50 protein-coding genes and 1 pseudogene (2 of these 51 cut by a window edge) are annotated in these 57,453 nt (G+C 60.9%); 24 read left to right on the forward strand and 27 right to left on the reverse strand.

Features of this window, described 5'->3' with window-relative positions:
• The 3 genes from NK667_RS27540 to NK667_RS27550 form a co-directional block, all read left to right on the forward strand.
• Window positions 1-182 carry the 3' end of a LysR family transcriptional regulator gene (locus tag NK667_RS27540; protein ID WP_054617121.1) on the forward strand. It extends 718 nt beyond the left edge of the window, so 182 of the gene's 900 nt are visible here — the last part of the coding sequence; its start codon lies beyond the left edge, outside the window; its stop codon occupies window positions 180-182.
• Between the two features lie 255 nt (window positions 183-437).
• A complete protein-coding gene (locus NK667_RS27545; RefSeq protein ID WP_054617120.1) occupies window positions 438-1,064 on the forward strand; it encodes a glutathione S-transferase family protein in 627 nt (208 codons plus the stop codon).
• 48 nt (window positions 1,065-1,112) lie between these two features.
• Window positions 1,113-3,143, forward strand: a complete 2,031-nt coding sequence (locus NK667_RS27550) for a pyridoxamine 5'-phosphate oxidase family protein (protein WP_054617119.1) — start codon at window positions 1,113-1,115, stop codon at window positions 3,141-3,143.
• Between the two features lie 14 nt (window positions 3,144-3,157).
• Here the strand turns inward: NK667_RS27550 and NK667_RS27555 are convergent.
• From NK667_RS27555 to NK667_RS27595, 9 genes and pseudogenes are all read right to left on the reverse strand, one after another.
• Window positions 3,158-3,250, reverse strand: a pseudogene (locus NK667_RS27555) (metal ABC transporter ATP-binding protein); the annotation flags it as partial.
• Between the two features lie 42 nt (window positions 3,251-3,292).
• Window positions 3,293-4,423 (reverse strand): glycosyltransferase family 4 protein, encoded by a 1,131-nt coding sequence (locus tag NK667_RS27560; RefSeq protein WP_054048192.1) that lies wholly within the window; start codon window positions 4,421-4,423, stop codon window positions 3,293-3,295.
• Window positions 4,424-5,554: a glycosyltransferase family 4 protein gene (locus tag NK667_RS27565; protein WP_054617118.1), complete on the reverse strand. Its 1,131-nt coding sequence runs from the start codon at window positions 5,552-5,554 to the stop codon at window positions 4,424-4,426.
• Complete coding sequence (locus tag NK667_RS27570; protein ID WP_054617117.1) at window positions 5,538-6,929, reverse strand: glycosyltransferase family 4 protein; 1,392 nt, start codon at window positions 6,927-6,929, stop codon at window positions 5,538-5,540. Before NK667_RS27570 ends, NK667_RS27565 begins: the two co-directional genes overlap by 17 nt.
• Window positions 6,926-8,191: an ABC transporter ATP-binding protein gene (locus tag NK667_RS27575; RefSeq protein WP_054617116.1), complete on the reverse strand. Its 1,266-nt coding sequence runs from the start codon at window positions 8,189-8,191 to the stop codon at window positions 6,926-6,928. Before NK667_RS27575 ends, NK667_RS27570 begins: the two co-directional genes overlap by 4 nt.
• On the reverse strand, window positions 8,191-8,988 hold the full coding sequence (locus tag NK667_RS27580; protein ID WP_054617115.1) for an ABC transporter permease: 798 nt from the start codon (window positions 8,986-8,988) through the stop codon (window positions 8,191-8,193). The genes NK667_RS27575 and NK667_RS27580 overlap by 1 nt, the downstream gene beginning before the upstream one ends.
• Window positions 8,989-10,431 (reverse strand): mannose-1-phosphate guanylyltransferase/mannose-6-phosphate isomerase, encoded by a 1,443-nt coding sequence (locus NK667_RS27585; protein WP_054617114.1) that lies wholly within the window; start codon window positions 10,429-10,431, stop codon window positions 8,989-8,991. It lies immediately after the preceding gene.
• A gap of 3 nt (window positions 10,432-10,434) precedes the next feature.
• Window positions 10,435-11,406, reverse strand: a complete 972-nt coding sequence (gmd, locus tag NK667_RS27590) for a GDP-mannose 4,6-dehydratase (RefSeq protein WP_054048203.1) — start codon at window positions 11,404-11,406, stop codon at window positions 10,435-10,437.
• Window positions 11,403-12,317, reverse strand: coding sequence for a GDP-mannose 4,6-dehydratase (locus NK667_RS27595; protein WP_054617113.1), 915 nt, complete (start codon window positions 12,315-12,317; stop codon window positions 11,403-11,405). The genes gmd and NK667_RS27595 overlap by 4 nt, the downstream gene beginning before the upstream one ends.
• Window positions 12,318-12,757: 440 nt before the next feature.
• Between NK667_RS27595 and NK667_RS27600 the strand changes: the two genes are divergently transcribed.
• From NK667_RS27600 to NK667_RS27630, 7 genes are all read left to right on the forward strand, one after another.
• The gene (locus NK667_RS27600) at window positions 12,758-14,446 is read left to right on the forward strand and encodes a glycosyltransferase (RefSeq protein ID WP_054617112.1); all 1,689 of its coding nucleotides are present in this window, start codon (window positions 12,758-12,760) and stop codon (window positions 14,444-14,446) included.
• Entirely contained in the window at window positions 14,440-15,744 is a 1,305-nt protein-coding gene (locus NK667_RS27605) for a glycosyltransferase (RefSeq protein WP_054048210.1), read from the forward strand. Before NK667_RS27600 ends, NK667_RS27605 begins: the two co-directional genes overlap by 7 nt.
• Window positions 15,741-16,628, forward strand: coding sequence for a class I SAM-dependent methyltransferase (locus NK667_RS27610; RefSeq protein ID WP_054048212.1), 888 nt, complete (start codon window positions 15,741-15,743; stop codon window positions 16,626-16,628). The genes NK667_RS27605 and NK667_RS27610 overlap by 4 nt, the downstream gene beginning before the upstream one ends.
• Window positions 16,625-17,779: an acyltransferase family protein gene (locus NK667_RS27615; RefSeq protein WP_054617111.1), complete on the forward strand. Its 1,155-nt coding sequence runs from the start codon at window positions 16,625-16,627 to the stop codon at window positions 17,777-17,779. Before NK667_RS27610 ends, NK667_RS27615 begins: the two co-directional genes overlap by 4 nt.
• Entirely contained in the window at window positions 17,773-18,606 is an 834-nt protein-coding gene (locus NK667_RS27620; RefSeq protein ID WP_054617110.1) for a class I SAM-dependent methyltransferase, read from the forward strand. The genes NK667_RS27615 and NK667_RS27620 overlap by 7 nt, the downstream gene beginning before the upstream one ends.
• Before the next feature lie 147 nt (window positions 18,607-18,753).
• Window positions 18,754-19,950: a DUF3142 domain-containing protein gene (locus tag NK667_RS27625; RefSeq protein ID WP_054617109.1), complete on the forward strand. Its 1,197-nt coding sequence runs from the start codon at window positions 18,754-18,756 to the stop codon at window positions 19,948-19,950.
• On the forward strand, window positions 19,937-22,078 hold the full coding sequence (locus NK667_RS27630; RefSeq protein WP_054617108.1) for a hypothetical protein: 2,142 nt from the start codon (window positions 19,937-19,939) through the stop codon (window positions 22,076-22,078). Before NK667_RS27625 ends, NK667_RS27630 begins: the two co-directional genes overlap by 14 nt.
• A 3-nt stretch (window positions 22,079-22,081) precedes the next feature.
• Here the strand turns inward: NK667_RS27630 and NK667_RS27635 are convergent, their stop codons facing one another.
• A complete protein-coding gene (locus NK667_RS27635) occupies window positions 22,082-22,711 on the reverse strand; it encodes a LysE family translocator (RefSeq protein WP_054617107.1) in 630 nt (209 codons plus the stop codon).
• Window positions 22,712-22,856: 145 nt separating this feature from the next.
• Here NK667_RS27635 and NK667_RS27640 point away from each other — a divergent pair, with 145 nt between their 5' ends.
• Complete coding sequence (locus tag NK667_RS27640; protein WP_038980472.1) at window positions 22,857-23,330, forward strand: Lrp/AsnC family transcriptional regulator; 474 nt, start codon at window positions 22,857-22,859, stop codon at window positions 23,328-23,330.
• Window positions 23,331-23,458: 128 nt separating this feature from the next.
• Here the strand turns inward: NK667_RS27640 and lpdA are convergent, their stop codons facing one another.
• On the reverse strand, window positions 23,459-24,859 hold the full coding sequence (gene lpdA, locus NK667_RS27645) for a dihydrolipoyl dehydrogenase (protein ID WP_054617106.1): 1,401 nt from the start codon (window positions 24,857-24,859) through the stop codon (window positions 23,459-23,461).
• A 225-nt stretch (window positions 24,860-25,084) separates the two neighbouring features.
• On the opposite strand from lpdA, the gene hflK (NK667_RS27650) reads away from it, so the two are divergent.
• From hflK (NK667_RS27650) to cfaB, 5 genes are all read left to right on the forward strand, one after another.
• On the forward strand, window positions 25,085-27,049 hold the full coding sequence (gene hflK, locus NK667_RS27650; protein ID WP_054617235.1) for a protease modulator HflK: 1,965 nt from the start codon (window positions 25,085-25,087) through the stop codon (window positions 27,047-27,049).
• Window positions 27,046-28,086, forward strand: a complete 1,041-nt coding sequence (gene hflC / locus NK667_RS27655) for a protease modulator HflC (RefSeq protein ID WP_054048226.1) — start codon at window positions 27,046-27,048, stop codon at window positions 28,084-28,086. The genes hflK (NK667_RS27650) and hflC overlap by 4 nt, the downstream gene beginning before the upstream one ends.
• The gene (gene hflK, locus NK667_RS27660; RefSeq protein WP_054048228.1) at window positions 28,083-29,129 is read left to right on the forward strand and encodes a protease modulator HflK; all 1,047 of its coding nucleotides are present in this window, start codon (window positions 28,083-28,085) and stop codon (window positions 29,127-29,129) included. Before hflC ends, hflK (NK667_RS27660) begins: the two co-directional genes overlap by 4 nt.
• Complete coding sequence (locus NK667_RS27665) at window positions 29,126-31,036, forward strand: heavy metal translocating P-type ATPase (protein ID WP_054617105.1); 1,911 nt, start codon at window positions 29,126-29,128, stop codon at window positions 31,034-31,036. Before hflK (NK667_RS27660) ends, NK667_RS27665 begins: the two co-directional genes overlap by 4 nt.
• A 215-nt stretch (window positions 31,037-31,251) precedes the next feature.
• Window positions 31,252-32,436: a C17 cyclopropane fatty acid synthase CfaB gene (gene cfaB / locus NK667_RS27670; protein ID WP_054617104.1), complete on the forward strand. Its 1,185-nt coding sequence runs from the start codon at window positions 31,252-31,254 to the stop codon at window positions 32,434-32,436.
• On the opposite strand, the gene cls is transcribed toward cfaB, so the two are convergent.
• Complete coding sequence (cls, locus tag NK667_RS27675; RefSeq protein ID WP_054617103.1) at window positions 32,433-33,872, reverse strand: cardiolipin synthase; 1,440 nt, start codon at window positions 33,870-33,872, stop codon at window positions 32,433-32,435. The two genes, cfaB and cls, sit on opposite strands and share 4 nt — an antisense overlap.
• A gap of 131 nt (window positions 33,873-34,003) precedes the next feature.
• On the opposite strand from cls, the gene NK667_RS27680 reads away from it, so the two are divergent.
• The gene (locus NK667_RS27680; RefSeq protein WP_054617102.1) at window positions 34,004-34,525 is read left to right on the forward strand and encodes a DUF3617 domain-containing protein; all 522 of its coding nucleotides are present in this window, start codon (window positions 34,004-34,006) and stop codon (window positions 34,523-34,525) included.
• Between the two features lie 75 nt (window positions 34,526-34,600).
• On the opposite strand, the gene NK667_RS27685 is transcribed toward NK667_RS27680, so the two are convergent.
• The 7 genes from NK667_RS27685 to folE2 are packed head-to-tail and all read right to left on the reverse strand — an operon-like array spanning window position 34,601 to window position 40,732.
• Window positions 34,601-35,494 carry a His/Gly/Thr/Pro-type tRNA ligase C-terminal domain-containing protein gene (locus tag NK667_RS27685; RefSeq protein ID WP_054617101.1) on the reverse strand — a complete coding sequence of 298 codons (894 nt, stop codon included), beginning with the start codon at window positions 35,492-35,494 and terminating at the stop codon, window positions 34,601-34,603.
• 26 nt (window positions 35,495-35,520) lie between these two features.
• Entirely contained in the window at window positions 35,521-36,858 is a 1,338-nt protein-coding gene (locus tag NK667_RS27690) for a dihydroorotase (RefSeq protein WP_054617100.1), read from the reverse strand.
• Window positions 36,859-36,860: 2 nt separating this feature from the next.
• Complete coding sequence (locus tag NK667_RS27695; RefSeq protein WP_054617099.1) at window positions 36,861-37,421, reverse strand: gamma carbonic anhydrase family protein; 561 nt, start codon at window positions 37,419-37,421, stop codon at window positions 36,861-36,863.
• On the reverse strand, window positions 37,418-38,293 hold the full coding sequence (locus tag NK667_RS27700; protein WP_054617098.1) for a metal ABC transporter substrate-binding protein: 876 nt from the start codon (window positions 38,291-38,293) through the stop codon (window positions 37,418-37,420). The genes NK667_RS27695 and NK667_RS27700 overlap by 4 nt, the downstream gene beginning before the upstream one ends.
• 11 nt (window positions 38,294-38,304) lie before the next feature.
• Window positions 38,305-39,171: a metal ABC transporter permease gene (locus tag NK667_RS27705; protein WP_054617097.1), complete on the reverse strand. Its 867-nt coding sequence runs from the start codon at window positions 39,169-39,171 to the stop codon at window positions 38,305-38,307.
• Complete coding sequence (locus tag NK667_RS27710) at window positions 39,171-39,839, reverse strand: metal ABC transporter ATP-binding protein (RefSeq protein WP_054617096.1); 669 nt, start codon at window positions 39,837-39,839, stop codon at window positions 39,171-39,173. The genes NK667_RS27705 and NK667_RS27710 overlap by 1 nt, the downstream gene beginning before the upstream one ends.
• Window positions 39,836-40,732, reverse strand: coding sequence for a GTP cyclohydrolase FolE2 (gene folE2, locus NK667_RS27715; RefSeq protein WP_054617095.1), 897 nt, complete (start codon window positions 40,730-40,732; stop codon window positions 39,836-39,838). The genes NK667_RS27710 and folE2 overlap by 4 nt, the downstream gene beginning before the upstream one ends.
• An 86-nt stretch (window positions 40,733-40,818) precedes the next feature.
• Here folE2 and NK667_RS27720 point away from each other — a divergent pair, with 86 nt between their 5' ends.
• On the forward strand, window positions 40,819-42,021 hold the full coding sequence (locus tag NK667_RS27720) for an N-acetylmuramoyl-L-alanine amidase (protein ID WP_054617094.1): 1,203 nt from the start codon (window positions 40,819-40,821) through the stop codon (window positions 42,019-42,021).
• Here NK667_RS27720 and NK667_RS27725 read toward each other — a convergent pair.
• Entirely contained in the window at window positions 42,018-42,395 is a 378-nt protein-coding gene (locus NK667_RS27725) for a hypothetical protein (RefSeq protein WP_054617093.1), read from the reverse strand. The genes NK667_RS27720 and NK667_RS27725 overlap by 4 nt on opposite strands.
• A 191-nt stretch (window positions 42,396-42,586) precedes the next feature.
• Between NK667_RS27725 and zigA the strand changes: the two genes are divergently transcribed.
• Window positions 42,587-43,792: a zinc metallochaperone GTPase ZigA gene (gene zigA, locus NK667_RS27730; RefSeq protein ID WP_054617092.1), complete on the forward strand. Its 1,206-nt coding sequence runs from the start codon at window positions 42,587-42,589 to the stop codon at window positions 43,790-43,792.
• Window positions 43,792-44,460: a DUF1826 domain-containing protein gene (locus NK667_RS27735; protein WP_054617091.1), complete on the forward strand. Its 669-nt coding sequence runs from the start codon at window positions 43,792-43,794 to the stop codon at window positions 44,458-44,460. Before zigA ends, NK667_RS27735 begins: the two co-directional genes overlap by 1 nt.
• A gap of 4 nt (window positions 44,461-44,464) precedes the next feature.
• Here the strand turns inward: NK667_RS27735 and NK667_RS27740 are convergent, their stop codons facing one another.
• Window positions 44,465-44,821, reverse strand: coding sequence for a hypothetical protein (locus NK667_RS27740; protein WP_054617090.1), 357 nt, complete (start codon window positions 44,819-44,821; stop codon window positions 44,465-44,467).
• Between the two features lie 27 nt (window positions 44,822-44,848).
• Between NK667_RS27740 and NK667_RS27745 the strand changes: the two genes are divergently transcribed.
• Window positions 44,849-45,823 (forward strand): CobW family GTP-binding protein, encoded by a 975-nt coding sequence (locus NK667_RS27745; RefSeq protein WP_054617089.1) that lies wholly within the window; start codon window positions 44,849-44,851, stop codon window positions 45,821-45,823.
• Window positions 45,824-45,948: 125 nt separating this feature from the next.
• Here the strand turns inward: NK667_RS27745 and NK667_RS27750 are convergent, their stop codons facing one another.
• On the reverse strand, window positions 45,949-46,362 hold the full coding sequence (locus NK667_RS27750; protein WP_054048264.1) for a DUF3301 domain-containing protein: 414 nt from the start codon (window positions 46,360-46,362) through the stop codon (window positions 45,949-45,951).
• 118 nt (window positions 46,363-46,480) lie between these two features.
• Here NK667_RS27750 and pdxY point away from each other — a divergent pair, with 118 nt between their 5' ends.
• On the forward strand, window positions 46,481-47,353 hold the full coding sequence (gene pdxY, locus NK667_RS27755) for a pyridoxal kinase PdxY (RefSeq protein WP_054617088.1): 873 nt from the start codon (window positions 46,481-46,483) through the stop codon (window positions 47,351-47,353).
• A 118-nt stretch (window positions 47,354-47,471) separates the two neighbouring features.
• Here the strand turns inward: pdxY and NK667_RS27760 are convergent, their stop codons facing one another.
• Entirely contained in the window at window positions 47,472-47,954 is a 483-nt protein-coding gene (locus NK667_RS27760) for an acyl-CoA thioesterase (RefSeq protein WP_054048268.1), read from the reverse strand.
• Window positions 47,955-48,156: 202 nt separating this feature from the next.
• On the opposite strand from NK667_RS27760, the gene NK667_RS27765 reads away from it, so the two are divergent.
• Complete coding sequence (locus NK667_RS27765) at window positions 48,157-49,920, forward strand: cation:proton antiporter (protein ID WP_054617087.1); 1,764 nt, start codon at window positions 48,157-48,159, stop codon at window positions 49,918-49,920.
• 158 nt (window positions 49,921-50,078) lie between these two features.
• Here NK667_RS27765 and NK667_RS27770 read toward each other — a convergent pair whose 3' ends face one another.
• The 4 genes from NK667_RS27770 to uvrD form a co-directional block, all read right to left on the reverse strand.
• The gene (locus NK667_RS27770) at window positions 50,079-50,486 is read right to left on the reverse strand and encodes an SMI1/KNR4 family protein (protein WP_007943369.1); all 408 of its coding nucleotides are present in this window, start codon (window positions 50,484-50,486) and stop codon (window positions 50,079-50,081) included.
• 147 nt (window positions 50,487-50,633) lie between these two features.
• The gene (locus NK667_RS27775; RefSeq protein ID WP_054617086.1) at window positions 50,634-51,503 is read right to left on the reverse strand and encodes a Tim44 domain-containing protein; all 870 of its coding nucleotides are present in this window, start codon (window positions 51,501-51,503) and stop codon (window positions 50,634-50,636) included.
• Between the two features lie 178 nt (window positions 51,504-51,681).
• Window positions 51,682-52,122 carry an EamA family transporter gene (locus NK667_RS27780; protein WP_054617085.1) on the reverse strand — a complete coding sequence of 147 codons (441 nt, stop codon included), beginning with the start codon at window positions 52,120-52,122 and terminating at the stop codon, window positions 51,682-51,684.
• 159 nt (window positions 52,123-52,281) lie between these two features.
• Window positions 52,282-54,465 carry a DNA helicase II gene (uvrD, locus tag NK667_RS27785; RefSeq protein ID WP_054048276.1) on the reverse strand — a complete coding sequence of 728 codons (2,184 nt, stop codon included), beginning with the start codon at window positions 54,463-54,465 and terminating at the stop codon, window positions 52,282-52,284.
• 258 nt (window positions 54,466-54,723) lie between these two features.
• On the opposite strand from uvrD, the gene NK667_RS27790 reads away from it, so the two are divergent.
• A protein-coding gene (locus tag NK667_RS27790) for an EAL domain-containing protein (RefSeq protein WP_054617084.1) crosses the window boundary here: on the forward strand, window positions 54,724-57,453 show its 5' portion. Its footprint extends 144 nt past the window's final position; only the first 2,730 of its 2,874 coding nucleotides appear in the window; it begins with the start codon at window positions 54,724-54,726; its stop codon lies beyond the right edge, outside the window.

Raw genomic sequence — 57,453 nt, forward strand, 5'->3', positions numbered from 1 at the left:
TGTCCTATCAAGTGTCGAGCAAAGTCGCGGCCGGTGAGCTGGAAATCGTGCTGGCGGACTTTGAGCTGCCGCCGCTGCCAATCCACGTGGTGTATCAGGGCGGACGCAAGGCCCCGGCGCGGATTCGTAGTTTTGTCGACTTTATGGTCAAGGCGCTGCGCGAACATCCGGCTTTGGGCTGATGGCACAAACCCCTGTGGGAGCGGGCTTGCTCGCGAAAGCGGTGGATCAGCCAACATCCCTGTTGAATGAAAAATAGCATTCGCGAGCAAGCTCGCTCCCACAGGGGTCGTCACATAAGTCTGAAGCTTTATTGCACTGGCTGAAATAATGGATTGCGAATGCTGGTTATTCTGTTGTTTTAGCGACAGGTAGATGATGGCTGCCATCGGTGCTGATCAATCTTTGAACGGCGCCACCACCCAGCGGAGTCGATCATGCACGCCATCAAACTCTACAACTTCCCTCGTTCCGGCCACGCTCACCGTGCGGAGCTGATGCTGTCCCTGCTGCAACTGCCGACCGAGCTGATCCTTGTCGATCTGGCCAAAGGCGCGCACAAGCAGCCGGAATTCCTGGCGCTCAACTCGTTTGGCCAGGTACCGGTGCTGGATGATCAAGGCGTGGTGCTGGCCGATTCCAACGCCATCTTGGTGTACCTGGCGCAGAAATACGGCAACGGCCGCTGGCTGCCGACGGATCCGGTCGGTGCGGCAAAGGTTCAGCGCTGGTTGTCGGTAGCGGCCGGGCCGATTGCTTTTGGTCCCGCCAGAGCGCGGCTGATCACGGTGTTTGGTGCGTCCTTCAACGCTGATGAAGCGATTAAGCGTTCACATGACCTGCTCAAAGTGATGGATCAGGAACTGGCCCACAGCGAGTTTCTGGTGGGCAATGAGCCGACCATCGCTGACGTTTCCGCTTACAGCTACATCGCCCATGCGCCGGAAGGCAATGTGTCGCTGGCGGATTACGCCAACGTGCGGGCCTGGCTGGCGCGGATCGAAGCCTTGCCCGGGTTTGTCGGCATGCCGCGCACCGCCGCTGGCCTACAACAAACAGCCTGATAATCGCGTTCGTTAACGCTGCGCCTTGGGTGCAGGGGAGAGGCCGTTATGGAACATTCACCGTGGCATGCCGGCGAGAAACAACTGCAGGAACACGTGGGTGTCGCCGAGCGAATGGACACCCTGGGTCGTAGGGTGATTCGCAGCGAGATGCCGGACCAGCACCGTCAGTTCTATCAGCAACTGCCGTTCATGCTGTACGGCGCAGTCGATGCTGACGGTCATCCCTGGGCCAGCATTCTCGAAGGCCCACCGGGTTTCGCGCATTCTCCTGCACCCACCGGCTTGCAGTTCGAAAGCCTGCCGGCCGCCGATGACCCTGCGCAATTGCGCGACGGCGCTGCTATCGGCTTGCTGGGCATCGAATTGCACACCCGGCGGCGCAACCGCCTGAATGGCCGGGTCGGTGCCATGACCGCGAGTGGCTTCGGTGTCACGGTGGAACAATCCTTCGGCAACTGCCCGCAGTACATTCAATTGCGCCAGTTTCGTTCGGTGCCGCTGGCGGACCCGGCAACCCGCATCGCCGAGCACCTCGGCGAACTGGATGACGCGGCCAGAGCGGTGATCGCCCAGGCCGACACGCTGTTTGTCGCCAGTTATGTAGACGTCGATGGCCAGCGCTCGGTGGACGTGTCCCATCGCGGCGGCCAGCCTGGTTTCGTGCGTATCGAAGGCAATCGCCTGACGATTCCGGATTTCGCCGGCAATCTGTTTTTCAACACACTGGGCAACCTGCTGATCAATCCAAAGGCAGGTTTGCTGTTTATCGATTTCAATTCGGGTGACTTGCTGCAGCTCAGCGGTCGCACTGAAGTGATTCTCGAAGGCCCGGAGATCGAAGCCTTTCAAGGCGCCGAGCGGTTGTGGACGTTCGAGGTTGAACGTCTTGTGCGGCGCCCGGCGGCGTTGGCCCTGCGCTGGCGTTTCGATGGCATGTCGCCGAACAGCTTGATGACCGGCAACTGGGAACAGGCCGCCGCGCGCTTGCAGGCCCAAGCCCTGGGTGACGCCTGGCGGCCACTGCGGGTGGTGCGCATCGAAGCGGAAAGCCAGAACATCCGCTCGGTCTACCTGGAACCTGCCGATGGCGCCGGGTTGCCGGTGTTCCAGGCCGGGCAGCATTTGCCGTTGCGCTTTCACATTGGCGGCGAGACGCATATCCGCACCTACAGCCTGTCGAGTGCGCCGTCCGATGACTTTTTCCGTATCAGCGTGAAGCGTGATGGCCTGGTGTCGTCCCACGTGCATGAACAGATTCGCGTCGGCGATGTGCTGGAGGCCCGCGCGCCTCAGGGGCATTTCACAGTGGCGCCTCACGAGCGTCGGCCACTGGTGCTGTTGGCCGCCGGGGTGGGCATCACGCCGTTGCTGTCGATGGTGCGCGAGGTGGTTTATCAAGGCTGGCGCACACGGCGCATTCGGCCGACCTGGTTCTTCCAGAGTTCGCGGACCTTGGCGGATCAACCGTTTCGCCAAGAGCTGGACCGCTTGCTTGAAGGTGCCGGCGATACGGTTCGAGTACTGCGCCTGCTCAGCCAACCGGAACCCGAGGCGCGGGAGGGCGAAGACTTCGACCTGACCGGGCGTATCGACACGGCGTTGCTGCAGTCGATCCTTGAGGTGGAGGACTACGACCAGTTGGACTTTGTCCTCTGCGGTCCGGGGAGTTTTACCCAGGCGCTGTACGACAGCCTGCGGGAATTGGATATCCGCGATTCAAGGATTCACGCCGAGACGTTCGGCCCGTCGACATTGCGCCGACGTCTGGACCCGGATGCCGTCGTCATCGAACAGCCGCCGGCCGCCACCACTTCAGTGCCCGTGGTGTTCGAGCGCTCGGCCAAAGAGGCGCGCTGGCAACCCGACGGCGGCAGTTTGCTGGAGTTGGCGGAAAGTCGTGGCCTGCGTCCGGAATTCAGTTGTCGCGGTGGGTCGTGTGGCACCTGCAAAACCCGCTTGATCAGCGGCCAGGTGAATTATCCACAGCCGCCGGCGGAAGTTCCGGAAGAGGGGCAGGTACTGATTTGTTGTGCGATTCCGGCCCAAGGTCCGCAGCCACTGGTGCTCGACCTATAACCACCACAAAACCCCTGTGGGAGCGGGCTTGCTCGCGAATGCGGTGTGTCATTCAACGATGATGTTGGCTGATCCACCGCCTTCGCGAGCAAGCCCGCTCCCACAATTGATTCGGGGTGTCTTCAGAACAGGGTTCAATCCCACGCCAGTCAGGCATAGGACAGGGATTTTTCTTCCAGCAACTCCTGATACAACGCCGTCCACTTGCGGCCCATTTCGTCGGCGGTAAACAGCTGCCGATACCGCGCTTCCGCCTTCACGCCCATCGCCGCCGCGCGCACCGGGTTTTCCCACAGGGTACGCATCGCTTCGCGGAACGCCTGTGGATTACTCGGTGGCACCACCAATCCGGTTTCGTTGTGGATGTTGATGTAGCTGGTGCCGGTGCCGATCTCGCTGGAGATCATCGGCTTGCCATACATCGCGCCTTCCAGCAGCGAAATGCCGAACGCTTCGGAACGCAGGTGCGAGGGGAATACGATGGCGTAGCTCAGTTGCAGCAGCGCCACTTTGTCTTCGTCCCCAAGGCGCCCGAGGAAGTGAATATTGCGCAGGCCCAACGCCTGGGCCTGGGCGTGCAGCTCTTTTTCCAGCGGCCCGGCGCCGACGATTACTACCGGGTAGTCCACGTCTTTCAAGGCGTCGAGCAGGATGTGCAAACCCTTGTAGTAACGCATCACCCCCACGAACAGGAAAAACTTATCCCCAAGCTTCTGCCGCCAATGGGCCATGCGCTCATTGTCAGGTTGTGGATAACCGGCCTTGTTCAAACCGTAGGGAATCACGCGGGTCTTGTCCTGAAACTGCTGCAACACTTCACTGGTGTGCAGGTAGTTGGGCGAGGCTGCAACGATTCGGTCGGCGCTGGCGAGGAAGCGGTTCATCAGTGGCCGGTAGAGTTTGAGCAGTTGTTTCTGGCGAATGATGTCCGAGTGGTAAGTGACCACGCAGGGCTTGTTCATGCCGCTGGCGAAGTGCACCAGGTCCATGAACGGCCAGGGGAAGTGGTAATTGACCACATCCGCTTCGGCCACCAGTTCGCGAAACTGTTTGAACACGCTCCAGGAGAACCCTGTGGAAGCGAACTGAATGTCGAGTTTGGCCCGGTGCACTTCGTGATGGCCGAGTTGCACCACCGGCGGTGTCGGGTCGCTGCTCAGCGTCAGCACCTGGCCCTCGATGCCGTGATTCGCACCGCTTTCGCAGAGCTGGAAGATCACTTGTTCGATGCCCCCCACCGAGTCAGGCAGGTACGTCTTGAAAAAATGAAGTACGCGCATTTAACCTCCCAAAGCCTGACGGTAGGCGCGGGCTGTGATCTTCGCGCAACGCTCCCAGGAAAAAAGCTTCGCCTGTTGTAGTCCCGCTTCTCGGCATGCCTGCCAATGCGTTTTATCGTCGATCAGTCGGCTCATGGCGTCGCGCAAGCCTTGTGGATCGTCCGCTTCAATGTAGTTGCCCGCCGCGCCAGCCACCTCCGGCATCGCCGAATGCCGCACCAGGATCACCGGCGTGCCGCTGGCCATGGCTTCCAGCACCGGCAGGCCAAAGCCTTCATAGATCGATGGAAAAATCAGCGCCCGGGCCCCGGCCAGCAGTTGCGCCACTTGTTCGTCGGGCAGGTAACCGAGCAAACACACGTGCCCGGCGGCCAGTGCCTGGCGCAGTTCTTCGCTGAATTGTTCGTGTTGCCAGCCGGCCATGCCGACGATCAACAGCGGAAACTGTTGGCGCTGCGCCTCCGGCAGCAGGGCATGGGCACGCAGAGCCAGGGTCAGGTTTTTGCGTGGCTCCAGGGTGCCGACACACAGGAAATATTCTCGCGCTTCGACGCCATGGGCCTTGAGGACCGCGTCGATCTCCGCGCTTTCACGGGGATGGAACCGCGCCGCAACCCCCAGCGGCGCGACGATGAAACGCTCGGCCGGCAGTGCGAAATAGTCCCGGGCCTCGTCGGCAATGAACTGCGAGTCGGTCAGAATCAGCCGCGCCTGTTGCACTCCGTTGGCCAGGCGCCGTTCGATCTCGCGCAAGCGTGCCGGCGGTTGCGTCTCGGGGTAATGCAGATGCGTCAGGTCATGCAAGGTGATGATCGTCGGGCCATCGAACGACAGCGGCCACAGGCTCGGCTCGTGATAGAGGTCGATGGCCCGCGAGCGGCCTTGATCGAAGCGTTTCTGCGCCAACCAGCGGCGTGCCTGGTAGGCCCCGGGAATTTGTCGCAGCAACGGCGACAGCCGCGAGTAGCCGGGCATCGCCGCTTCGGGCAGCGAAGTGCTCCAGCCCCAGCCGTGGAACAGCGACAGCTCGACGTCCGGTTCGCAGGCGAGAGCGCCCACCAGTTCGGCGACGTAATGGCCGATGCCGGTGCGCGGGGCCTGGAGGATCCGGGCGTTAAGGGCAATTCGCATGCTGACTCTCAGGCTCAGGATTTTCAGGCACTGAAACCGGACTGCTCAGGTTGCGTTCGATCCGCTCGACCAATTGCGCACTCGCCTCGCGCCAGCTCAGCCAACGCCAGTGCTCCAGGGCCAGCGGTGCCGGAAACACCCCGGTGCGCTCCATGTCGATCACCAGGTCGGTCAGGCTTTGCGGGTCCGCCAGATCGAAATACGCCATGTAGTCACCGCCGATTTCCCGGAACACCGGAATATCGCTGCCCATCGCTGGCAGGCCGCGCTGCATGGCTTCCACCAGCGGCAGCCCGAAGCCTTCGACATAGGACGGGAACACCAGCGCCGTGGCGTGGGAGTAGGCGTGCTCCAGACTCTTGTCCGAGAGCGAGTTGAACATGAACAAGCGGCGGTTCAGCTCGGGATGCTGACGGATGCGCTCGACCAGCGCGTCACACTTCCAGCCAATCTTGCCGGCAATGCACAACCTGGCGTTGGACCCGGCGGCCCAGGCGCGTTCAAAAGCGTCGAGCAGGTAGGCATGGTTTTTCCGTGGTTCGATGGTACTGACCATCAGGAACACGGGTTTGGGTGACTTGAACATTTGCAGCAAACCGCGATCGACTTCGGAGTCGGCGTCACTCAAATCCAGTTCGGAACCGAGGTGGAAATAGTCGAACCAGCGCTGCTGCACTTGTTGCGCGCCGATGCGGCGCAGCATTTCCTCGCGCACCTGATCGCGGATGGTGGTGGAGATCGCCACATACCCATCGGCGGTACGGGCGATCCAGTCGAACCAGTCGTTGAACACCTTGACCAGCCCGGCGTCGCAAAATTGCGGGTGGGTCAGCGGGATCAGGTCGTAAATCACCGACACGATGCCCACGCCGTCACGCTTGAGTTGCTCGGCCAGGGGGAAAAAATTGGCGTGCCACGACGAATCGAGCAACACCAGTTGATCACCGGCACGATGCTGCAACGGCACGCAGCGCTCAGGGACTGGCTTGCCCTTGAGTACCCGGTCCAGCACGCGCATCGGCAGGCTCAGGCAGGCAAACGCGAAGAGGCGACAAACGACATACAGCACCCGCCGGGCGAAATGCGACTGGCTGAACGGGCGACGCCGCTCCACCGCGCGGTGGCGCAGCCAGAACAGGTTGGCCCACTGTTCGAGCTTCACCCGCAGGCTCGTCAGATTAACTTTTGGCGTCTTCAGCGGCGCCAGGCTTTTCACCTCATACAGCGCGCCATCGAGCATCACCACGGGAATGCATTCGCGCTGTGCGTCGGCCTCTGGCAGTTGCTGGATGACGTTGCGCACCACCCGCTGGATGCCCGAGTTGGCGTTTGGATGTTCGAAGACGTAGGTGCACTCCACCAACAATCGGGTCATCGCGACACCTCCGGGTCTGCCGTTTGCACAACGGTTTCGCTGGAACGGCTGATGGTGGTTTGTGCCTCCAGCCACGAGCAACCGACGAAGTCTTCCTGGCGATTATTGATCACGTGGAACACCAGTCCGTAGTCGCGCCATTCGAAGTTGCGATCCAGGTGCGAGTCCAGACGCGACAGGCTCAGGGCGATCGAGTAATTGCCCTTGCCCAGGCGCATGTCGAAGGCGAAACGGAAGGTCACGCGCTCGCCGGCACTCAGGTCGGTGATGGCTTTGTCCAGGCGATGAGTGTTGATCCCGTAAATCGCCTGGCCGAGGCGATCCTTGATCATGAAGCCCAGTATCAGGCGTTCGATGTCCTGGCGAACTTCGGTCTGCACCTCCAGCACCATCGGCTGGCCGACCTCCGCCACTTCCACGGAACGGCCCTGGGCATCGAGCAGGCGCACGCTGACAATCCCTGCCTCGCCGGTGCCGGAAATGGTCTGCACCTGGCCGTTGGCGAGCATTTCCTGACGCACGGTCTGGCCTTCGCGCTGGGCGAGCATGGCGTTGTAGTAGTCCATGACTTCTTCGGGTTTGCCGCGCATGGCCATGCGTCCGCCTTCCAGCAGGATCGCGGTGTCGCAGATCGACTGAATGGCCGAGCGGTCATGCGACACGATCAGCAGGGTGGTGCCGGCCTTGCGGAAGTTACGGATGCGGTCGAAGCTTTTGTGCTGGAAATAGGCGTCACCCACCGACAACGCTTCATCGACGATCAGGATGTCCGGGCGCCGCGCCGTGGCGACGCTGAACGCCAGGCGCATCTGCATGCCGCTGGAGTAGGTGCGCACCGGGTGGTCGATGGCCTCGCCAATTTCGGCAAAGCTTTCGATTTCCGGCATCAAGGCTTCGATCTCTTCAACCTGCATGCCCAACAACTGGCCGGCCATGAAAGCGTTCTGCCGACCGGTAAAGTCCGGATGAAAACCCATGCCCAGTTCCAGCAGCGCGGCGACTCGACCTTTCAGTTGAATCTGCCCGCAGGTCGGCTGGGTGGTGCCGGTGATCATCTTCAGCAGCGTGCTTTTGCCCGCGCCGTTGACGCCGACGATGCCCACGGCCTCACCGGGCTGGATCTCGAAATCGACGTCTTGCAGGATCCAGTGCAAGTGGTGACGGGTGCCGGAAAACGGCACCATCCATTCGAGCAGGCGGCTCCAGCGATTCGGGTACTGTTTGTAGGCCTTGCCCAGGCCTGTAACGCGTATATGCCCCATCAGAGTTCGTCCACCATTTCACCGACACGCTGACGGAACATTCGCAACGCCAGGCCGCAGAACAACAGGCCGATCACCAGCAGCGGGATCAGCGAGTGCCAGTTGGGCCATTGGTTGTAGAGGAAGACGTTCTGGTAGCTGGTCATCAGCGCAGTCATCGGGTTGAGTCCGATCAGGTGCTGGATGCCTGGCGGCAGGATCGAGATCGGGTACACGATCGGTGTCAGCCAGAACCAGAATTGCAGGAGGATGCCGAAAAACTGCCCGACATCGCGAAAGAACACATTGAGAATGCCGAGGATCATCCCCAGCCCGGCGGCAAAGATCACTTGCAGGATCAGCAGCGGAATCAGCGCCAATAAAGCCATGCCCGGCAAGCGTCCGCTGATCAGCAGGAAGCCGAAGAACAGCCCCAGGATGATCCCGAAGTTGATGCCGGCGTTGAGCAGGGCGATCACCGGCAGGCAGATGCGCGGGAAGCTGATTTTCTTCAGCAGGTTGGCGTTTTCCAGAAACATGCTCTGGCTGCGGCTGGTGATTTCCGAGAATAGGCCCCAGGTCAGCAGGCCGGCGCACAGGTAGACGCTGTAGGCCAGGCCATCGTCCACGCCCGGCAAGCGGGCGCGCATGATCTGGGAAAAGATCACCGTGTACACGACGATCATCGACAGCGGATTGAGCACGGTCCACAGGGCACCGAACAGCGAATTGCGATACCGCGACTGGAATTCCCGCTTGACGCTGCCGAGGATGAAACCGCGGTAATTCCACAGTGAGCGGTACAGATTAAGCAGCATTCAAACCGTCCTGCCGTATTGATCTTCGAAGCGGACGATATCGTCCTCTCCCAGGTATTCGCCGCTTTGAACTTCGATGATCACCAGATCGATGACCCCCGGGTTTTCCAGGCGATGCTTGTGTCCGGCGGCAATGAAAGTGGATTCATTCTTCGCCACCAGATGCGTGCCGGTGCCGTTGTTGGTGACCTTGGCCATGCCTTCGACCACAACCCAGTGTTCGTTGCGATGGTGGTGCATTTGCAACGACAACTTGCCGCCCGGCTTGACCACGATGCGCTTGATCTTGAAGCGCGTGCCTTCCTCCAGCACGGTGTACGTACCCCACGGCCGGCTGACCGTGCGGTGCAGGCGATAGGCTTCGTGCTGTTTGTCCTTGAGCTGCTTGGCTACCCGGCGCACATCCTGGGCTCGGTCGGCGTGGGCCACCAGCACGGCGTCGGCGGTGTCGACGATGATCAGGTTATCCACACCCACGGCTGCGACTAGCCGGCCTTCGCTCTGGACGAAGTTGTTGTGGCTGTCGACGAAAATCGCGTCGCCGCTGGCGCGGTTGTTTTGCGCATCCGGCGGTATCAACGCGGCCAGCGCGCCCCAGGAACCGATATCGCTCCAGTCGAAACCGGCGGGCACCACCACCACTTTGTCCGAGCGCTCCATCAAGGCGTAGTCGATGGAGATGTCAGTAATCTCGGCAAACAGCGTCGGCGACAATTCCTGTTGCAGGCAACCGCCGGTTTCCACGGCTGGACTCTCGGCCATGCAGGCGCGGGTCTGTTCCAGTAAGTCCGGGGCGTGGATTTGCAGCTCGGCCAGCAACGTGGCCACCGAGAAGCAGAACATCCCCGAATTCCACAGGAAGTTGCCGCTTTCCAGGTAATGGGTCGCGGTTTGCAGGTCGGGTTTTTCGACGAAACGCTGGACCTTGGCCGCGCCTTTGTCGTCCAGCGGTGCGCCGGTCTCGATATAACCGAAGCCGGTTTCCGGCGCCGTCGGCACCACGCCGAAGGTCACCAGGTGACCGCTCTTGGCCAACGTTACGGCGTGCTCGACCGCATTCTGCAGGGCGTCGACATTGACGATCAGGTGATCGGCCGGCATCACCACCATGATCGCCTCGTCACCGTGCAAGGCTTGCAGCGACAGCGCCGCTGCCGCGATGGCCGGGGCGGTGTTGCGGGCCGTCGGCTCAAGCAGGAAGTGCCCGCGATGACGGGACATCTGCGCGTCGTGGTAGTGATCCTTGCTCTGGAAGTAATACTCGCGATTGGTCACCGTGACGATGTCGCCCCAACCATCGAGCAGGCCCGCCGCGCGGCGATAGGTCTTGCCCAGCAGCGACTGGCCGTCGGGCAGCGTCATGAACGGCTTGGGGTGCCCTTCGCGGGACACTGGCCACAAACGGGTCCCGGCACCGCCGGAGAGGATCACAGGAATCAGCATGGCCTACTCCTTGGCGACGCGTTTCATGTCCGCATCCATCATCATGCGGATCAAGGTATCCAGATCGGTTTTTGGCTTCCAGCCCAGTACGCGCTGGGCCTTGGCCGGGTTGCCGAGCAGTACGTCGACTTCGGCCGGACGGAAGAATGCCGGGTCGATCTTCACGTAATCGCGGTAGTTCAGACCAATGTGATCGAAGGCGATCCGGCACATTTCGCGCACGGTGGTGGTCACGCCCGTGGCAACCACGTAATCGTCGGCCTTGTCCTGTTGCAGCATCAGCCACATGGCTTCGACGTAGTCGCCGGCAAAACCCCAGTCACGCTTGGTGTCGATGTTGCCCAGGCGCAGCTCGTTCTGTTTGCCTTGCTTGATGCGCGCGGCGGCGTCGGTGACCTTGCGGGTCACGAACTCGATGCCGCGCAGCGGGGATTCGTGGTTGAACAGGATCCCGCTGTTGGCGTGCAGGTTGAAGCTCTCGCGGTAGTTCACGGTGATCCAGTGACCGTAGAGCTTGGCTACGCCGTAAGGGCTGCGCGGGTAGAACGGGGTGTTCTCGTCCTGCTGCTCGGCCTGGATCAGGCCGAACATTTCGCTGGTGGACGCTTGATAGAAACGCGTGTGCGGACTGAACTGGCGGATCGCTTCGAGCAAGTGTGTCACCCCCAGGCCGTCGACGATGCCAGTGGTCACCGGCTGATCCCACGAGGCGGCAACGAAACTTTGTGCTGCGAGGTTGTACACCTCGTCCGGCGCCGACTTGATCACCGCGCGCTGCACCGAGCAGGCATCGGCCATGTCGCCGTCCAGGTAAACGATGTCGCCCTCGACCCCCATTTCGCGCAGGCGCCAGCGTGAGTCGCTGCTGCGCCGGGCCACCAGGCCGTGGACTTTGTAACCCTTGTCGAGCAGCAGTTTTGCCAGATAAGCGCCGTCCTGGCCGGTGATCCCTGTGATCAGTGCACTTTTTGTCATTCTTCTTTCACTCGTTTCTCCCAGTCGGACAGGATCGCCCGCAGGGATTGTTGTGTTGTGATTTCAGGTGTCCACCCTGTGGCCTGGGCGAGCCTGGCATGGCTGCCACAGACGCGACGCTGATCCGCGCGGCGAAGACGTGCAGGGTCCTGAATCAATTGCATGTTGACCTGAGCGAGGTCCCCCAACTGTTCAATCAAACTGCGGATGCTTTGCTCGCGCCCCGAGCAAATGTTGTAGACCTGCCCCGGCGTGCCTTTTTCCAGCAGCGCCAGGTAAGCCGAGATCACGTCGCCGACATCGAGGAAATCGCGGGTGACGTCGATGTCGCCGACTTCCAGTTGCGGAGCTTGCAGGCCTTGTTTGATTCGGTTGATCTGCCGTGCGGCGCTGGCGATGACGAAGCTGTCTTTCTGCCCGGTGCCGATGTGGTTGAACGGACGCGCCACCAACACTGGCCAGCCCTCGCTCAAGCCCCATTGCAGGCTGAGGAATTCCGCCGACAGTTTGCTCACGGCATACGGGTTGCGCGGGCAGGGTGGCTGGAGTTCGGTGATCGGCAACTGGGCTTCGCTGACCTGGCCGTAGACGTCGCCGGAGCTGACGTAGAGGAAGGTGCCGCTGAAGCCGCGCGCCTTGAGCGCTTGCAGCAGGTTCAGGGTGCCGAGCAGGTTGATGTTCAACGTGCGTGCCGGATCACGGAAGGCTTCGGGAACGAAGGTCTGGCCGGCCAGGTGAATGACCGCGTCAGGCATCTCGGGCCACAGGCCTTCGAGGCTGTCCGGGTCGCCGAGGTCATACCGGGAAGGGACAGGCAGTAGCTCCCATTCCGAGGTATCCGGCTCCAGCCGTGACTGGATGTGTTGTCCTACGAATCCACTCAGACCCGTAACGAACAGACGCTTTTTCAAACAGCAGCCCCTTGGTCATACATTTCGTCCGATCCCCACAGGCTTTAAGGAGATGTCTTACGGACCGGGTGGATTCATTGGTCGAAAGACTGGCGAAATGATTTGTTGTAGTTGTTTGGTAGCCAATCTGTGCCAATTGCTCGGCAATTTCAACAGGTCCAACCGTGACTGGTCAGTTCTCGTTAGCGTAGCCCGATTTATTCTCGTCGGGCGGTTCACGAATACGCGACGGATGTGTTTAGAATGCCCCTCGTCACGATTATCCAGAGTTCGTCCGGGGTGTTACGAAAGTTGTCCCAGTCCCCGCGAAGCTGACCATTAAAACAAGAACGTAGACGGGCAAGAAGACGATGGACGACGACCGGCAGACGCCGACTCGATCCGTGGCTTTGCCGTCATAGTGTGGGGCTGCCGTTACGGCGGTTTCATCGTGGGATGCCATGAATTTCATTCTTTACTCTGACGTCAACGACGGCTCCATCAGCCAGAGCCTCGGACGTCCCGAATACAGTTATTACTTCGTGCTCAAGGCCTATCGCCCGGTGCTCGAAAGTCTTGGTCGGGTGCATGTGGTGTCGTCGGCTGCCGAAGTCGACCCGCTGTACCGGCAACTGCAACAGGCCGGTCAGGAGTGCCTGTTCCTCTCGTTCTCCCCTCCGCATAAAACCCCGACCGACCTGCAATGCCCGATGGTGTGCGTGATTGCCTGGGAGTACGACTCGATCCCGACCGAGGACTGGGACAGCGATCCGCGACATGACTGGAGCCAGACCTTGGCACGTCATGGCCGGGTGATTACCTTGTCCAGCCACACTGCCCAAGCCATCCGCCGGGCCCTGGGTGAAGATTTCCCGGTGCTGGTGCTGCCGACGCCGTTATGGGAGCGCTTCGCCGAGGTGCGTGAGCAGTATCCGAGTACGCCGGTCAATCCGGGCAGCACCTTGCAGATCAAGGGTTGCATCATCGACAGCCGTGCGATGGGCTTGTCGGCCGATGGTTTGATCGCGCCGATCTTCAATGAGCAGGAACTGGAAACCCGCGGCCTGAGTGTTGAAGAGCCGGAACCTGAGCCCGAGCCGGAACCAGAACCCGTGGCGCCACCGCCACTGACCCTGCAGCGACGGGCGTTCATCACCAAGCATTACCTGCGCGAAGGCTACCGGGCCGTGACAAGCGAATCCGAGCATTCGCCGCTGTTTTTGCTCAAACACAACCTGCTGCTGTGGTATCGCGAAGCGGTGCGCGATCTGGTGCCGGTCGCTGCCCGCAAACAGCTTTTCCGGTTGCGCACGTCAGAGTCATTGTCAGAACCAGCGCCAGCACCAGAGCCACAATCAATCCCCGAACCATTGCCGCTGGCCACCACCGTCAGCGAAGCAATGGAGCAGGCCGAGCACCCGCAAGCCTTGCTGCCTGACACCAGCGAACGGGTCGAGATCGAGGTCAGCGGCGTGGTGTATGTCAGCGTGTTCAACCCCGAAGACGGGCGCAAGAACTGGCATCACCTGATCACCGCGTTCTGCTGGGCCCTGCGCGACGCCGAAGACGCCACGCTGGTGCTGAAAATCACCCAGAACGACTTGTCGACCTACTACGTGCACTTGATCACCTTGCTGTCGCAACTCTCGCCGTTCGCCTGCCGGGTGGTGGTCATGCACGGCTATCTGGAAGATGAGGAATTCGCCAGGCTTTACGGCGCGGCGAGTTTCTACGTCAACGCGTCGCGCTGCGAAGGCCTGTGCCTGCCGTTGATGGAATTCATGTCCTGCGCCCGGCCGGTGATTGCGCCGAACCACACGGCGATGGGCGACTACATTGATGAGCGGGTCGGGTTTATCGTCAAGTCCAGCCATGAGCCGACGATCTGGCCGGAAGATGCGCGCATTCTCTATCGCACCCTGCGTCATCGCCCGGACTGGGGCTCGTTGAAAGCGGCCTATGCAGACAGTTACGCCATGGCCAAAAACCAGCCGCAGGATTATCAGGCGATGGCCACGGCGGCGAATGAACGCATGCGCGATTACTGCGGTTTTGCCCCGGTGCAGCAGCGACTTTCAGAGTTTTTCGGGCTGACACCGGGCAGCGCAACCACGCCGCTGAAAGCCGAGGCGGGGACCGCATCATGCTGATCATCATTCATTCGGAAACCAACAAGAGCAACATCCAGCAGAACCTCGGACGGCCGGAGTACAGCTATTACTTCGTGCTCAAGGAATTCCGCCCGGTGCTGGAGCGACTGGGGCAAGTCATCGAAGTCAGCAACCCTGACGAACTGGTCGATCGCTTGTATTTCGACTGCTTGAGCCGTGGCGAGGACTGCATTTTCCTGTCGTTCTCACCGCCCCATCGCACGCCGATTCATTACGCCTGCCCGACCGTGCCGTTGTTCGCCTGGGAATTCAGCACCATCCCGACCGAGAGCTGGCAGGGCGAACCCCGCCACGACTGGCGGGTGGTGTTGGAGGCGTGCGGCATGGCGATTACCCATTCGACCTTCACCGTCAACGCCGTGCGGGAAGTGATGGGCGCCGACTACCCGATCTGCGCCATTCCCGCTCCGGTGTGGGACCGCTTTGCGGCGCGGGGCGAGCAACTGGCCAAGCGCGCAGTGGTCGAGCCGGTGCAACTGAACCTGCGCGGTTTGTTGATCGACAGCCGCACCGTGGATTTGCGCGCTTACGGCCCGCCCGCGTTGTGCGAAGGAACCCCGCTCTCGTTCGACGGCCCGCCCCGGGACTGTCAGTTGCAACTCGAAGGCGTGGTCTACACCTCGGTGTTCAATCCCTACGACGGGCGCAAGAACTGGCAAGACATGCTCAGCGCGTTCTGCACCACGTTCCGCGACACGCCCGATGCGACGCTGGTGTTGAAACTCACCCACCACGACATCGCCAACGCGCTGAACGACATGCTGCACCACCTCTACAAGAACCAGTCGTACCAGTGCCGGATCGTGCTGATCCACGGTTATCTGGCCGATGTGGATTACGAACGCTTGGTCGAGGCCACCAGCTACGTAGTGAACAGCTCGTTCGGCGAAGGGCAGTGCCTGCCGCTGATGGAGTTCATGTCCTGCGGCAAACCGGCGATTGCGCCGCTGAACACGGCGATGGCCGACTACGTGGACAGCGACAACGCGTTCATTGTCGAATCCACCGATGAGCTGACGGCGTGGCCCCACGATCCTCGCGCGGCGTACCGCACGCTGCGTTACGTGACCGATTGGGATTCGTTGTGCACGGCTTATCGCGTCAGTTATGACGTGGCGAAAACCGATGCCGAGCGCTATGCGCTGATGTCGGCCCACGCGGTGCGCAGCCTGCAGCGATTCTGCAGCCAGGCCAGCACCGAAGAGCGTTTGCGCACGTTCTTCGAACAGCTGCTGGAGCGTGCCAAGCCGTTGCCCGTGGAAGCTTCCGGCGCATGATCCGGCGCTTGCTCGCACGTTTCTGGCCAGCGCCGTTGCCGGCGCCCGTCCCAGCCCCGGTCGCCAGTGTGTCGCCACGGGATATCGGCCTGCACGACGCGATCCTCGACGGCTGGTTTTTGAACGACACTGGCGAACTGCTCAAGGGCTTTGCGATTACTGCAGACGACACCTTGCTGGACGTCGGTTGCGGTGAAGGCGTGGCGACGTTGTTTGCGGTGCGCCAGGGCGCGTCGGTGATTTTCACCGACAGCGAACACGACAAGGTCCGCGACCTGGCCCGGCAAGTGGACGCGCAGTCGGATAAACAAAATCTGGGACTGGTGAGCAACAGCTTGCCACTGCCGCTTGCCGACGGTTGTGCGAGCAAAGTCGTGTGCATGGAAGTGCTCGAACACATCGACGAGCCCGAACCGTTCATGGCTGAACTGGTGCGCATGGGCCGTCCCGGGGCGTTGTATCTGCTGAGCGTGCCGGCTCCGGTGGGCGAGCATTTGCAAAAGGGCATCGCGCCGGCCAGCTATTACCAGTCACCCAATCACGTACAGATTTTCAGCCCCGAGCGGTTTGCCGCGATGGTGGAAGACGCTGGGCTGGTGATTGAACATCGCCAGGCAACCGGGTTTTTCTGGGTCATGGGCATGATTTTTTTCTGGGCTAGCGAGCGTGCAGCCGGGCGCGACCTGAGCGGCGCGGTGCGTGACCGGATCCAGGCGCCATACCCGCCGTTGATGGAGAGCTGGGCGAAAACCTGGCAGGACTTGCTGGCGCAACCCAACGGTCTGGCGATCAAGCAGATGCTCGATCAGTTCATGCCCAAGAGCCAGGTGATCATCGCCCGCAAACCGCTGGATGCCGATGACGCGACGGGGAGAAGGGCATGAGCAGCAAACGCATCATGGACATCGAGTTGTTGCGCGGCATTGCGGTGCTCGGTGTGTTGTTCCATCACCTGCAAGGCAGCCTGTTCACCGACATCGTGCCGTCGCTGGAACGCATCCATGCCTGGGCGCAGCCGTGGTGGGGCGTAGACCTGTTTTTCGCGATCTCGGGCTTCGTGATTGCCCGTAGCCTGATCCCGGCCTTGCAAGGTTGCAGCACCCGCCAGGAATACTGGCAGCAGACCCGCAACTTCTGGCTGCGCCGGGCCTTTCGATTACTGCCGTCGGCGTGGCTGTGGCTGGCGCTAATGTTGCTGGCTTGTCTGTTTATCAACCAATCCGGGGCGTTCGGCACGTTGCACGCCAACTTGCAGGCGACGCTGGCCGGGGTCGCGCAGTTTGCCAATTTCCGCTTCGCCGACAGCTTCTATCGCTATGAATACGGCACCAGTTTCGTCTACTGGAGCCTGTCGCTGGAGGAGCAGTTTTACTTGCTGTTCCCGCTGCTGATCCTGGTCTGTCGCAAGCACCTGGTCTGGGCCTTGCTGGCGCTGGTCGCGGTGCAGTTGTTCACCTTGCGCACGCCGATCCTGATGGTGGTGCGCACCGACGCATTGGCCCTCGGCATCCTGTTGGCGATGTGGAGTGCGCGGCCGGGTTATGCACGCTGGGAACCGACCTTCTTGCGCCGGCCGTGGGCGGGCGTGTCGGTGTTGTTGCTCTTGGCGCTGGCGCTGAGCGTGATGGCCACCGATCGCTTTACCTTCACCAATTACAGGATCGGCGCGATTGCCGTGCTCAGTGCGGTGCTGGTCTGGGTTGCGTCTTACAACCGCGATTACCTGATGCCAGCGGGTGTACCGAAGAATCTGATGGTGTGGATCGGCAGTCGCTCCTACGGGATTTACCTGATCCACATTCCGGCTTATCTGCTGGTGCGTGAAATGATTTTCCGTTTGCAAGCGGCCGGTTTGCCGAGCCCGGCTGGCCATCCGATCCTGACGATCCTCATCGCGGGCGGATTGATCGCCCTGTTGAGCGAGCTAAATTACCGCTTCGTCGAAATGCCCATGCGCAATCGCGGCGCCTCGCTGGTGCAACGTCTGAGCACGTCCCGAACCGCCGCCCCATCCTCTGGAGCTACCTCATGCTGAGGCTTTTGAAGAAACTCACGGCGGGCACGCCCGCTCCTGTTCCTGCCGCCTCGCAGCCCGAGGCGCCGGTCGCGAACAAGGTCGACCCGTACATGCTCGGCCTGCGCGATGCGGTGCTCAGCGGCTGGTTCAACCAGCAAACCGGCGAGTTGTTCACCGGTTTCCCGGTCACCGCCGAGGACACGTTGCTGGATGTTGGCTGTGGTGATGGCGGCAACGTGCATTTCTGCGGCATGCGCGGGGCGAAGATCATCATTGCCGACATCGACGCGGCCAAGGTCGAAGCGACCCGCCAGCGCCTGGGCGACACGCCGGCCCAGGATGTCGAATGCCACGTCACCGACTGCAATCCGCTGCCGATTGCCGATGCGACCGCCACCCGAGTGGTGTCCACCGAAGTCATCGAGCACGTCGACGACCCGGCGCAGTTCCTCGCCGAACTGGTACGGGTCGGCAAGCCGGGGGCGCTGTATCTGCTCAGCGTCCCGCACCCGAGCTCCGAAGACCTGCAAAAAGACATCGCCGCGCCGGAGTACTTCCAGAAACCCAACCACATTCGCATCATCAGCGAAGAGCAATTCAAGGCAATGGTCAGCGATGCCGGGCTGGAAGTGCTGAGCCACAGCCAGTACGGTTTCTACTGGTCGATGTGGATGTTGCTGTTCTGGGAAGCCAAGGTCGATTTCAGCAATGCCGACCATCCCTTGCTCAATCACTGGGCGGACACCTGGCATGCGATCCTTGAATCGCCACGGGGTGCGCAGATCAAACAGTCGCTGGATGCGGTGGTGGCAAAAAGTCAGGTGATCATCGCCCGCAAACCTTGAGCGGACTCACTGTGGGAGCGGGCTTGCTCGCGAAGAGGGAGTATCAGTCACCGTAAATGTTGCCTGACACACCGCATTCGCGAGCAAGCCCGCTCCCACAGGGTTTTGTGTACGCTGTAGGCCTGTGTTTGTAGGGTCAGGGATGTCATGCCGTTCTTTTTTCGCCTGTTGGCACTGTTTGCCGCGTTGACCGTGCTCAACGGCTGCAATCAACCCGACGCACCACCACTCGACCAACAACTCTACGTCTGGCAACGGCAATGGACCCCGGCCCATGAAGCCGCGCTGCGGGACAGCCGCGCCGATTTCTCGACCTTGCGCGTGCTGGCCTTGCAGGCATTTCCCCAGGACGGCTGGCGCCGGGCGCGGATTGATCCGCTGTTGCTCAGGCACGATGGCCGGCCGCTGATTGCAGTGATTCGTCTGGATGGCCAGCTCAAGACGCTGGATCAGGACGAGGTCATTACGCAGATCCAGCAAGTGCTCGGCGATTGGCAAACCCAAGGCTTGACCCTGGCTGGAGTGGAAATCGATCACGATGCCGGCAACGCTCGACTACCGGCTTATCGGACGTTTCTCACGCAGTTGCGCAGCGTGTTGCCGGCGACGTTGCCGCTGAGCATCACTGCATTGCCTGCCTGGCTCGACAGCCCTGAATTGCCCGGGTTGTTGGCGACGGTCGATAGCAGCGTGTTGCAGGTGCACGCAGTCAGTGATCCGCGCCTTGGCTTGTTCGATCCGGACCAGGCCAAGCAGTGGGCCAAGGCCTGGAGCCGGATCACCACCAAACCCTTCTATCTGGCACTGCCGGCCTATGGCGTGGCGTTGTTGCCAGAGACGGGCGGTGCGCCGGTGGTTGAAAGCGAAGTGAGCATCGAGCGCGCAGGCAAGCGCCGAGAATTACTCGCCGATCCACAGCAATTGAGCACGCTCGGCAGCGAGTTGCGTCAGCATCCACCGGCCCATCTGGCCGGATTGATCTGGTTCCGCCTGCCGCTGGCCGGCGACCGTCGCGCCTGGAGCCTGACGACGTTGGGCGCCGTGGCTCGCGGTGATGCGTTAAGAAGTCATCCGAGTCTGCAACTCTCCGAACAAAACGGCCTCTATGACATCGCGGTCACCAACCAGGGCAATCTCGACAGCGCCTGGCCCGAGCGCCTGACGCTGGCGGTGCAAGGGTGTGACGGCGCCGATGCCCTGGCCGGTTATGCGTTGCAACAAAGCCCGGATCTGCTTACCTTCACCCGCCTGCGCGACGGTCGAATGCCAGCCGGCGGACAGCGCGCCATCGGTTGGGCCCGTTGTACACATATTGATCAAGGAGGTTCGAATGTTCACCCGTAACTGGCCACGCCACTTGCTCTGCCTGAGCCTCAGTTTTCCACTGGGTTCGGCGTTGGCCTGTGGGCCGGACTTTCCGATGCGCCTGCTGGATGACCGGGCGCAGTCACTCGCGGAGCTGCCGGAAGGCAATTTCCGCTTCGAGGTCAGTCGCCTCGGGCACGCCATCGCCGGGTTGAAGAATGCCACGGTGGCGACCAATACCCCGGGCGACGGCTACGGCGATGAGCCGTCTTACACCGATCAACGTGACAAGGCTGAACAGGCCGGTTTGACTGCTGAACAGCAAGCGCTGGTCAAGCAACTGCGCACATTGACCGATGCTCATCAGGTGGAGATCGAGGGTGCGAGCCTGCCGGTTGATCTGCGGCTGTACCTGGCGGGCGCCGTAGCGTTTAACGCCGAGGATCATCAGCTCGCCGCTGAATACTTCCAGAAAGTCCTGGCGTTGCCGGCCAGTCAACGACCGTTGCGCAGCACCTGGGCGGCGTATTCATTGGGTCGGGCGCTGTATGAAATGAGCGCGGAGGCGGGCGCCGGGCCGGATCTGTTGGCCCAGTCGCAGAAAGCTTTCGAGCAGACCCGCCAATTGAGCATCGACGGCTTCAGCGACCCGCTGGAGCTGGGCATCGCCAGCCTCGGTGAAGAGGCCCGGGTGGTTCGTACGGCGGGCGACTGGAACCGCGCGATTGAGCTCTACGCCACGCAAACCATTCACGGTTCGCCGGTGGGTTACTCCTCGCTCAAGCAGTTGATGACCGAACTCACGGCGCTGCCCGATGATCAATTGGCCGTGTTGCTTAAGGGCAAAACGGTGCAGCAATTGGTCACGGCCTCTCTGATCAGCCGCGTCGGCTGGTCATTTGGTGAACAACCGCCGGGCGAGAAAAAACTGATCGCGCTGCTGCAAAACAGCACCCGCGGCAGCCTGGATAACGCCGATCGGCTGGCGGCGGTGAATTATCAACAGGGCGACTACGCCAGCGCCAAGGCCTTTGTCGAACACGCGGGCGACGGCGGCCTGGCCTGGTGGATACGCGCCAAACTGGCGCTGCGCGAGGGCGACAAAACCGCTGCCGCCGCAGCCTATGCGAAAGCGGCCCAGGCGTTCCCGCAAAGTGAAGCCTGGGGTGAGGCACGCATCCCGGAATGGGACTACAACGATGTAGTCGTTAAGCCCAATTGCCGGGTCGAGGGTGAAAGCGCGATCCTCGCTCTGCAACGCGGTGAATATTTGCAGGCTTTCGATCAGCTCTATCGCAGCCAGGGCGTGTACTGGCTCGACGCGGCCACGGTCGCCGAGCGGGTGCTGACCGTTGATGAACTCAAGCATTACGTCGACACCCAAGTGCCGGCAGTACCACCGCTGACTCAGCAGGATCGCGACAACTATGTGCCGTTGCCGGTGGCGGCAAAGCTGCGCGATTTGCTCGGGCGGCGGTTGTTGCGCGAAGAGCGCTACGACGAGGCGACCGGTTACTTCGATAATGCCGATCTGCAAGCGAAGGCCAGGTTTTACGGGCAGATGCGTCAGGAAGCCGAATCCAAATGGTGGCCGACCCGCCGGGCGTTCGCTTACTACCAGGCCGCGAACACGGCTCGCCACGACGGGATGGAGCTGTTGGGCTACGAGATGTCCCCGGATTACGCGACTTTCGATGGCAATTACAGCCTGGAGATTCCCGAGCTCAAGGTCGGCCCGTTGATCGCCGAGGGCGAGGTGCAGCGCCAGCAGGCCACGCTGGCGAAACCGGATGAGCGCTTCCATTACCGCTATGTCGCGACGGCCCTGGCCAGCAAAGCCGCTGATCATCTGCCCCACAGCAGTCAGGCGTTTGCGGCGGTGCTGTGCAAGGCGTCCAACTGGGGCACCAGTCTGGAAGAGCAAAGCGCGCTGTATCAACGCTATATCGAGCAGGGTCCGTATGTGATCTGGGCCGGTGATTTCGGTCATCAATGCCAGGAACCGGACTTCCAGAACACCGACAAACGCTACGTGACTCAGTTCATGGACAGCCTGCGTTCGACATTGCGACCGTACAAACGGGCGCTGCAAATTGCTGGGGTGTTGCTGGTGACGGCGGCGGCCCTGTTGCTGATCAATCGCCGGCGTCGTCGCCAAAACCAGTAAGGCTCACGCCTGTTGAACGAAGGTCAGCCGCAGGGCGAAACCGATCAACAGGCTGCCAAACAGCCATTGCTGTACGCGTTGGGCCGATGGACTGCGTTGCAGCCAACGGCCGAGCGCGGCACCGACCAGTGCGTAGGCGCTGTCGAACAGCAAACCGACGCCGACCAGCGTCACGCCAAGGATGGCGAATTGTGCGAGTACCGGGCCGGCCTGAGGATTGATGAACTGCGGCAGCAACACCGAGCAGAACAGCAATGCCTTGGGGTTAAGCAGGTTGGTCAGCAAACCGCGCTGGATCGACTCGCGCCAGCGCGGTTTTTCCAGCGTTGCGCCGGTGCCATTCAGGTTCGGCAGCATCGTGGTGCGCAGGCACTGAATGCCGATCCACAACAAGTACGCGGCCCCGGCCAGACGCACCACGTCGAAGGTCCAGGGCGCTGCCTTGAACAACGCCGCCAGCCCCAACGCCGCCAACGCCACATGACAACCCCTTGCGATCCCGAGGCCAATCGCCGTGGCCAGCGCCGCGCCTTTGCCCTGACGGGCGCCGGTTTGCAGCAGCAGGATCATGTCCGGGCCGGGCAACAGATACACCACCGCCAGCGCCATGAAAAACAGCCAGAGACCTGCCATGTTGCACCCCGTTCGTTGTCGATTTGGTAAGGGCAGTCTAGGCTCGGAGGGCAGGGCAGGTGCTTGCGTAGTTCACTTCTAAAACCTTCTGGATTGGCATAACCTGCCACGTTATGACGTGAACACCATCAGGATCTGCCAAGCCATGAAACTGGACGCCTACGACCGCAAGATTCTCGCCGCCCTGCAACGGGACGGTCGCCTGAGCAATGTGCAACTGGCTGACGAGATCGGATTGTCGGCGTCGCCGTGTTTGCGCCGGGTGCGGATGCTCGAAGAGGCGGGGGTAATTCGCGGCTACCAGGCCAACCTCGACCGGGACGAAGTGGGGTTGGGGTTGACGGTGTTTGTCGGGGTCAAGGTTGAACGCCATAACGATGAACAAGCCGAGGCATTTCGTCTGGCGGTGACGGCGTTGCCCGAGGTGATTTCGGCGTTCCTGGTGTCCGGGGAGTCGGATTTCCTGTTGCAAGTGGTGGTGCCGGATCTGCGCGCTTATGACCGGTTTCTGACCGGGCGACTGCTGAAATTGCCGGGGGTGAGTGATATCCGCAGCAACTTTGCGATTCACACGGTGAAGACGCCGGGGGCGTTGCCTCTGGAGCATTTGCCGCTTTAGACCGCGTCGCCTGCTTCGCGAGCAAGCCCGCTCCCACATTGGATCTGTGGCATGCACAAAACCCATGTGGGAGCGGGCTTGCTCGCGAAAGCGGCCGAACTGGCGCCCTATCTCTATGAGACTACCAGCTACATCTGCGTCGCCATCCCCTCCACATTCATCGCCGCCTGGCGCAACGCCTCCGACCGGGTCGGATGCGGATGGCAGGTCAGCGCGATGTCCTCGGCCGAGGCGCTGAACTCCATGGCCACGCAATATTCGCCAATCATTTCACTGACACTCGGACCGACCAGATGCACGCCGAGGATTTCGTCGGTGCGCTCATCGGCAAGCACTTTGGCGAAGCCTTCGGTCTCGTGGTTGATCTTCGCCCGGCTGTTGGCGGTGAACGGGAATTTGCCGACTTTGTAGGCACGGCCCTCGGCCTTGAGCTGTTCTTCGGTCTTGCCGACGCTGGCCAGCTCCGGTCGGGTGTAGATCACGTTGGGAATCAGGTCGTAATTGACCTCGCCGGCCTTGCCGACGATCTGCTCGACGCAGGCCATGGCTTCGTCTTCAGCCTTGTGCGCGAGCATCGGCCCGGAGGTAACATCGCCAATCACCCAGACGCCCGCCGCTTCGGTGCGGTGCCCTTTGTTGGCGAGCATGCCGCGTTTATCCGTGGCGAGGCCGACGTTCTCCAGTCCCAGCCCTTGGGTGTAAGGCCGGCGCCCGATGGCCACCAGCACATAATCGGCTTCGAGCAATTCGGCGGTGCCACCGGCGGCGGGTTCCACGCTGAGCTGCACGCCGTTGGCCGAGGTGGTGGCGCTGGTAACTTTCGAACTCAACTTGAAGCTGATGCCTTGCTTGGTCAGAGAGCGTTGCAAGGTTTTGCCGGCCTCGCCGTCAACACCGGGGCAGATCCGGTCGAGAAATTCGACCACCGTCACCTGAGCGCCCAGGCGCCGCCAGACCGAACCCAGCTCCAGGCCGATCACTCCGGCGCCGATCACCACCAGGTGCTTCGGCACTTCGGCCAGGGATAGTGCGCCCGTGGAGTCGAGGATGCGCTTGTTATCGATGTCTACGCCGGGCAGGGGAGTGGGCTCGGAGCCGGTGGCGATGATGATGTCCTTGGCGCTCAGCTCGGTCTTGCTGCCCGCGCTGTCGGTCACGGTGACCTTGCCCGGCCCGTCGATATGGCCCCAGCCCTTGATCCAGTCGACTTTGTTTTTGCGAAACAGAAACTCGATGCCTTTGGTCAGCCCGGAAACGCTTTCATCCTTCTGCTTCATCATTTGCGCGAGGTTAAGCGTTGGTTTGACCTCGATCCCCAGGTTGGCGAATTCCGCACCCATGGCCGCGTCGTAGAGTTCGGAGGCGTGCAGCAACGCCTTGGACGGCATGCAGCCGACATTCAGGCAGGTGCCGCCGAGGGTGGAGCGGCCTTCGACGCAAGCGGCTTTGAGGCCCAGTTGGCCGGCGCGGATCGCTGCGTTGTACCCACCCGGGCCTCCGCCCAGAATCACGACGTCATAAGTGCTCATGGATGTACTCCTGGATTGAAAGAGGCTGGATCGGTAAACCTAGCCGCTGGTAAAAATTACGAACGTAATATGTGCGCTCCAAAGCATTTCGGTCAAGGCTTCAGCTAAGCGACAGGTTGCGCACCTTTAGATACAGCTATTTAGAACGGAAATTTCACCACTATCGTTATAAGGTAACGAGATGTGACGGGGTTCGACGTCAGCAACGATAAACACTGGGGTGGTATGCAAGTCGATCTTGATGTCGATGGAACGCAAGTAGCCGGGTTGCCGCGCTTTCAGCAGGCGCTTTTTCACGGGCGGCGATTGCGTCAGTACGCGATTGGCTTGAGTGCCGTGGCAGCGGTGGGGCTGGTGCTGGCGTTTTTTGTCGCGCTGTTTGCGCCGCAGTCGTTGTGGGGCGCGCTGCTGGTCAACCAGAGCGCCGGGTTGCTGGTGCTGGTCGCCGGTCTGCAATCGGCCTGGTGGGTAACCGAATGGCGTGCGCGGGCGATGAGCCCGATTGTGTCGGTGCCGGTTATCGTCGAGGAAGACGCTGTCGCACCGGTGGGTTGGTACGAGCGCTTGCTGGATCGCATTAGTCAGCGCTGGGTGCATCTGCTGGCGCAGATTGGTGCCTCAACATTCTGGCTGATCGGCTGGGCAGTGTTGACGTTGTTCAGCATCGAGCAAATCTGGAATCTGGCTCTGACGCCCGCCATGCTGGGCTTGTCCGCCAGTGTCGGCGCTGCGCTGTCATTGCTGCTGGCCTTCGGTTTGCTGGTGCTGGAACGGCAACTGGCGCAGGAAAATGCTGCCGAATGGCCCGAAGCCGGTTCGTTGGCACAGCTGACCCGTGTCGCGATTATTTGTCTGGTACTGAGTGCGCTGTGTCTGTTGTTCGGCAATGACACCTCGGTCTGGCCCGTGCGTCTGGCGGTGTTGATCGGCTTGCTGCCGGGTCTGGTGGCCGTTGAGCTGCTGTTGCGCGCGGCGCTGTCGCTGTTCAGTCCGCAGCGTGAAAACATTGAACCCTCGCTGCTGGCGCGCAGCTTCGTCGCCGATATGCTGCGCTGGCCGCCACAACCGTTGCTGGCGTTGCAGCACGAATTGCACAACCGCTTCGGCATCGACCTGCGGCAAATCTGGGCCTTCACCTACATGCGCCGGGCATTTTTTCCGGTATTGGCGGTGGTGGCTATTGTCGGTTGGTCGCTGACCGGCATTCACGAAATCCCGTTGCAAGGGCGTGGCATCTACGAACGATTTGGCAAACCGGTGGAGGTCTTCGGCCCTGGTTTGCACGCAGGTTTGCCGTGGCCGTTGGGTCGGGTGTTGAGCGTCGAGAACGGAGTGGTGCACGAGCTGGCCACCAGCGTCGGCGAAGCTTCGGCTCCTGTGGTCGCCGAACCTGCTGAAGGGCCGGCCCCGGCGATTGCCAATCGCTTGTGGGACGCCAGCCATGTGAACGATAAATCCCAAGTTATCGCCAGCAGCCGTGCGGACAAGCAGAGCTTCCAGATCGTCAACATGGACGTGCGTTTTGTCTATCGCATTGGCCTGAGCGACAAAGACGCGCTGGCCGCGACCTACAACAGTGCCGATGTGCCGACGCTGATTCGCAGCACCGCCAGCCGGATTCTGGTGCACGATTTTGCCTCGCGCACCCTCGACGGTTTACTCGGTGAAGACCGGGTAGGGCTGGGCGAAGAAATCGGTCGGGCAGTGCAGGACGACCTGCAAAAACTCGGCAGCGGCGTGGAAATTCTCGCGACCGTGGTTGAGGCGATTCACCCTCCGGCCGGTGCCGCCAATGCTTATCACGCTGTACAAGCCGCGCAGATTGGCGCCCAGGCATTGATCTCCCGCGAGCGCGGCGCGGCAGCAGAGGCGACCAACCAGGCGCAGTTGCAGGCCAGCATCGCCCGCGATCAAGCCACCGCCAATGCCCGTGAAATCAACGCGACGGCGCAAGCTTCGGACTTGCGTTTCAGCGCCGAGCGCAAAGCCTACGCCAGTGCCGGTCAGGCCTTTGTGCTGGAACAGTATTTCAGTCAGCTGACCCAAGGCCTGGCCAACGCCAAGCTATTGGTTCTCGATCATCGCCTGGGCGGCAGCAGCAACGCGCCGACCATCGACCTCCGTACATTTACGCTGCCGGCTGACCCTGCGTCGCCGCGTAACACCGCTCAGCCAGGAGCCACCCATTGAGCCAGTCGCATACTCACGATCACGATGACCACACTGGCCACGATCACGGCCACGGCGGGCATCACCACGGGCATCACCATCATCACCACGGTGCTCCCGAAGAGGCCGGTCCATTCCCGTGGCGTCGCATGGGCTGGGCGGCGTTGCTGGTGGCGTTCGCCATCGCTGCCGCGAGCCTGGTGCAAGTGCGCTCGGGGGAGGCGACGGTGATTACCCGTTTCGGCAATCCGTCGCGGGTGTTGCTCGAACCGGGTCTGGGCTGGCGTTGGCCGGCGCCATTCGAAGCGGCGATTCCGGTGGATCTGCGCTTGCGAACGACCTCCAGCGGTTTGCAGGATGTCGGCACGCGGGACGGTTTGCGCATCATCGTTCAGGCTTACGTGGCGTGGCAGGTGCAGGGTGATCCGGACAACGTGCAGCGCTTTATGCGCGCCGTGCAGAACCAGCCGGATGAAGCGGCGCGGCAGATTCGCACGTTCGTTGGCTCGGCCCTCGAAACCACCGCCAGCAGTTTTGATCTGGCCAACCTGGTGAACACCGACGCTAACCAAGTGCACATCGCCGATTTCGAAGCGCAGTTGCGTCAGCAGATCGATCAGCAGTTGCTCACCACGTATGGCGTGCGCGTGCTGCAAGTCGGCATTGAACGACTGACGCTGCCGTCGGTGACGCTCACCGCCACCGTTGATCGCATGCGCGCCGAGCGTGAAACAATTGCCACCGAACGCACGGCGATCGGCAAACGCGAAGCCGCGCAAATCCGCTCTGCCGCCGAGCGTGACGCGCGCATCGTTCAGGCCGATGCCACGGTGAAAGCTGCCGACATTGAGGCGCAATCCCGAGTCGAGGCCGCGCAGATTTACGGCCGCGCCTACGCCGGATCGCCGCAGTTGTATAACTTGCTGCGCTCGCTCGACACCTTGGGCACGATTGTTTCACCGGGCACCAAACTGATTTTGCGCACCGACGCGGCGCCATTCCGCGTGTTGGTTGACGGTCCGCCGAGCCTCGAAAACAAGTCCGGGTCTCAGCCATGAAATTAGTTCCACGTGGAACAAATGAGTTAAGCAGTCCCTGGATTCAGGCTGGGCGCTTGGCTTTTCTGGCGCTTTACGCCGTCACGGTGCTGGCTGCTTTGGCTTGGGCGTTCTCCAACGTGCGGCAGATTGATCCGCAAAACCGTGCTGTGGTTTTGCACTTTGGCGCGCTGGATCGCATCCAGAATGCTGGCCTGTTGTTGGCTTGGCCGCGCCCGTTCGAGCAGGTGATTTTGTTGCCGGCGGCGGATCGGGTGATCGAACGCCGAGTGGAAAATTTGCTGCGCAGCGATGTGGCATTGCAAGCGGATCGAGTGGCGACCTTTGCCACGCCGCTCAGTGATGCGCTCGCCGGCTCCGGTTATTTGCTGACCGGTGATGCCGGTGTGGTGCAACTGGATGTGCGGGTGTTTTACAAAGTCACCGAGCCGTATGCCTTCGTCCTTCAAGGTGAACATGTACTGCCGGCACTGGATCGGTTGGTCACCCGCAGCGCATTGGCGCTCACCGCCGCGCGGGATCTGGACACGATTCTGGTGGCCCGACCTGAGCTGATCGGCGCTGACAACAAAGCCGCCGAACGTCGTGAACGCTTGCGCGGTGATCTGGTGCAAGGCATCAATCAACGCCTGGCCGAACTGACCGCAACGGGGCAGGGGATTGGCATTGAAGTCGCCCGGGTGGATGTGCAATCGAGCCTGCCCGGCCCGGCGGTGAACGCGTTCAACGCGGTTCTGACCGCCAGCCAGCAAGCCGACAAAGCCGTGGCCAATGCGCGCACCGAAGCCGAGAAACTCACCCAGACCGCCAACGAACAAGCCGACCGAACCGTGCAGGTCGCCCACGCTCAAGCCAGCGAACGACTGGCCAAAGCTTCGGCAGATACGGCAACGGTTTTGAGCCTGGCCAAGGCGACCGATCCGCAAATGCTGCTGCGGATTTACCGTGAGCGCATGCCGAAGATTCTCGGGCAGGCTGGTTCGGTGACCACGGTCGATCCGAAAGACGATTCCCGCCTGATCATTCAGGGAGCTGCACAATGACTGCCCAAACCGCCGCCGCACCGAGCATGTTGTCCTCGGCCGAGCAACGTAGCGCCGCGCGCCAACTGACTTTGGCGATGCTCGCTCTGGGCTTGCTGGGTCTCGGCCTGATCTGGCGTTGGGTATCGCCGGAGCAGACCGGAGTCAGTCAGTTGCTGCTGGGTTTCGCCTCGCTGCTGGTCGCCGTGCCGGTGATGCGATCGGCCTGGTACAGCTTGCGCTATCCGAGCTTGCACGGGATCACCGATCAACTGATTGCCCTGGCGATGCTCGGTGCCTGGGCCACGGGTGATCTGCTCACTGCAGCGTTGCTGCCGATCATCATGATCTTCGGCCACGTACTGGAAGAGCGCAGCGTGATCGGCTCGCAAGAGGCGATTCATGCCCTCGGCAAACTGACCCGCAGCCATGCGCGCAAGGTCCAGGCTGACGGCACTGTGATTGAAGTCGACAACGGCACGCTCAAGTCAGGCGACATTGTGGAAGTGCGTGCCGGTGACCGAGTGCCGGCGGATGGTCGGGTATTGTCCGGCCAGGCGAGCCTCGACACTGCATCGATTACCGGCGAGTCGGTGCCGCTGGAAGCAGTGGTTGGCATGAGCGTGTTCGGTGGCGCGATCAACCTCGATGGCCTGCTGCGCATTGAAGTGACCCGCACCGGCAACGAATCGACCCTCGGCAAAGTCATCGCGCTGATGCAAAGCGCTGAGCGTTCCAAACCGCCGATCACCCGATTGCTGGAGCGTTACGCCGGCAGCTACATGGTGCTGGTGTTGCTGCTCGCCGCCGTAACCTGGTTCATCACAAACGACGCCCAGGCAATGTTGGCGGTGTTGGTGGCGGCGTGTCCGTGTGCATTGGTGCTGTCGGCACCGGCCACGGCGATTGCTGGAGTCGCGGTAGCGGCACGTCACGGGATTCTGATTCGCAGCTCGGCGTTTCTCGAAGAACTGGCGGACCTGACGTCGCTGGTGGTAGATAAAACCGGGACGCTGACCTTCGGCACCTTGCGCCTGCAATCCATCGACAGTCCGTTGGAGGACCGTAGCCATGTGCTGAAACTGGCCGCCAGTCTTGGTTCTGCAAGCAGTCATCCGGTCAGTCGCGCGTTGGCGAGCCTGGTGACTCAGGAACATTTTCTGCGGCTCTCCGACATCCACGAACGCCAGGGTCTGGGCGTGGTGGCGATGACGGAGCAGGGCGAGGCAGCGCTCGGTCGCCCGGAATTGTTCGCGCAGTTGGGCATCGCTACTTCGGCCGTTCCAGAACACGACGGACCGATTGCCGGGCTGGCGCTGAACGGTGAGTTTCTCGCCTGGCTGTTGCTGGCGGACACCGTCAAACCAGAAGCCCGATTTGCCTTGAATGAATTGCGTGAGCTGGGCTTGGGTCGGCAGTTATTGCTCACGGGTGATCGGCAAAGTGTCGCGCACACATTGGCTCGCGACGTCGGTATCAGCGACGTCGAAGCCCAGGCCTTGCCCGAAGACAAACTCAATCGCGTGCTGACGGAAATCGGTAGCGGCTTCCGGCCGATGGTGGTGGGTGACGGCATCAACGATTCCCTCGCGCTGAAGGCCGGTGTTGTCGGCGTGGCGATGGGCGCTGGCGGGGCGGATATCGCGCTCGCATCAGCGGACATCGTGCTGATCGGCAGCGACCTGCGCCGCCTCGGGACGTGTGTACGGTTGAGCCGCCAGTGCCGCCAGACATTGCAGGTCAACGTGATCATCGGCCTGGGCTGGACCCTGGCGATCGTCGCCTTCGCGGCATTCGGTTGGCTCGGCGCGGCGGGGGCGATGATTGCCGCGTTGCTGCATAACCTGAGCACGTTGCTGGTGTTGGGGAACGCCGGCCGGTTGTTGCGGTTTCAGGAGCCTTTGCTCAAGTTGAAAGACGAGGCCTGAAGCGGCTCTAAACCGGGGAGATCACGGCGAAACCAACTTTTTAGAACTGTATGCATTTTTCGTAGTCATCTAGGGTGAAGGCCATCAGTTTGCAGATTCACGACGGCTGGTTGAAGCGCCGCGAGTTATAGAAAAACGCTATTAAATCGATAGCCAGCTATTTTTCTAAGATGGTCTACCCTCACATCAGACGTCTGAAACAAGGGGGATAAACCATGCTCGCGCAACTTCCACCGGCCTTACAGAATCTGCAGCTACCGCTACGCCTGCGACTCTGGGACGGCCATGAATTCAATCTGGGGCCGACGCCCAGCGTCACTATTGTGGTCAAGGACCCACAAATGGTCAGTCAGTTGACCCACCCAAGCCTGGACGCACTGGGGGCAGCGTTTGTCGAAGGCAAGCTTGAGCTGGAAGGCTCAATCAGCGATGTGATCCGCGTCGTTGATGAGTGGAGCCAGGCATTGCTGGGTGACGCCGACAGTCAGCCGGTTCGTCTTGTCCACGACAAGGAAACCGACGCCAAAGCGATTTCCTACCACTACGACCTCTCCAACGCGTTTTATCAGCTGTGGCTCGACAGCGACATGGCGTATTCCTGCGCCTATTTCGAGACCGGCAGCGAAACGCTGGAGCAAGCCCAACAAGCCAAATTCCGTCATCTATGCCGCAAGTTGCGTCTGCAACCGGGCGACTATCTGCTGGATGTCGGTTGCGGCTGGGGTGGACTGGCGCGCTACGCGGCACGGGAGTTCGGCGCGAAGGTGTTCGGCATTACCCTGAGCAAAGAGCAACTGGCCCTGGCCCGTGAGCGGGTTAAAGAGGAAGGCTTGGAAGACCTGATTGAACTGCAACTGCTCGACTACCGCGATCTGCCTCAGGATGGGCGTTTCGACAAAGTAGTCAGTGTCGGCATGTTCGAACACGTCGGCCACGCGAACCTGGCCGAGTACTGCAAAATCCTGTTCGGCGCGGTGAAGGAGGGCGGCCTGGTGATGAACCACGGGATCACCGCCAAGTACACCGATGGCCGTCCCGTAGGACGCGGTGCCGGTGATTTCATCGAGAAGTACGTGTTCCCCAACGGCGAGCTGCCACACCTGTCGATGATCTCTGCGCAGATCAGCGAAGCAGGGCTGGAGATTGTCGATGTCGAGAGCCTGCGTCTGCACTATGCGCGCACCCTCGACCACTGGAGCGAACGCCTCGAAGACAATCTGGAAGCCGCCGCCAAAGAGGTACCGCAGCAAGCTTTGCGGATCTGGCGGCTGTACCTGGCCGGTTGCGCTTATGCCTTCGCCAAAGGCTGGATAAATCTGCACCAGATCCTCGCGGTGAAAGCCCATCCCGATGGCAGCCATGAACTGCCCTGGACTCGCGACGACATCTACACGCCTTAAAGGATCGGTGAAATAAGCCGGGCGACCCGCATGCCAATCTGTTGCAGGCGGTGGGTCTCCCGGCTTTCTTCTTTGGCGATCTCGTGGGCCTGGGCGAAGTCATCGTTAAGCATGTGTTCCACTTCGGCGGCGAACGCGCTGTCGACGGTCAGCAACATCACTTCGAAATTCAGCCGGAACGAACGGTTGTCCAGATTGGCGCTGCCAATGGCGCTGATTTCGCTGTCGATCAACACCACTTTCTGATGCAGGAATCCCGGTTCGTAGCGGAAGACGCGCACGCCCGCGCGAACGGCTTCGAAAGCGTAAAGGCTGGAGGCGGCGTAGACGATTCGGTGATCCGGTCGCGACGGCAGCAGAAGCCGCACATCCACACCGCGCAGTACCGCCAGGCGCAACGCGGCGAATACCGCTTCGTCCGGTATGAAGTAAGGGCTGGTGATCCACACCCGTTCCGTCGCCGCGTGAATGGCTTCGACGAAGAACAGTGAACAGGTCTCGTAGGAATCTGCCGGGCCGCTGGCGAGCAATTGGCAGAGCACGCCGTCGTCTGGGTAAACGTCCGGCAGGATCAGCGGCGGGAGCGTACGGGCGGCCCAGAACCAGTCCTCGGCGAAAGATTCCTGCATGCAGGCCACCACCGGCCCGCGCACCTGAACATGGGTATCGCGCCACGGCGCCAGGGGCGGTTTCTCGCCCATGTATTCGTCGCCAACGTTGTGTCCGCCGACGAAGCCCAGCACGCCGTCGACCACCACGATCTTTCGGTGGTTACGGAAGTTGACCTGGAACCGGTTGAGCCAGCCGCTACGGGTAGCGAAGGCTTTGACCTCGACACCGGCGTCGCGCAACGGCTGCACGTAGCTATGGGGCAACGAGTGGCTGCCGATGCGGTCGTAAAGTAAATAGACCGCCACGCCTTCGGCGGCTTTCTTCAGCAGCAGCGCTTGCAGGCGTTGGCCGAGCCGGTCGTCGTGGATGATAAAGAACTGGACCAGCACTGCTTCCCTGGCGTGGCTGATAGCGTCGAAAATCGCTTCGAAGGTCGCCGTGCCGTTGATCAGCAAGTGCACTTCGTTGTTCGCCAGGCACGGCATGCGCCCCAGTTTTGGCATCGCCCTTAATGAAGCGTAGGCGCTGGATGCGCGGGCGGTCAGGGCTTCTTCGACCCAGGGCCGCCAGTTCAGCTCGGAGATGGCCTTGCGCATTTCTTCGTTGGCCTGGCGCCGCGCCTTGATGTAACCATCGAAGGTGCTGCGGCCGAAGACCAGATAAGGGATAAGCGTCAGGTAGGGAATGAACAACAGCGACAGGGCCCAGGCAATCGAGCCTTGGGCGGTTCGAACGGTCAACACGGCGTGGATGGCGGCAATCAGGCCCAGCGTGTGCAATAGCGCGATCAGATAACCGAAAATGTGCGGTCCAAAATAATCCATGGGGCAACCTTGCTCCTGAAGATTCAATACGTAAAAGACCATGTTCCGTGCAGAATGTCGCTATTTAATTGGCCCATGAACCGAAGCACATGGCTGACGTCTAACGGCCACTAATGATCAGGAGTTACTCGATGAACGTTCGTCTGCTGGGTTTGGCCATGGCCCTTGGTTTGTCCCTTCCTGTGGCTGCTCAGGCGCAGATGCTGCAACCGGGTCTGTGGGAATTGACCACAAGCAACATGAAAGTCGATGACCAGAACCTGCCGGATCTGCAATTGATCCTCGGCCAGTTGCAAGGCCAGATGACCCCGGCACAGCGCGCGCAGCTGGAGAAGCAGGGCATCACCATGGGCGGCAAAGGGATCCGTGCGTGCCTGACTCAGGCTCAGGTTGCATCGGACAACATTCCGCTGACGGACCCGCAATCGGGCTGCAAGCAGGAAATCACCGACCGTACCGGGAACCAGTGGAAATTCCGCTTCAGCTGCCCGAAAGCGCAAGGTGCGGGTGTTGCTACGTTCCTGAGTGATCGTGAGTTCACCACCAAGGTTAACGGCACCTTCAATGCTACCGGCATTCAGCAGAAGGGTAGCCTGGATACCCGTGCGGTGTGGCTGGGTCAGGATTGCGGGACCGTTAAGCCGAGGGCTTAAAAGCTTCGCGGGCAAGCCTCGCTCCTACAGATATCACCCTCTGTAGGAGCGAGGCTTGCCCGCGAAAGCGTCCATTCAAACGCCGAGATCCTTCGGGTGTAAAAACCCACACACCTCATCAATCCGCATGCGCCCGAAATCTTCCCCGCTGCAACTGCGCACGCTGACGAACCCGCCATGCTTTTCCTTCTCTCCGACCACCAACAGATATGGCACGCTGCGCTCGCTGTGCAGGCGAATCTTGTAGCCGATCTTCTCGTTGCGCAGATCAACATGAGCGCGCACACCGCTGCGTCGCAGCTCCTCGGTCACTGATTGCGTGTAGGCAATCTGGCGCTCGTCGATGTTCACCACCATCACTTGCGGTGGTGCGCGCCAATGTTCCAGCTCGTGTTGGCTCGGCCAGCATGTCCCGTAGATTCGTTGCAGCGAGGTACCGCCTACGTGATCCAGGGCGAAGGCTTGCAGCACTCTGGTGGCCGGCACATGCGGGCCCTTGGTCAAGTATTCGCCGTCGCCCATGCGGTACACCGAATGCTGTTCGGTTGAAGACAGTGGCCGCTGTCGGATCGAGTGATTGCCCGCCGCGAGCATGTGCATGCGCACTTCAATCGGGGTCAGGTCCGCCAGGGTTAACGCCCGTTGCAATGCAAACTCATAGAAGAAGCCATCACCGAGTGCCGAGCCCTTCAACAGCAGGACACTCGGATGCAGCTGCTTCACTGCCATGGCCAGCATCAGCGCACAGGAGCGGCGCAGGATCTCCAGGCCATCGGGTTCCTGAGGCGTGACGATACTGACCCGGGCATCGCCGTGGATCATGAATCCACAGTCCACCAACACGCCGTCCACCCGACCGGCTACCGCCGCTTTGGCCAACGCGGGCCCGATACTCGCCGCCAGCTCATACACGGAAAGTGGCTGATCGTATTCGCGCAGTGAGCCGTCGGGCAGGGTGATATGGATCATGGTCACTGGTCTCGGGAATGGAAGCGTTAGCGCATGAAGCGCAGGGGCAAACCCTGGCAGCTGTCATGTAGACGATTGGCGTGCCAGGCAATTTGCCCCGACACCAGTGTGGTGCTGACGCTGTGGCGAAAACGATGGTGGACGAAGGGCGTCCAGCCGCACTGCGAGAGAATCGGTTGCTGGGAAACGGCGACGCCTTCGGGCTCGGGTTGGATCAGCACCAGATCGGCCCAATAGCCTTCGCGCAGATAACCACGATCAGGAATCGCGAACAAATCGGCGACCCGGTGACTGGTCTTGGCCACGAGGGTGGTGATCGGCAGCACTTCATCCGCGACCAATTCCAACAGCGCGGGGAGGGCGTGTTGCACCAGCGGCAAACCTGATGGCGCCTGACTGTAGGGCCGCTGTTTTTCCGCCCAGGTGTGGGGCGCATGATCGCTGCCGATCACATCCAGCCGATTGCTCAGCAAGGCTTGGCGCAAGGCATCACGGTCGCTCTGGAACTTGATCGCCGGGTTGCATTTGATCAGGTTGCCCAGGCGTGGATAGTCGCGATCATCGAACAGCAAATGATGCAGGCAGACTTCGGCGGTGATGTTTTTCTGGGCCAGTGGCTCGTTGTCGAACAGCTCAAGTTCCGCCGCCGTCGTCAGGTGCAAAACATGCAGTCGAGTGCCGTGACGTTTGGCCAGTTCCACGGCCATTGATGACGAGCGAAAGCAGGCCTCGGCATTGCGGATCAGCGGATGGGCCGCCGCAGGAATCTGTTCGCCGTACAGCGCGCGAAGGGTCGCGGCATTCGCGTCGATGCTCGGCGTGTGTTCGCAGTGGGCCAACAGGATCGTCGGCACTTCGGCAAACAACCGCTCGAGAATCCGCGGATCGTCCACCAGCATGTTGCCGGTGGAGGCGCCCATGAACACTTTCACCCCGGCGACTTCGCAAGGATTGAGCGCGGCAACCGTGTCGAGATTGTCGTTGCTCACGCCGAAGTGAAAGCCGTAGTTGGCCACCGAGTTGATCGCCGCCCGGCGCTTTTTGTCGGCCAAGGCGTCGAGGGTGAGGGTGGCCGGATTGGTGTTGGGCATGTCCATGAAACTGGTAATGCCGCCGGCCACCGCCGCTCGTGATTCGGTGTAGAAGCTGCCCTTGTCCGGAGCACCCGGATCACGGAAATGCACCTGGTCATCGATCATGCCCGGCAACAGCCATTGACCCCGGGCATCGATTTCCACGTCCGCGATTTCGCCTTCGATGCTGCTGGCGATCTTGACGATGCGGCCATTGCTGACCAACAGATCGCCGTCAGACACACGGCCTTCGTTCACCAACCGGGCGTTGCGAATCAGCACGCTGCTCATGGTCAGAACTCGTTCTGCAGGGCTTTGTAGCCGCGCACCAGATCGACGTTGGTGCGCGCCACGTCCTCGGAAAACTCCGAGGCGCTGATGCTTACCGGCGGGAACTGCGACAGGTCGGTGCCTGGGCCAATACGTGTAGTGGACGGCACGTAGAAGGCATCGGGCAAGTCCCGGCCGTCGACTACCGAATTGTGCCGAACCACGCAGCCGTTCCCGACCGAGCAGTTGAACAGCACGCTGTTGAAGCCGATGAATACCCGGTCGCCGACGGTGCAGGGGCCATGCACGATTGAGCGGTGGGCGATGGAGCTGAACTCGCCGATGGTCACCGCCGCGCCGGACTTGGAATGGATCACCACACCGTCCTGAATGTTCGAGTTAGCGCCGATGGTGATCGGCTCCATCGCGCCCGAGGCATCGACTTCGTCAGCACGAATCACCGCGTAGGGACCGACGAAGACGTTCTCGCCGATCACTACTTTGCCGCAAATGATCGCGGTCTTATCCACGTAAGCGGACTCCGCAATCACCGGCAGATCACCTGAAGGATTCTTTCGGATCATGGTTTGCTCAACGCGTTGTAGAGGGTGTTGAGGTTGTATTCGAACAGACCGGCGAAGGTGCTGGCCGGGCCGGTTGCCGCGAGCGCATCGGAGTAAAGCGTGCCGCCAATGTGCGCGCCGCTTTCATCGGCAATCTGCTTGAGCAGGCGGGCGTCCTTGATGTTTTCCATGAACACCGCTTTGACCTTGGCCTGGCGAATCTGGGTGATCAATTGCGCCACTTCCGCGGCCGAGGGTTCACGCTCGGTGGACAGACCTTGAGGGGCCATGAAGTCGATGCCGTAGGCCTGGCCCAGATAGCCGAACGCGTCATGCGACGTGACGATCTTGCGGTTGCCCGGTGGCAGCGAACCGAGCTTGGCCTTGGCTTCGGCGAGCAGGGCGTAGATCTGTTTCAGATAGGCCTGGCTGTTGCGTTCGTAGTCAGCCTTGTTCGCTGGGTCGGCAGCGATCAGCGCTTTGGTGATGTTGGCGATGTACAGCTCGGTGTTCGCCAGGTTGTGCCAGGCGTGCGGGTCGGGAACGGTTTCACCGTCTTCATCCAGCGAGCGCGGAATCACGCCGTGGCTGGCGCTGATCACCGGCGCTTTGGTTTCGGTGCTGGTTACCAGGCGATCCAGCCATGGCTCAAACCCGAGGCCGTTCTTGATGATGAGCTTGGCCTTGAGCAAGGCTTTGGCATCGTCCGGGGTCGGCTCGTAGGTGTGCGCGTCGGCGTCCGGGCCGACCATGTTGGTGATCTGGATATGCTCGCCGCCGACCTGATGGGTCATGTCGGCAAGGATGCTGAAACTGGTGACCACCTGGAGTTTTTCTGCGGCAGACAGCGACATCGACAGCATCAAACTGAACAGCACGAGTAAAGCGCGCATCGGGAAACACCTCATTGGGATGTGAGCAAAGGCGGGCGGCGCAGCAAGCCGTGCACCGGACCGAACACCACGGACAGCAGATACAGACCCCCAGCCACCAGCACGATGGCCGGACCGCTGGGCAGCGAGTAATAGAACGACAGCAACAAACCGAGCCACACCGAGAGGCAACCGAGTACGGCGGCGATGGCCATCAGCACCGGCAGGCGGCGGCTCCAGAATCGCGAAGCGGCCGCCGGCAACATCATCAAACCGACCACCATCAGCGCGCCGATGGCCTGGAAACCGATCACCAGATTCAGCACCACGAGGGTCAGAAACACCCCGTGAGCGAGCGGCCCGAGACGGCTGACGGTTTGCAGGAAAAGTGGGTCGAGGGTGTCGAGCAACAGCGGTTTATAGATCAGGGCCATGGCGATCAGGCTGAAGCCGGAAACCCAGAGCATGCCGGTGAGGGTGGGGCCATCGACTGCCAATGCCGAGCCGAATAGCAGGTGTAATAAGTCCAGGCGTTTGCCGGCGATGCCGAGGATCAGCACGCCACTGGCGAGGGAGATCGGGTAGATCGCGGCGAGGCTGGCGTCTTCGCGCAGGCCAGTGCGACGGGTGATCCATGCGGCGAGTCCGGCCATGCTCAGGCCGGCGCTGAGGCCGCCGATGGTCAGTGCCGGAAGACTCAGACCGGCGAACCAGAAGCCCAGCGCGGCGCCGGGCAAGATGCCGTGAGCGACGGCGTCACCGATCAGACTCATGCGGCGCAGGATCAAAAACACGCCAAGGGGTGCGGTGCTGCAAGCCAGAACCAGACCGCCGAGCAATGCCCGGCGCATGAAGACGAACTCGTGGAACGGTTGCCAAAGATGTGCGGCGGCGATCATCAGGCCACCTGCGATTGCGGTTGTTGGCGGATCAATTCGGTGCTGGGTCCGAGGGTGCAGCCGCTGCTTTTGATCAGCAAGGTTTGTGGGATGTGTTGGCGCACGGCGGCGAGGTCATGGCACACGACGACCAGCGTTCGACCTTCGGCATGCCAGGCGTGGATGTGTTTCCACAGCAGTTCCTGGCCGAGTTCATCGAGGGCAGCGTGGGGTTCGTCGAGCAACAGCAAAGGCGCTTCGGCGAGGCTCAGGCGGGCAAGCAACGCGCGTTGTAATTCGCCACCGGAGAGCGCCATCAGCGGACGGTGTTCCAAGCCTGACAGACACCAATCATCCAGAACGGCTTTGAGTTTTTGGCTGCGGGCTTCAGGCGTTTGCTTGCTGCCCCAGAATCCGGCGGCTACCAACTCTTGCAAACTGATGGGGAATTGTCGGTCCAGATGTTGTTGCTGGGGCAGGAATGAGAGGCCGCCCTTGCGTGGAACGTCCAGCACGATTTTGCCGGCCAGCGGTTTTTGCAGGCCGGCAATGACTTTCAGCAGGCTGCTTTTGCCCGAGCCATTGGCGCCGATTACCGCAGTCAGACTGCCCTCGGGCAATTCAAAATCCACTGCTGGCGTTAGGGGTTGACCGGGTGCGCCCCAGCGTAGGGATTGGCAGCGAATCATTTTGCCTCCCAGTTGTGGCGACTTTCGGCGACTGCGTCGTGAGCGTGAAGGCTCTCGGCGTGCACGACTCGTATGTGGAAAGCGTTGATGCCGGGAGAGCGTTTCAGGGCCAGGTTCAAGCGTCGTGCGGCGTCTTCGCAGAACATCAGGTTCTGACCATTGGCCAAGGCGAAGGCTTGTTCATCGGCGCGTTTTACCGCCGTTTGCACGGCTGTGCCGAGGGCGGCTTCGGCGTCGTTGATGACGGCGATCAAGGGCAGATCGTCGAGAAAATCGTCCAGGTGCAACTGTAATTGCGCAGTGCTGCGTTGACTGTGTGGTGTGGCGACGATGCCTTTTGTCGAACCCAGCCAGGCTAAAACATCGGCGTGTTGCAGCGGCTTGTTGGCGAAGTCATCGACGAATTGCTGTTGGATTAATTGACGGGATAACGCTGCGGAACACGGGCACGTCGAGGAATAAGCAACGTCGATTTTTAGTTCCACGTGGAACATATCGTTTTTTAATCGTGCTTCGATGCTCGCTGGATAGGTTTTCCAGCCAGCCAATGGGCTGACCAGTGCCGGTCGTTTGAGCAGTAAATCGACGTGAATTTTCAGGTAAGCGCTGGAGCACAATCCTTCGTGGCTGTCGAGAAAACGCTGCAAAACACGGCGTAGTAAACCTGGTGTGAGGTTCTCCTGTTCAAGCACTTCCAGCGCCAGATACAGCCGCGACATGTGAATGCCGCGCGCTTCGCCATCGTCCAGGCTGACACCGGCATCGGCTTTGGCGCTCAGTCGTTGGCCATCGAATAAAACAGGAAGAGCAATGCCGCACATGCCCACCCACTCGAGTGGCAGGGCTTGGCGTGAGGCCTGCGCGGCGATATCCGGCAGAGTCAGCGCATTCATGAGCAGGTCCATCGTGGGAGTTGATTTGGCATGTTATATTATTACACTAACATCGACGATGCCTTTTTCGCCAGCGGGCTTTCACCATGCACAGACGTCACTTGCTCAACCTGATTCTGGCCAGCGCGGCCTTCGCTTTACCCTTTGGTGTTTCGGCCACGCAGATTCGCAACGCACGGCTCTGGCATTCGGATGACAAGTTGCGATTGGTGTTCGATCTGAGTGGGCCGGTGCAATTCAAGACGTTCACCCTGAGTTCGCCCGAGCGGCTGATCATCGATCTGAGCGGCGCGAACCTCAGCGGCGATTTCAGTCAGTTGGCGTTGAACAACACGGTGATCCGCTCAATCCGTTCCGGCCACTACGGTCAGGGCGACACCCGAATCGTCCTCGACCTCAGCGCGCCAGTGCAGCTCAACAGTTTTCAACTGCCGCCCCAGGACGGGCAGGGCCATCGACTGGTGCTCGATATGAAGACCGCTACGCCGATGCAGATTGCAGCAGCGCCAATCCCTGAGCCGATCATCGACAAGGCTCACCCCAAGCGCGACATCATCGTGGTCGTCGACCCCGGCCACGGCGGCAAAGACCCGGGCGCGGTCGGTGCCAAAGGTGAGCGGGAAAAAGACGTGGTGCTGTCGATCGCTCAACTACTGGCCAAACGACTGAAACGCGAGAAGGGCTACGACGTGAAACTGGTGCGCAACGACGACTTCTTCGTCCCGCTGCGCAAACGCGTGGAGATCGCCCGCAAGCACAACGCCGACATGTTTATCTCGGTGCACGCCGATGCCGCGCCACGGCTCACAGCGTCCGGCGCGTCGGTGTATTGCCTGTCAGAAGGCGGCGCGACCTCGGCCACGGCCCGGTTCATGGCGCAGCGGGAGAACGGCGCCGATCTGCTGGGCGCCACCAGCCTGCTCAACCTCAAGGACAAGGACCCGATGCTCGCCGGGGTGATTCTCGATATGTCGATGAACGCGACCATCGCCGCCAGCCTGCAACTGGGCAGCACCGTGCTTGGCAGCCTGGCCGGCATCACCACGCTGCATCAGAAGCGCGTGGAACAGGCCGGATTCGCGGTGCTGAAGTCGCCGGACGTGCCATCGATCCTGGTGGAAACCGGCTTCATTTCCAACGCCCGCGACAGTCAGCGGCTGGTGACGGCGCGGCATCAACAGGCCGTGGCTGACGGATTGTTCGAAGGCCTGCAGCGCTATTTCCAGAAGAATCCGCCGCTCAACAGCTACGTCGCCTGGCAGCAGGAACAGAAAAAAGCCCAGGCCTAACAGCCGGCAACCCGGCTGCAGGTGAATTTGCCGCTGCTACCGCCGGAGCTGGAAAACCGATTGATGGTGGTCCAGCCAACTCGGCGGGTGTAGCCAATCCAGGCTTCGCCGTCGGAGGCGAGCCCGGTGAAAAACGTCAGTTGCCCGTAGCGGCTGCTGGTCTGCGCCCAATAGCGTTTCCCGACCACTTCAAAGCCTCGCAGATAGATCGTGCTACCGACGGTGTTGACGCTGTAGGCGTTGCCGTCGGGGTCGACACACGCGAGCAGATTGGCGCTGCGGGTGCATTTCGCCAGTGTCGGGATTTGGCCCCAGGCATCGACGGCGACTAGCAGCGAAAGACCCAGCAGCGAATACTTCAGGACGTTTCCCATGGCGTTTCTCAAGGAGCGAACAGGCTCAAGCATCGGGCCCTTTGTCGTGGTGAGCAAGAGGGGAGTGGCTTATTTGCACCGTTATACTATAACATCAAATAACGCTTTCCCCTGTGCCCCAAGAACATGAAGAGCTGCGCGAACGCCCTCAGCCGGCGCTTCGACCGGCCATATCCTGTGAGGAATACCTGATGCCCCATCGTCTCCCCGTGACCGTCTTGTCGGGCTTTCTCGGCGCCGGAAAGAGTACGTTGCTCAATTACGTCCTACGTAATCGCGATAATTTGCGGGTCGCCGTGATCGTCAACGATATGAGCGAGATCAACATCGATGGCAGCGAAGTCCAGCGCGATGTCAGCCTGAACCGCGCCGAAGAGAAACTCGTGGAAATGAGCAACGGCTGTATTTGCTGTACGTTGCGCGAGGATTTGCTGGAAGAAGTCAGCAAACTCGCGAAGGACGGTCGATTCGATTACCTGTTGATCGAATCCACCGGGATTTCCGAACCGCTGCCCGTGGCGGAAACTTTCACCTTCCGCGACGAAGACGGCCAGAGTCTGGCCGACATCGCCCGGCTCGACACCATGGTTACCGTGGTCGATGGCATGAACTTCCTGCTCGACTACCAGGCCGCCGAAAGCCTAGCGTCCCGTGGTGAAACCCTGGGCGAGGAGGATGAGCGTTCGATTACTGACCTGCTGATCGAGCAGATCGAATTCGCTGACGTGATCCTGATCAGCAAGATCGACTTGATCAGCAGCAGCGAGCGCCAAGAGCTGATTGCGATCCTCGAACGGCTCAACTCCCAGGCGGAAATCATCCCGATGGTCATGGGTGAAATTCCGCTGGAAAAGATCCTCAACACCGGGCGCTTCGACTTCGAAAAAGCTGCCCAGGCCCCGGGCTGGTTGCAGGAGTTGCGCGGCGAGCACGTGCCGGAAACCGAAGAATACGGCATCGCCTCCACGGCCTATCGCGCCCGCCGACCGTTCCATCCACAGCGCTTTTTCAGCTTCATCGACCGCCCGTGGGTGAATGGCAAACTGCTGCGCTCCAAAGGGTTTTTCTGGCTGGCCAGCAAGCACATGGACGCCGGTAGCTGGTCCCAGGCCGGCGGTTTGATGCGCCACGGTTTTGCCGGTCGCTGGTGGCGTTTCGTGCCGAAAACCCAATGGCCGCAGGACGAAGAAAGCACCGCCGGGATTATGGAAAACTGGACCGCGAGCACCGGCGATTGCCGCCAGGAACTGGTGTTCATCGGCCAGAACATCGACTTCGCGCTGCTCGCCGCCGAACTCGACAACTGCCTGCTCACCGACGATGAAATGGCCCAAGGCATAGAAGGCTGGCGCCTGCTGCCAGACCCGTTCGGCCCCTGGCACGAAGAGGCGGCCTGATGCTCACACTCAACCCTGTGGCAGCGGGCCTGCTCGCGAAGGCGTCCGCTCGTACACCACGCCAACATCACGGAGCCAACCCGAAAGTCTTGACAAAAATCCTCCACGACGACGCCAATCTCGCCGTCTGGCAGCGCCAACTCCCGGTGCACATCGCCGATTTCGCCAGCCTGTTGCTGTCGATGAACGAGCCCTTGGCCGAGGCGTTGTCCCTGGAAATGCTCACCGAAGACGCCGAGCCAAACCTGCGCGGATTGGCTTCTAGCTTCAGCGATCTGGAAGGCTACGAAGGCTTTATCACCGACGTGTCCTGGCTGGTCAGCGCGTTCGCCTGTTTGCTCGATGCCAAGCGCGTTGGCCTGCGCTTGCGGGTGTTGGACAAGGCCATGTGCCCGCGCTTCCACGTCGATCACGTGCCGGTGCGGCTGATCACTACCTACGTCGGCATCGGCAGTGAGTGGCTGAAGGAAGGGGCGATGGATCGTCGGCAACTGGGCAATCCCGAGGCCGAACCGCCGTCGTCGATCCAGCAAATCAACAGCGGCGACGTGGCGTTGCTCAAAGGCGAGAAATGGCACGGCAACGAAGGCTTCGGCTTGATCCACCGTTCGCCGCAACCAGCGCCAGGCGAGCGACGATTGATCCTGACCCTCGACTGGCTGAGCTGACGGCTCAGGGTTTGAGCCAGTTTCCCTGGCTCTGTGCCTCACAAAACGGCTTCAAATACGCCGCATCGGTGGCCACGCCGTAATAGTGAATATCCTGGCGGTAAGGCATATTGGCGACTTGGGCGTTGCTGCACACGCCGAAAGCGCCGGTGGGGCATTGGTCGACGTATTGCACTTCGACTTTCTGCCCGGGCAGGTTCGGCTGGCAAAAACCGTCGGCGAACAGTTTTTCCGGGATGTTGCGGTTCTGTTGGCAGACCTTCACGTCGAGCCGTTCCCCTTGGCTATGGACCACGCACGCTTGGGCCAGCGCCTCGCCCGACGTCAGCGCCAACAGCAACGACAATCCCATCAACCGCATTCTCTACCTCCTCAGAAACCTTCGACCATGTTGCAGAACATCCCCACTCACGTCATCGCCGGCCCCTTGGGCGCCGGCAAGACCAGCCTGATCAAGCACCTGTTGGCGCAGCGGCCGGCGCATGAGCGCTGGGCGGTGCTGATCAACGAGTTCGGCCAGATCGGCCTCGACGCCGCGCTGCTGACCCAGGACGCCGATGGTATCGCACTGGGCGAAGTGGCCGGGGGCTGTTTGTGTTGCGTCAATGGTGCGCCATTCCAGATTGGCCTCGGGCGGCTGCTGCGCAAGGCGCGGCCGGATCGGTTGTTTATCGAGCCTTCCGGGCTGGGGCATCCGGCGCAGTTGCTGCGCCAGTTGAGCGAGGCGCCGTGGCTCGGGGTGCTGGCGGTTCAGCCGTGTGTGTTGGTACTGGACGCCCAAGCGATTGCGGCCGGGAAAGCGCTGCCGGCGGCGCAACAGGAGGCACTGAATAGCGCGGGTTTGTTGCTGTTGAACAAGTCGCAAGGTCTCGATGATGAGGATCGCCAGCGGATCAAGGCACTGCTGCCGATGCGTCCGTTGTATTGGACACAGCAAGCGGTTTTTCCGTTGAGCGAATTGCCGGGGCTTGAGGCTCGAGGTGTCGCGGGTGTGGATAACTTAGTCGTCCCCAAAGGCTTGGCGCAGATGCCGGCGATCTGGACTGATCCCGCGTTTCCGATTTGCTTGAGTCAGGACCAGGAGGGCGGCTGGAGTATTGGCTGGCGTTGGCATCCGAGTCAGATGTTTGATTCGGCACTCGTTACGCTGTGGCTTGAAAGCCTTGCCTGGCGGCGTGCGAAGTTGGTTATCCACAGTGGCGAGGGTTGGGTTTCAGCGAATGCGGTGGATAACTCGGCGTTGGCGTGGCAGCCGAGTGAATGGCGGCAGGATTCGCGGATTGAGCTGATTTTCAGTGAGTCGCAGGATGTCGATGAACTGCAGAATGGTTTAGCCAGGTGCCGATATGTGCGCGGTGTTTGAGGCCGTCTTCGCGAGCAAGCCCGCTCCCACAGGGAATCCACGTAGTACACGAAATGCGCGTGCGCTGAAGATCAACTGTGGGAGCGGGCTCGCTCGCGAATGGTTCTAACTGACGACATCACCCTTCAAGGACGCCACTTCGTGTGTTCTTGTCGCCACTGGCTCATCTCAATCACTTCACCACGCGGCTTCACCACTTCAACCACTGGCGGCGTGTCGTCGAACGGCATCGGATAAGGCGCCAGCTCAATCTGCGCGCTGTGCGCACCGAACTGGGTAATCGTCCCGGTGTGACGCGTTTCGCCCGTCACGGTGAATTCGAAGTTGTACACCCGCGCCAAACGTCGACGGCCGTTGGCATCTTTGATAAAACCGATTTTTTTCAGCGCCACGTTACCGTCGAGCAACTCGATTTCGAGTTTGGCGCAATGCTGCTTGACCCGCTCCAGCGCACGCTCGCGCAAACCGTGGTTATGCCACAGCCACGCGGCGCCAGTGGCCAGCAGCATTAGCACGAAGATATTTCCGAGGGTCAGCATCAACAAAGTGCTCCAACAAGATAGTGCCAGCTTAACTGTGTCGCCGGTCTGTCGTACAGACTGCGTTTAGTCGCATACTGCGCGGCTCGAATTTCAATCGTTTTACGGAACTCACCGCATGAAACGTACGCCCCATCTGCTCGCCATCCAGTCCCACGTGGTGTTCGGCCACGCTGGCAACAGCGCCGCGGTTTTCCCGATGCAGCGGGTCGGGGTGAATGTCTGGCCGCTCAACACCGTGCAGTTCTCCAACCACACGCAGTACGGGCAGTGGGCGGGTGAAATATTGCCGCCGCACCAGATTCCCGAGCTGGTGGAAGGCATCGCCGCGATTGGTGAACTGGGTAACTGCGATGCGGTGCTGTCGGGCTACCTCGGCAGTGCGGCCCAGGGTCGGGCGATCCTCACGGGCGTGGCGCGGATCAAGTCGATCAACCCCAAGGCCCTGTATTTGTGCGACCCGGTGATGGGCCACCCGGAAAAAGGTTGCAGCGTGCCGACCGAAGTCAGCGATTTCCTGCTGGAAGAAGCGGCCGCCGTGGCGGACTTCATGTGCCCGAATCAGCTGGAGCTGGACAGCTTCTCGGGGCGCAAGCCGCAGTCGCTGTTCGATTGCCTGGCCATGGCGCGAGCGCTGCTGGCGCGTGGGCCGAAGGCGGTGTTGGTCAAGCATCTGGACTATCCCGGCAAACCTGAAGAGGTTTTCGAGATGCTGCTGGTGACCGCTGAAGGCAGCTGGCATTTGCGTCGGCCGTTGTTGGCGTTTCCGCGTCAGCCGGTGGGCGTGGGGGACCTGACGTCCGGGTTGTTCCTCGCCCGCGTGCTGTTGGGTGACAGCTTGGTGGCGGCGTTCGAATTCACGGCGGCAGCGGTGCATGAGGTGTTGCTGGAAACCCAGGCCTGCGCCAGCTATGAGCTGGAACTGGTGCGGGCGCAGGACCGGATCGCCCATCCTCGGGTGCGGTTTGAAGCGACGCCGATCAGTCTCTGAGTTCGGCGTCGAGGCCATTCGCGAGCGAGCCCGCTCCCACAGGAGAACGCGTTCAACTGTGGGAGCGGGCTTGCTCGCGAAGGCTATCTAAAGAACACCCTCAAACTGACTGAATGGCTCAGGCGTCGCCCTTGATCTCCTGATAGCGCTTTTCCAGTTCCTGACGAATCTGCCGACGCTGCTGGGCCTGGATGAAGCGGCGCTTGTCTTCACTGTTCTGCGGTTGCAGCGGCGGGACGGTGGCCGGTTTGCGCTGGTCATCCACCGCGACCATAGTGAAGAAGCAGCTGTTGGTGTGGCGCACCGAGCGCTCGCGAATGTTTTCGGTCACGACCTTGATACCCACCTCCATCGAGGTGTTGCCGGTGTAGTTGACCGAGGCCAAAAAGGTCACCAGCTCGCCGACATGAATCGGCTCGCGGAAAATCACCTGATCCACCGACAAGGTCACCACGTAGCGGCCGGCATAACGGCTGGCGCAGGCGTAGGCCACTTCGTCGAGGTACTTGAGCAGGGTGCCACCGTGGACATTGCCAGAGAAGTTGGCCATGTCGGGAGTCATCAATACCGTCATCGACAGTTGGGCGTTTCCGGGTTCCATAGCGTTCTCACGGGTCAAGGCAGGATTTCGGGAGCGCACCTCTGCGGGTGCGTAGCTGGCTTTTCAAACCAACCTATATCGGGACGCCGGGCAGGTGGCTGTCGTCACGCTCTGATCGATCTGTTTCCATATATTGCACCGCCTTTCTGTCGGAAGTCGCGGTGTTACGCTCCGGAGAGTCGATCTCAAGGAGCCCCATACCATGCATGCCATCAGTTTCATCCAGGATTTGGCAGTGATCATGTTGGTCGCGGGCGTGGTGACCGTGCTCTTTCATCGCTTCAAGCAACCGGTGGTGCTCGGCTACATCGTCGCCGGCTTCATCATCGGCCCGCACACGCCGCCGTTCGGCCTGATCCACGATGAAGAAACCATCAAGACCCTCGCTGAGCTCGGGGTGATTTTCCTGATGTTCTGCCTGGGCTTGGAGTTCAGCCTGCGCAAACTGTTCAAGGTCGGGGCCACGGCGTTTATCGCGGCGTTCCTTGAGATCGTGCTGATGATCTGGATCGGCTACGAAATCGGCCGCTGGTTCGACTGGAACACCATGGATTCGCTGTTCCTCGGGGCGATCCTGGCGATTTCCTCGACCACCATCATCGTCAAGGCGCTCAACGACCTGAAGATGAAGAACGAACGCTTCGCGCAGTTGATCTTCGGTGTGCTGATCGTTGAGGACATCCTCGGTATTGGCATCATCGCCTTGCTGTCGAGCATCGCGGTCAGCGGCACGGTCAGTTCCGGCGAAGTGTTCTCCACAGTCGGCAAGCTCTCGCTGTTCATGATCGTCGCGCTGGTCATCGGCATCTTGCTGGTGCCGCGATTGCTGGCCTACGTGGCCAAATTCGAAAGCAACGAGATGCTGTTGATCACCGTGCTGGGCCTGTGTTTCGGCTTCTGCCTGCTGGTGGTCAAACTCGAATACAGCATGGTCCTCGGCGCCTTCCTGATTGGCGCGATCATGGCCGAATCCCGCCAATTGCTGAAAATCGAGCGCTTGATCGAACCCGTTCGCGACCTGTTCAGTGCGATCTTCTTCGTTGCCATCGGGCTGATGCTCGATCCATTGATCCTGCTGCAATACGCCTGGCCCATCGCGGTGATTACCGTGGCGGTGGTGCTGGGCAAGATGTTGTCCTGCGGCCTCGGCGCCTTTATCGCCGGCAATGACGGACGCACCTCACTGCGGGTGGGGATGGGGCTTTCACAGATTGGTGAATTTTCCTTCATCATCGCCGCGCTGGGCATGACGCTGCAGGTCACTAGCAACTTCCTTTATCCAGTGGCGGTGGCTGTCTCGGTGATCACCACGCTGCTGACGCCGTACCTGATTCGCGCAGCCGATCCGCTGTCGATCAAGCTGGCGGCGGTCATGCCTGGGCGCCTGAGTCGCGTGTTGGGGATGTACGGCGAATGGCTGCGCAGCATTCAGCCTCAGGGCGAAGGCGCGCTGCTGGCGTCGATGATCCGGCGGATTCTGTTGCAGGTCGGGGTGAATCTGGCGCTGGTGATTGCGATTTTCTTTTCGGGCGCATTTTTTGCCGATCGCATGTCCGAATATCTGCAAGGCTGGATCAGTGATCCGAGCTGGCAGAAAGCGTTGATCTGGGGTGGGGCGTTGCTGGTGTCCTTGCCGTTCCTGATCGCCGCCTATCGCAAGCTCAAGGCGCTATCGATGCTGTTGGCAGAGATGGGCGTGAAGCCGGAGATGGCTGGCCGCCACACGCAGCGAGTGCGTCGGGTGATCGCCGAAGTGATCCCGATCCTCTCGCTGCTGGTGATCTTCCTGCTGCTGGCAGCCTTGTCGGCCAGTATTTTGCCGACCAACAAGTTGCTGGTATTGATCGCTGTGGTCACCGCCGCCGTGGCGGCGCTGCTCTGGCGCTGGTTCATCCGCGTGCACACGCGCATGCAGGTGGCCTTGCTGGAGACCCTGGACAATCACAAGGAATCGTCCGGGCATTGAAGCCTCTGTAGCAGCTGGCGCAGCCTGCGTTCGGCTGCGCAGCAGTCGTAAACCCGGAAAGCCCGGTCAGCCTGGAACACCCCATTGCCCGATTTGCGGCTGCTTCGCCGCCGAACGCAGCCTTCGGCAACTGCTACACATGGATCCGTAGGGTTCTATCAGCTTTCCAGCCAGACGTCCCGCGCCCAGTGCCACACCGATTCCCAGGTTTCTTCGGCAATCAGTTCTTCTTCGGCTTGCCACAGCACCACGGTGCCGTCCTCTTCGACCAGGTAGTAGTCGTCACCGTCCTGGCAGATCGGGATCATGCTGCGATCAACGCCAGCGTCCCAGGCGTTGGCGGCAACGTCCGGCAGGTAGGTGTGGGATTGCGGGTCGGTCACAGTGACCGGCTCCAGGCTGCCGTAGACCACGTCGCTGACGGTCAGCAAAAATTCTCTGAAGACAAACGGGATGTCGATGAACAGTTGTTCTTCGATTTCCACGATCTGATCTTCGTCGGGCAACTCCAAGGGGACCGGTACCGGTTCGTTGGCTTCACGCAGTTGTTCGATGATTTCTTCCACGTCCGGGATCCTCTTGCTTGATGGCGCGGTTTAGTTGGGGCGGTTTATACAGTAGCTCGCTATAGATGCAACCGCGAAATAGAAAACCCCGGCCGAGGCCGGGGCTTTTATAGGGATAGCATTGCGACAGGTTTAACGCGAGTCGGTTCAGCCGTTCTGGCGGATACCGGCGACCAGCCAAGGCTGGTTCTCGCCCTGTGGACGTTCCATGTTCCAGCTTTCGCTGAACACTTCGCCCTGGTCGAAACGCGAGGTCTTCGACACGCCGCTGAAGGTCAGCGTAGCGATAGTCTTGTCGGCACGATCATCCACGCCGTCCAGTTGTACCTGGAGATTATCAATGTACGTGGACTGGAAACCGTCGCCCAGATCAGCACGTTCGCGCTTGAGGAACTCCAGCATTTGCGGGGTCACGAACTCGGCGATCTTGTCCATTTCGTTGGCGTCCCAGTGCTGCTGCAGGGACTGGAAATGGTTGCGGGCCGCTTCGAGGAAGTTCTGTTCATTGAACCAGGCTGGCGCGTTGATCACCGGACGAGCTGCGGCAGGTGCTGCCGAACCGCCGAAGATCGAACCGCCGGCAGGTTGGTTCTGGAACGTTTCACGCTGCATCGGCGCACCGGCTGGAGCCAGCTGGTCCTGCTGCTTGCGGCGACGGGCGGCGATGAAGCGGAAGATCAGGAACGCGATAACGGCCATGATCAGGATGTCGAAGATCTGCATGCCCTGGAAGCCACCGCCCATGAACATGGAGGCCAGCAAACCACCGGCCGCGATACCGGCCAGAGGGCCGAGCCAGCGCGAAGCACCGCCGGCCTTGGCCGCAGCGCCAGCGGCACCGGCAGCACCGGCAGTGGCAGCAGCGCCGCCTGCGGCAGAAGAAGGTGCCATTTGGCTGGTCTGGTGGGTCGGCGCAGCGCCGGCGCTTTTACCGCCACCAAAGCGCTTGGCGTTGGCGTCGAGGCTCATCGTCAGGCCGATACACAAGGCCATGGCGATGCTAAGAAAACGTTTCATAAGGGGAATTCCCATTTGTGGATTGCACGCGAGCCATGTTGCACAGCTGAAGTGTTACTGGCTAGCGGCAGAGTGTTTCGGGCTTTTGCCTGACAGGTGTCGTTCAGCTTCAGTCAGCGCAATAAGGCTTGTTACTTTGGTCCGTAGGACAAGTGGATAAGTCTTGTAGGAAAGATACCTAGCGTCGTAGCGCCAGCATGACGACACCGGCGGTAATCAAACCGATACCACCCCATTGGCGCAGGTCGAGCTTCTCGCCCAGCAGGATCACGCCGAGCACCGCCACCAGCACCACGCTGAGCTTGTCTACCGGAGCGACCAGAGAGGCCGGACCGAGTTTCAGCGCGCGGAAGTAGCAAATCCATGAGGCACCGGTCGCCAGTCCTGACAACAGCAGGAACAGGTAGCTCTTGGCAGAGATCGATCCTAATGATTGATATTGGCCCGTTGCGTACAAAATCAAGGCCAGGCTGACGAGCACCACCATCGTGCGCAGAAGGGTGGCGAAGTCGGAATTGACGTTTTCGATGCCGATCTTGGCGAAGATCGCGGTCATGGCGGCAAATGCCGCCGATAACAGGGCCCAGAATGTCCAGGAAGAAAAGAAGCCTGAGCCCATGGTTTGCCCCTATATAAGGTCAACCGTCATCATGGAGGTAACCCACAATCCTGTGGGAGCGGGCTTGCTCGCGAAAGCAATTTACCCTTCAACAGAAATGTTGGCTGATCCACCGCTTTCGCGAGCAAGCCCGCTCCCACATAAGTCCGGTGCCGGGCTTTAGATCGCTTCCAGCTTTGCATACCCCAACATCAGCCACTTGCTGCCTTCACCGAAGTTCACCTGCACCCGAGCCTGTGCCCCGGCGCCTTCGAAATTCAGGATCACGCCGTCGCCAAACACCGAATGCCGCACCGCCTGACCCAGGCTGAAACCGGTGTCCGGGATTTCGCTGCCGCCGAACAAACTGCTGGAGCTCTGCTGCTGACCTCCGCCGAACGGGCGGCTGACGCTGTTGGACAAGCGCACTTCCTGGATCAGGCCTTTCGGCACTTCACGTACGAAACGCGACACTTTGTTGTAAGTCTCGCTGCCGTACAGGCGACGGGTTTCAGCATAGGTCATCACCAGATTCTGCATGGCCCGGGTGATACCGACGTAGGCCAGGCGGCGTTCTTCTTCAAGACGACCCGGTTCTTCCAGGCTCATCTTGTGCGGGAACAAACCTTCTTCCATGCCCACCAGGAACACGTAAGGGAATTCCAGGCCTTTGGCGCTGTGCAGGGTCATCAACTGAATGCTGTCTTCGTGCTCGTCGGCCTGGGTGTCGCCGGCTTCCAGCGACGCATGGCCGAGGAACGCCGACAATGGCGTCAGGTCTTCGTCTTCTTCCGCGTTTTCGAAGTTGCGCGCGGCGCTGACCAGTTCCTCAAGGTTTTCTACCCGGGCCTGGCCTTTCTCGCCTTTTTCCGCTTCGTGGTAGGCAATCAGTCCGGACTGCTCGATGACGGTCTGGGTCATCAGGTGCAGCGGCATGTCCATGCACTTGGCGGCGAGGTTCTCGATCAGCTCGATAAACGCCCCGAGAGCGCCGGCCGCACGACCGGTGAGGCCCTTGTTCGCTACCAGCAGGCGCATGGCTTCCCACATCGACACATCGCTATGACGGGCGTGGTCGCGAATCGCTTCGACAGTTTTCTCGCCGATGCCACGGGCCGGCACGTTGATCACCCGCTCGAGTGCCGCATCGTTGCCACGGCCTTCCAGCAAGCGCAGGTAAGCCATGGCGTTCTTGATTTCCGCGCGCTCGAAGAAGCGCTGGCCGCCATAGATGCGGTAAGGAATGCGCTCGCGTAGCAAGGCTTCTTCCAAAACGCGGGATTGGGCGTTAGAGCGGTACAAAATCGCGATATCGCTGCGAGCCAAGCCGGTTTTCAGCGCGCTTTCGATGGTTTCCACCACATAACGCGCTTCGTCGTGTTCGTTGAACGCGGCGTACAGATTGATCGCTTCGCCTTCGCCGCCGTCGGTCCACAGCTCTTTGCCCATGCGCCCGGTGTTATTGGCGATCAGGGCGTTGGCAGCCTTGAGGATGCCGGCGGTAGAGCGGTAGTTCTGCTCCAGACGAATAGTCTCGGCATCCGGGAAGTCGTCGGAGTACTGATAGATGTTCTCGATTTTCGCGCCGCGCCAGCCGTAGATCGACTGGTCGTCGTCGCCGACCACCATCAGGCTGTCGCCACCCTTGGCCAGCAGCCTCAGCCAGGCGTACTGCACGGCGTTGGTGTCCTGGAACTCGTCCACCAGAATATGGCGGAAGCGCTTCTGATAGTGCGCCAGCAGGCCCGGGTGATCGCGCCACAGGTCGAGGGCGCGCAGCAGCAATTCGGAGAAGTCGATGACGCCCGCGCGCAGGCACGCAGCCTCATAGGCTTCATAAATGCTGCGCATGGTCGCCAGGAACAAATCGCCGCTGGCCTGAATGTGTTGCGGACGCAGACCTTCGTCTTTCTGCCCGTTGATGAACCACTGGGCCTGACGGGCCGGCCAGCGTTGCTCGTCCAGGCCCAGCTCGCGGATCACCCGCTTGACCAGCCGTTGCTGGTCGTCGCTGTCGAGAATCTGGAAGGTCTGGCTCAGCCCGGCTTCCTGCCAGTGCGCCCGCAGCAAGCGGTGCGCCAGGCCGTGGAAGGTGCCGACCCACATGCCGGCAGGGTTCAACCCCATCAACTGCTCGATGCGATGACGCATCTCCGCAGCGGCCTTGTTGGTAAAGGTCACCGACAGGATGGAGTGGGGCGAGGCGTTCTCGACCTGGATCAACCAGGCGATACGGTGCACCAGCACTCGGGTTTTACCGGAACCAGCACCGGCCAGGACCAACTGACGACCCACGGAGGCAGCTACGGCCTGGCGTTGGGCATCGTTGAGGGAGTTCAGCAGAAGGGAGAGATCATCGCGCATCGGGGCATTCTAGGGGGCGGCGCCACACCGGGCAAACCCCGCTTTGATTTAGCCGATGAAAGATCTGCGGAGGACGACCGGTCGGTCACTGGCTGCAAGTGGCGGCGGGGCTCGCTTGGAGGCTTTTATATCGATGCCGGCGGTCGATACTTTGGTCTACTTTGTGATCTGGAGCAGTTTGGTCCCGGCCCTTGCTTGTGTATGCTCCGTGCACAATTCGGGCTCACCACGCTCATTATAAGAACAAGAATATTGACTATGACCCTCAGCTCCGACCTGTCGGGCCCCTCTGTGGAGCCCCGGGTTATCCGCAAACAGTACGCCATGGAAATGGCGGTCGAACGCACGCGCCTGCTGTACCAGGGCTCGTTGTTGCCGACGCTGTTCATGCTGATCAATGGCCTGGTCTGCGCCGGCCTGCTCTGGAGCCCGCAGCGTTACTTCCTGGTCAGCGTCTGGCTGGTCTGGTTATTGTCACTGGTGGCGCTTCGGGTAATTCAAGTGGCGGCTTTCGATTCGGCGATCCCCAACCGCCAGGCCCATCCGATCTGGATTCGCATGTTTCTGCTGGGCTCGGCCATGACCGGCCTGACCCTCGCCGGCGCCGGCATCGCGCTGGTCCCCGCCGATACTTTCATCCAGCAAGCCTGGGTCTTCGGCCTGATCGGCGCCGCAGCGCTCTCGGCCAGCGTGGCCTACGCGGTCAGCCTGCCGGCATTTCTCTCCTTTACCTTGCCCTGTCTGTTGCCGGCCATCGGCTATATGTTTTGGGGCGGCGACGAGCAGCAGCAAGGTTGGGGCTGGTTCGGCCTGATCCTGCTGGGCGCGTTGAGCGTGGTGGCCTGGCAGGTCAATCGGTTGATTGATCGCGGCTTGCTGCGACGCTTCCAGAACCAGGCGCTGATCGAGCATTTGCAACTGGCCCAGACCAAGAGCGATCAGCTCAATTACGAACTGGCCAAGGAAATCGACCAGCGCCGCCATGCGGAAGAAGAGCTGCGCGAAGCCCAGATCGAACTGGAAAATCGCGTGGCCGAGCGCAGTCAGGAACTGAGCGCCGCCACTCAGGCCCTGAGCAAGAGTGAAGCGCGCCTGGCGCTGGCGTTGAAGGCCAGCGAATTGGGGCTGTGGGACTGGAACCTGCAAACCGATGAGGTCCATCACACCCAGATCCAGGAGTTGTTCGGCCTGGCGCCAGAGTATGTGACGGCCATGCTCAGTCACCTGCGGCCGCGCCTGCATCCGGACGACGTGCCGTCCCTCAAGCGCGCGCTGGTCGAGCACTTGAAGGGCCGCAGCGAGGATTACCAGATCGAATATCGCGTGCGACATGGCGACGGCCATTGGGTCTGGATCGAAGACCGTGGCCGCGCCGTGGAGCGCAGTGAAAGTGGCCGGGTGATTCGCATGGTCGGCACCCGCCGGGACATCAGCGCGAGCAAAGGCCAGGAAGAACAGCGACAACTGGCGGCCACCGTGTTCGAAGCCGCCAGCGAAGGCATCGTGATTTTCGACCCGGATTACGCGCTGATTGCGGTCAACCAGGCTTTCAGCCGGGTAACGGGCTACGACATCGAGGACATGCTCGGGCGCAACGTTGTGGAGTTGCCCTGCAGTCGCGATGCCCGTCGGCACTACGGCGCGATTCATCAATCCCTCGAGCAACACGGCAGTTGGCAAGGTGAACTGGTGGAAACTCGCAAGAACGGCGAGCTCTACCCGCAGTGGCTGCAACTCAACGCTGTGCGCGATTCTCGGGGAAAGGTCAGTCACATTGTGGGCTTCTTCGCCGATCTCTCCGCACGGCGCGAATCCGAAGAACGCATGCGCTACTTGACGCATTACGACGAACTCACAGGGCTGGCCAACCGTTCGCTGTTCCGCGAACGACTGCGCGAAGCCCATCAACGGGTTCGGCAGGGCGGGCGGCGCAGTCTGGCGTTGCTGCACATCAACCTCGATCGTTTCAAGCTGCTCAATGACAGCCTTGGGCATGAAATCGCCGATCAGTTATTGCAGAAAATGGCCAGGCGGCTGGTCAACGCATTGCCCGAGGCGGACACCATTGCGCGGCTGTCCGGGGATGAATTTGCGGTGTTGTTCGACGCCTACGGCAACCTGTCGAGCCTGGCGCGAGTGGCGACGCGCCTGTCGACCAAGCTGCGCTTGCCGGTGACGGTGGATGGCCATGAACTGGTGGTCAGCGCGTCCATGGGCATCAGCTTGTTGCCAGACAACGCCCGGGAAATTTCCGCGCTGGTCAGCCAGTCGAACATGGCCATGCAGCACGCCAAACACTTGGGCGGGAATAATTTCCAGTTCTATACCGAGAGCCTGCAAGCCAGCACCCTTGAGCGTTTGCAGCTGGAAAACCAACTGCGCAAAGCCATCGAAGAAAAGCAGCTGAAAGTGTTTTACCAACCGAAACTGTGCCTCGACACCGGTCGTCTGAATGCCGCCGAAGCCCTGGTGCGCTGGGACCATCCGAGCATGGGCCGGGTACCGCCAAACGATTTCATTGGCTTGGCCGAGGAAACCGGGCTGATCGGCCCGATCGGCGAGTTCGTGTTGCGCCAGGCCTGCTGGCAAGCTTGCGAATGGCAGCGCCAAGGGCTGGCGCCGATCCGGGTCTCGGTCAACCTGTCGGTGCATCAATTGCGCCAGGGCAAACTGGTCAGTCTGGTGCGTCAGGTGCTGGAAGAAACCGGTCTGGCGCCCCATTACCTGGAGCTGGAGCTCACCGAAAGCCAATTGCTGGACAGCGTCGAACACATCATCGCGACCTTCCAGCAGTTGCGCGACCTGGGCGTGAAACTGGCGATCGACGATTTCGGCACCGGGTATTCGTCCCTGAGTTACCTCAAGCGCATTCCAGTGGATTACGTGAAAATCGATCAGGCGTTTATCCGTGGTTTGGGGGAGGGCAGCGAAGATGCGGCGATTACCCGGGCGATCATCGCCATGGCGCATGGCTTGTCGCTGAAAGTC

This window comes from Pseudomonas nunensis (genome assembly GCF_024296925.1).
GTDB classification, from domain to species: domain Bacteria; phylum Pseudomonadota; class Gammaproteobacteria; order Pseudomonadales; family Pseudomonadaceae; genus Aquipseudomonas; species Aquipseudomonas nunensis.

Bases quoted from the DNA above. Each gene is read 5' to 3' on its own strand.
- NK667_RS27545 (WP_054617120.1), top strand. From the start codon at position 438: ATGCACGCCATCAAACTCTACAACTTCCCTCGTTCCGGCCACGCTCAC.
- NK667_RS27550 (WP_054617119.1), top strand. From the start codon at position 1,113: ATGGAACATTCACCGTGGCATGCCGGCGAGAAACAACTGCAGGAACAC.
- NK667_RS27560 (WP_054048192.1), bottom strand. From the start codon at position 4,423: ATGCGCGTACTTCATTTTTTCAAGACGTACCTGCCTGACTCGGTGGGG.
- NK667_RS27565 (WP_054617118.1), bottom strand. From the start codon at position 5,554: ATGCGAATTGCCCTTAACGCCCGGATCCTCCAGGCCCCGCGCACCGGC.
- NK667_RS27570 (WP_054617117.1), bottom strand. From the start codon at position 6,929: ATGACCCGATTGTTGGTGGAGTGCACCTACGTCTTCGAACATCCAAAC.
- NK667_RS27575 (WP_054617116.1), bottom strand. From the start codon at position 8,191: ATGGGGCATATACGCGTTACAGGCCTGGGCAAGGCCTACAAACAGTAC.
- NK667_RS27580 (WP_054617115.1), bottom strand. From the start codon at position 8,988: ATGCTGCTTAATCTGTACCGCTCACTGTGGAATTACCGCGGTTTCATC.
- NK667_RS27585 (WP_054617114.1), bottom strand. From the start codon at position 10,431: ATGCTGATTCCTGTGATCCTCTCCGGCGGTGCCGGGACCCGTTTGTGG.
- gmd (WP_054048203.1), bottom strand. From the start codon at position 11,406: ATGACAAAAAGTGCACTGATCACAGGGATCACCGGCCAGGACGGCGCT.
- NK667_RS27600 (WP_054617112.1), top strand. From the start codon at position 12,758: ATGAATTTCATTCTTTACTCTGACGTCAACGACGGCTCCATCAGCCAG.
- NK667_RS27605 (WP_054048210.1), top strand. From the start codon at position 14,440: ATGCTGATCATCATTCATTCGGAAACCAACAAGAGCAACATCCAGCAG.
- NK667_RS27610 (WP_054048212.1), top strand. From the start codon at position 15,741: ATGATCCGGCGCTTGCTCGCACGTTTCTGGCCAGCGCCGTTGCCGGCG.
- NK667_RS27615 (WP_054617111.1), top strand. From the start codon at position 16,625: ATGAGCAGCAAACGCATCATGGACATCGAGTTGTTGCGCGGCATTGCG.
- NK667_RS27620 (WP_054617110.1), top strand. From the start codon at position 17,773: ATGCTGAGGCTTTTGAAGAAACTCACGGCGGGCACGCCCGCTCCTGTT.
- NK667_RS27625 (WP_054617109.1), top strand. From the start codon at position 18,754: ATGCCGTTCTTTTTTCGCCTGTTGGCACTGTTTGCCGCGTTGACCGTG.
- NK667_RS27630 (WP_054617108.1), top strand. From the start codon at position 19,937: ATGTTCACCCGTAACTGGCCACGCCACTTGCTCTGCCTGAGCCTCAGT.
- NK667_RS27635 (WP_054617107.1), bottom strand. From the start codon at position 22,711: ATGGCAGGTCTCTGGCTGTTTTTCATGGCGCTGGCGGTGGTGTATCTG.
- NK667_RS27640 (WP_038980472.1), top strand. From the start codon at position 22,857: ATGAAACTGGACGCCTACGACCGCAAGATTCTCGCCGCCCTGCAACGG.
- lpdA (WP_054617106.1), bottom strand. From the start codon at position 24,859: ATGAGCACTTATGACGTCGTGATTCTGGGCGGAGGCCCGGGTGGGTAC.
- hflK (WP_054617235.1), top strand. From the start codon at position 25,085: ATGCAAGTCGATCTTGATGTCGATGGAACGCAAGTAGCCGGGTTGCCG.
- hflK (WP_054048228.1), top strand. From the start codon at position 28,083: ATGAAATTAGTTCCACGTGGAACAAATGAGTTAAGCAGTCCCTGGATT.
- NK667_RS27665 (WP_054617105.1), top strand. From the start codon at position 29,126: ATGACTGCCCAAACCGCCGCCGCACCGAGCATGTTGTCCTCGGCCGAG.
- cfaB (WP_054617104.1), top strand. From the start codon at position 31,252: ATGCTCGCGCAACTTCCACCGGCCTTACAGAATCTGCAGCTACCGCTA.
- cls (WP_054617103.1), bottom strand. From the start codon at position 33,872: ATGGATTATTTTGGACCGCACATTTTCGGTTATCTGATCGCGCTATTG.
- NK667_RS27680 (WP_054617102.1), top strand. From the start codon at position 34,004: ATGAACGTTCGTCTGCTGGGTTTGGCCATGGCCCTTGGTTTGTCCCTT.
- NK667_RS27685 (WP_054617101.1), bottom strand. From the start codon at position 35,494: ATGATCCATATCACCCTGCCCGACGGCTCACTGCGCGAATACGATCAG.
- NK667_RS27690 (WP_054617100.1), bottom strand. From the start codon at position 36,858: ATGAGCAGCGTGCTGATTCGCAACGCCCGGTTGGTGAACGAAGGCCGT.
- NK667_RS27695 (WP_054617099.1), bottom strand. From the start codon at position 37,421: ATGATCCGAAAGAATCCTTCAGGTGATCTGCCGGTGATTGCGGAGTCC.
- NK667_RS27700 (WP_054617098.1), bottom strand. From the start codon at position 38,293: ATGCGCGCTTTACTCGTGCTGTTCAGTTTGATGCTGTCGATGTCGCTG.
- NK667_RS27705 (WP_054617097.1), bottom strand. From the start codon at position 39,171: ATGATCGCCGCCGCACATCTTTGGCAACCGTTCCACGAGTTCGTCTTC.
- NK667_RS27710 (WP_054617096.1), bottom strand. From the start codon at position 39,839: ATGATTCGCTGCCAATCCCTACGCTGGGGCGCACCCGGTCAACCCCTA.
- folE2 (WP_054617095.1), bottom strand. From the start codon at position 40,732: ATGAATGCGCTGACTCTGCCGGATATCGCCGCGCAGGCCTCACGCCAA.
- NK667_RS27720 (WP_054617094.1), top strand. From the start codon at position 40,819: ATGCACAGACGTCACTTGCTCAACCTGATTCTGGCCAGCGCGGCCTTC.
- NK667_RS27725 (WP_054617093.1), bottom strand. From the start codon at position 42,395: ATGGGAAACGTCCTGAAGTATTCGCTGCTGGGTCTTTCGCTGCTAGTC.
- zigA (WP_054617092.1), top strand. From the start codon at position 42,587: ATGCCCCATCGTCTCCCCGTGACCGTCTTGTCGGGCTTTCTCGGCGCC.
- NK667_RS27735 (WP_054617091.1), top strand. From the start codon at position 43,792: ATGCTCACACTCAACCCTGTGGCAGCGGGCCTGCTCGCGAAGGCGTCC.
- NK667_RS27740 (WP_054617090.1), bottom strand. From the start codon at position 44,821: ATGCGGTTGATGGGATTGTCGTTGCTGTTGGCGCTGACGTCGGGCGAG.
- NK667_RS27745 (WP_054617089.1), top strand. From the start codon at position 44,849: ATGTTGCAGAACATCCCCACTCACGTCATCGCCGGCCCCTTGGGCGCC.
- NK667_RS27750 (WP_054048264.1), bottom strand. From the start codon at position 46,362: ATGCTGACCCTCGGAAATATCTTCGTGCTAATGCTGCTGGCCACTGGC.
- pdxY (WP_054617088.1), top strand. From the start codon at position 46,481: ATGAAACGTACGCCCCATCTGCTCGCCATCCAGTCCCACGTGGTGTTC.
- NK667_RS27760 (WP_054048268.1), bottom strand. From the start codon at position 47,954: ATGGAACCCGGAAACGCCCAACTGTCGATGACGGTATTGATGACTCCC.
- NK667_RS27765 (WP_054617087.1), top strand. From the start codon at position 48,157: ATGCATGCCATCAGTTTCATCCAGGATTTGGCAGTGATCATGTTGGTC.
- NK667_RS27775 (WP_054617086.1), bottom strand. From the start codon at position 51,503: ATGAAACGTTTTCTTAGCATCGCCATGGCCTTGTGTATCGGCCTGACG.
- NK667_RS27780 (WP_054617085.1), bottom strand. From the start codon at position 52,122: ATGGGCTCAGGCTTCTTTTCTTCCTGGACATTCTGGGCCCTGTTATCG.
- uvrD (WP_054048276.1), bottom strand. From the start codon at position 54,465: ATGCGCGATGATCTCTCCCTTCTGCTGAACTCCCTCAACGATGCCCAA.